The following is a 57,671-nucleotide window of genomic DNA, read 5'->3' on the forward strand; positions in this document are numbered from 1 at the left end:
TTGGAGGGCAAGACGTAGACTCCTGCGGGAGAAGTGGCCAATGTGAGACCCCGCAGGCGAAGCCGAGGAGGCTCGCGGGTCACCCGCGGAAAGCGAAGTCTTGCACGGAAATCAATAGCGGCATTTATTGTCGGCCATTATATTGTTCGTCTTTTTGTTTGTGTCCTTTAGTTTTGTCCCAGCCTCTTTATTACTTTTCCTCTCGCAACACACCATGTCTATTAGCGTAAATTGCCGCTTGTGTACGATCTGCTACTTGGAGTTTACTTAAAATATTACTTACGTGAGTTTTCACCGTTTTTACTCCAATAAATAATGTATCGCTTATTTCCTGGTTTGTTAGCCCATCACCAAGACACATTAAAACTTCTAATTCCCGCTCCGTTAGTTCGTCGTGAAGTGCTTTTGATGGAGCACGAAACCTATTAATCATTTTATTTGCTACTTTAGGTTCGATGACAGGTTCATTTCTCACTGCCTTTTCGATTGCCTTTATTATATCTTCTGCCCTTGCAGTTTTTAACAGATAGCTATACGCTCCAGCTTCGATAGCAGGAAAAACTTGTTCATCATCAAAATAGCTTGTTATTATAATAATTTTACATTCTGGTAAAAATGTTATGATTTCTTTCGTTGCCTCAATGCCAGTACCATTTTCCATCAATAAGTCCATTAGTATTACGTCCGGCTTTTCTTTTCTTGCTATCTCAATAGCAGCTTTACCACTTGACCCTTCGCCTACTATTTCAATAGAGGGTTCTGTTACTAAGTAAGCCAAGAGCCCTTTTCGAACCATATCATGATCATCAATTACCGCTACTCTTATCTTTTCCATCAATTTTCCTCCTCTCTTATAGGTACATGAATTTCAATATGAGTTCCCTCTCCTTTTTTAGAGCGGATACTGAATTGTCCACCTATCTCTTCACAGCGCTCTCTCATAGTGTGTAAACCATAGGATGATTGTTTTTGAGTGTTTAGTTCAAAACCTTTTCCATTGTCACTAATAAATATGTATACATATTGTTTCCCTTTTTGATGCATGTCCAATTTCACACTTGTTGCATCGGCATGCCTGAGAATATTAGATAAGGCTTCCTGTATGATCCGGAACAAGTGATCTTCGGTAGCATTGGACAGTGTATCTATATCCTGAATATCCTTTTGAAAGGTTATTGGCGTACGTTCTTCCAATTCTACGAGCAGCTTTTGAATGCCGACACTGAGCGTATCATTTGTAAGTGAAATTGGTCTTAGATGAAGGAGTAAAGCTCTCATTTCTCCTTGAGCCTTCGCTGCAATAGATGCGATATCTGTAAGCTGTTTCTTCGCCTCCTCAGGATAAGGATCAAACATCCTGATGGCTGCTGATGACATGATACTAAGTGCGAATAACTGCTGGCTTACTGAATCATGTAGTTCCCTCGCTAATCTTTGTCTCTCTTCAATTGTAGCGGCATTATGTGCTTTAATAGCTAGCTCGTTTTTTTCGTCGGCAAGCTTTTGTAAGGATTTCACTTGGTTTTGAATTTTATAAGCTAACTGATTAATATCTTCCGTTAATCGTCCAAGTTCGTCCTTTCCCCCCACTGCAATCCGCTCAGAAAATTTCCCCCTGGCTAATGTCGCGATAAATGTGGAGAGATCATCCAATCTATTTTTCATATATCCACTCTGTTTATAGCCAAAATAGATACTCGTCAAGACCGTGATAATAAAGGAAGTAGCGGCAATAATCACACTCCATTCCACATCTACCAACAGCCCCTCCGGATAAAACAATAATAGAGTTTGAAAAAATAGAAAAAACAGAAAGGAAGATACGACAGATACTACAATAAAAGATCTGATGTACCAGAATCTAAGACTCTCAATCTTTTTTCCTTTTTTATACGTGGTCAATTCGAACATCTCCTATTTTCATTTCAAGGACAATATTGAGTTTTCTCGTCGCCTCCGCATAGTTTGATGATTCAAAAAACAACTGATTACCTTTTCCTTCTGAAGTATCACCAAAAATATTTAAATGTCCTACTTTCACTTTTGCCGTAATCTTAATAGGCAAATCTTCGGGAATGAGCATTTTTAAGTCGGCAACTACACCTTTTATCTGAATATGTGTTTCCTTATCAGGGATATATGCCTTACTAAAGTCAAAATAATAATCACCAACTACATTCCAAACTTTCAATGGCTCTACCGCCCAATTTTGTTTATTCATCTTCATATCACCAACCGTAATAACCCGTTTGGTTGATTTTGCTTGTTTTCCCTCTTTCTCTACTAGATCTTGCGAATTAAATAAGTCATTAAATTCATCATCATTTTTAGTTATAAACACCTTGACTGGTCGTTTATTAACAAACAATTTTAATCCAAAATATATAATTAACAACGGCCATAACTTCCAAAACATATTGAATTCAAAAAATAGTAAGTCAAGGCGATCAAGTAGTAAAAGGACTCCAAATGCAAGTAGAAATATGCTAATAAAAAGGGCATGTTTATGATAAAAAAGGGTGTCCACCAACAACTTTAATCCTAGAAGAATTATCAACACTGGGTAATAGGTGACAAAATACTGCTTTATTTCCAAGGAAATGACACCAATATTTACAAGAAGTAACATAATTCCTATAAAAACAAATATGATAGCGATTATTTTTTGATTAAATGCTTTCATTTCGTTTTCTCATTCCTCCTTCCCCTACAAGTCAACAAATTGAAGGATACTTATTATTATTTCTAGTTAGTTGAAGACGCAATACACCTGAAAGTAAGTTCATGTGCCCTGAACAATCTCAAGTATTTGCTAAGGTCTATCAATAATTAGAGATAATCTTATTTATACTAACATTTTACTATTTATCTAATCCAAAAAACCTGACCTCCAGAAAGTTTCTATATCCGTCTTAAGTCGGAAATAGAAAAGCGTAAGGCGCCCGTTTAGCGACGTACAAACTGGAACTCGCCGTATGAGATAAAGAAAACACGAAGAGCGCAAGCGATTCGATGTTGCCTTATCGTAAGGAGACGAGGGAAGTTTGCTAGTCGCTGGCGCCTGGAGCTAGACAATCAGAAAAGCGTAAGTGCCTTGGTCAGCCCCGAAAAGCAAAAGATGAGGCGGTGAGAAGTTTGGGTTTCACCTTCTTGTCGGATCGGCTTATGACCTCGTGAGGTTCTTTGTTATTCATACATAAAAGTAAAAGAAAAGGAATGAAACGATTCTAATAAAAATCACCTTGAAGGTCTGTTTGCAAAGAAAGTATAAATCCATTCATATAATAGTAATCCAATTACCAAACATATATATCCGATGGCATAGCCCGCTAGCACATCAGATGGGTAATGGTAATTTAGGAAAATTCTACTAACCCCAAGTAAAAAAATAAATAAAGCACCTATAATTGCAGTAGGAATTCTGTATTTATCTTCTTTCATGTATTTTAAAAGCAAATATAATAGTAGTCCATAAAAGAATATCCCTATCATGGCATGTCCACTCGGGAAACTAAGACTTTCTGCCCCTGGGCCGGTCATCGGACGTTCTCTACCAGTATAGTCCTTTAGCCATTTGTTCAGTTCATTAACAATAATTACCCCTACTACAAGTATTCCCATCGCTGCATAATCTCTTTTTCTCCACCAAATCAAAGCTAGTGAGATAAGTAAAATGATAATTACACCCTCTTTATCCCCAAGCATCGTGAAGATATGAAAGAAAGAAATAATACTTTCGATACCTAGACCATTTACAATTTTCCTTATGGTGTCATCAAAAATAAATGTTTGTTCACCAACAACTTGGAAAAATGACCAAAGGAAAAAACCTCCACAACTAATAAATAGTGCAAGCCTGCTCCATCTTCTAAATCCACTATACTTTCGTTTTTCGTTTCCTATTTGACCTTCCAAAAAAATGCCCCCTTTCTCCATCTATTTTACTAAATTTATGAAAGTTATGACTATTCTTTTTCTTCTGAGTCATATAAACTAGATTAAAAGATAATCAAAAAGGGGCATGGCTATGTTAAACAAATTAAATATTATGTTGGAAAACCACTTTGATGAAATGGTGGAAATTAGACGTTACCTACATCAATACCCAGAGGTTTCTTTTAAAGAGTTTCAAACTGCTGCATACATAGCTGATTATTACAAAAAACTAGGTATATCTTTCCGTTCAAATGTAGGTGGCAATGGCATAGTAGCAACCATTGGCGGTGGAAGACCAGGAAAAACTATTGCGTTAAGGGCTGACTTTGATGCTCTACCTATTCAGGATGAAAAAGAGGTGGAGTATAAATCAAAGGTTCCTGGTGTAATGCATGCTTGTGGTCATGATGGTCACACTGCTACATTATTAGTATTAGCAAAATGTCTCAATGAACTAAAAGATGATCTAGAAGGAACAGTTGTCCTTATACATCAACATGCTGAAGAATATGCACCTGGAGGAGCAATCGCAATGATTAATGACGATTGCTTAAAGGAAGTAGATGTTATCTTTGGAACACATCTTTGGTCAGGAGTAGAGTTAGGTACGATTAAATACCGTGTAGGTCCTGTAATGGCGGCAGCTGATCGTTTTACTATTAATGTAAAAGGATCTGGTGGTCATGGTGCACAGCCTCATAAAACAAAGGATGCCATTGTAACAGCATCCCAACTTGTTCTAAACTTACAGCAAATCGTAAGTCGCAGAGTGAACCCTATTGATGCAGCAGTTATTTCCGTTGGTTCTTTTAAAGCAGAGAATGCCTTTAACGTAATAGCAGACACTGCACAACTCATTGGCACTGTGCGTACATTCAACGAAGAGGTAAGAGAGCAAATTGAAGTTGAAATCAATACTGTTGCAGCTGCAACTTGTGCTTTAAATGGTTCAACATATGATTATGAATTTACTAGAGGATATCCTGCAGTAGTAAATCATAAAGATGAAACAGAATATTTAGTTAGTATCGCCTCTAATGTCGAGGGCGTGGATTATGTAACAGAAAATGAACAACATATGGGGGGAGAAGATTTCTCCTATTACCTGCAACATGTGAAAGGTACGTTTTTCTTTACTGGGGCAAAGCCTGAAGGAGTAGAAGTTGCTTATCCTCATCATCATCCTAAGTTTGATATTAATGAAAAATCTCTATTGATTGCTGCTAAAACATTAGGTGCTGCAACTGTACTATACCATCAGCACGAGAAAGAAAAACTTGTTAGCTTACAATAGAAAAGTAACAATGAAAATAAGCAGTCCGGTACAGGCTCATAGCCTATACCGGACTGCTATTATTTTTCTTGTAAAATCCTGATACGGTAGCAGTTTTTGGCTGTACTACCTAACTGATCAAGAAAATTATAATTTGCGTAAGCTCCGACAACCGCACCAAATCCTGGAATCATCTGTAACATTTTAATTAAGTCAATATGATCCCGGTATTCTTGTTGGAAGGCTCTCCAATCCAATTCTTTTGCTGCCTCTTTATGTTCTTCCCAATTTTCAATATACTTTATTACCTCTTTTTTTCGTGTATCGCTTGAAAATGCCAATTGAAAAATATACAAAATAAACACTCGTTCTTCATATTCCTTCGTATTAAATCCGTAAATGTTCGCAACTTCAAAAAGAAATTTTATTTTAATGGATAAGAGCAAAGGGAAATCAGCCATAGCGAGTAGAATACCTCCAGCGCCAGTACCTGCACCTTCCACTGCTGCTGTTTTTTTATAAACGTTCAATTTTTCACCTATTAATTCCTCTTTTTCTTGTAACGTCATGACAATACTATTAGAATTTGATTTGGTTGTGATGTTACTTCCCATCAATGTGCCTTGAACCATCTTTTTTATACTTTCTGTCATCACAGTATGAACCTTTTCTGGAATAAGTGTGTTCACTTTATTTTGGGCACCTTTAGATATACGCTGGAACATGCTAGATTTTTTTATAAAAGTCATTTTCCATCTTCTAACTTCTTCCATCGCTTTTTCTTCATATATCATGATATACACTCCTTATAAGGGATAATATCTCCCATATGGGTCATTTATATGGAAAACCTCATTAAGTTATACGAGTTGATTATCGGAAATGTTCCCTAATATTCGTTTGTATCTAAAAACACCCGTGTGACCATTCGATCAAACGAGTGTATGTATTAAAGTTTAGCAATTTTTGTTTTCACAACAAGTTGTACATAAAGAATGGAGAATAAAATACCTCCAATAAGCACTATTACAGCCTGTGTAAAAGGAGCTACAATGACAACTGCCACTCCGAGGATTATGGACTGAGTAATAAGAATATACATAATCATTTTTGTAAAGGCACTTAACCGTTGTTTTTCATCTAAAGGATAGATGGTTAGCCATAATTTATTATAATGATGTCTCCACATTGGTATCAGCTGAAAACCAGTTAAGTATAAAACAATTACTGGTACTAAATAAGTGGAATATCCAACAGGAAGCAAAAATAGCAACACCAGACCTATCACAAGCAGTCGACCAAATAAGCCAAAGTAATCCCCAGATCTCAGAAATGTTCTTAAATATAAGTATTGATAAGAATTTCTCTTTTCGTAAGAGGTGAATACAAGTAACAAATCAAGCCATTTTCTTCGTTTAACTTTTCCCTTCAAACCAGGTACATCTACGAATAAATTAGCAACACGATAGAAAAGCTGCATACGCTTTGTTTCATTTTCAATTAGCAGCTCCCATTTCCAATTCATCTTTGAAGTTGCTTTTTGAAAATAAATCAGTAACAATATCATAACTAATAGGAGCATACCTATAAGAAGCATATTCGCTCCTGAAAAAATAAGATAAAGAAGCCCGAAATTTAGAGCCAATCTAATCCACCAATCAATCAGCCTGATTTTCTTGTCTGTATAATGAGTTAGCAACCATGTTAACCAAAGGTTCCAAGCTTTTATTCCAATAAGGAGGATAAATACAGCAACAAGAGTTTGGAAATTAGCTTCAGAAACTCTAAACCATAATGGTACAGAAACACCAAAAACTAAAAGTAAAAAATAACTTTCTAATACGATGGAATACAAAAACGATTTATTTTTATAAGGTTTTAATTTTTCTTCTAATGGTAGCAAGAAGACAAGATCAGGATCCTTCAAAAATGTATGGATACTACCTCTTGTCAATAACAATGAAAGTACTGCTCCCATTAAGAGAGCATATGGAAAATCAGGAGGAACAATTTCCAACCAATTCTGATACGCGAGTGCAAGTCCACTTAATAAAAATATCATGACAATCACTAAGTGATCATTGAACATGTACCGTAAGTATTTGCGAGTATCATTTACATATTGACTAAAACGATTTTTCCACAATTGATCTACATTAAACATTGCTTTCTTCCTTTGTCAGCTGAAGATATAAATCATCCAAAGAAGCCATTGGCATTTTAAATTGATGTCTCAATTCCTCTAAAGTTCCTTTAGCTCTTACTTCGCCTTCGTGTAAGATAACAAAAGAATCACAATACTTTTCGGCTGTTGCCAAAATATGTGTCGACATGAGAATACCAGCACCGCTCTTTTTGGCTCTTTCCATCAGTTCAAGAAGTGAGTGAATTGCTAATGGGTCCAATCCAACAAACGGTTCATCCACTATGTATAATCTAGGTTCAATTAAAAATGCAGCCAAAATCATAACTTTTTGTTTCATCCCCTTTGAAAAATGCGCAGGGAACCATTTTAATCGCTTTTCCATTCTAAATTCTTTCAATAAGGGATGTAACCTGGATTCAAATGTTTCTTTACTTAATCCATAGGCCATTGCTGTCAATTCCAAATGTTCATACAGTGTTAACTCATCATATAGTATTGGTGTCTCTGGAATAAATGTGAATGTGGAGCGATATTTGGTTGTATCATCTTGAATGGAAATGCCATCTATTTTTATGGACCCTTTCTTTGGTTCCATCGTTCCAATCACATGCTTGATGGTGGTACTTTTTCCAGCACCATTCAATCCAATTAACCCTACTAGCTGATTTGGTTTCACTCGAAAAGAAATATCTTTCAGCACAGCCTGATTTGTGTAACCGCCTGTCAACCCACTAATTTCCAATAAACTCATATCGATCTATCCTTTCTAAAAGCCTTCTATGTATAATAGTTACTACAGAATAACGCAAATTCCTTTTTAAAATGGATGTTTTCACATCCTTTGTTGTTTTTCGATTAACAACAAGATACTATTTTGTTCTTTCTCTGCATTTATTTTATATATTATTTTCCCCTTCATAAATTTTACCATAACATAATTTCTGAAAAAGTGCGCATCATATGTAATGAAGGGGAAGAGAGCTTCGAAACCTTAGTTCACTTCTTATAAATGAGGTGACTGTCAAAGACAGTATTGCTTATTTTAAAAAGTGGTAAGGATTTTCTCTAAATCGTTGTGGGACTTAACCTTCTACAACTCAAAATCAATCATTAAAATGGACTCCGAATAAGTTTGAAATGAGGTGTTTACAGGCGACACTTTATCTTAAAAGTTGTAACCTGTGATATTCATTTTTATTATGTGGTGTTCATTAATGAGACATCTAATGTCACACTACCAAGTTACTCCAGTTGTGAAACTTAGTAACAAGGGGATGATTGTATTGAACAGGAAAGCTAAACAGTAACACATTTTTTATCAAATGAGGTGTTTATCAAACACAGTTATTTGAAGTTTAAAATGTTGTTTTTGTAAGCTTCTCCTATTCGAAATGAGAAGCATCGATGTCTCTCTTCCTCTTCTGACAAGCAAGAGCCTCTGCTCTTGCTTGTTTTCGTTTTATATGTGGCTTAAAGCGTGGTAAAATAAGAAAAATAATTCAAAGAGGTGATCTTGATGAGTGATTGCATTTTTTGCAAAATTATTAACGGAGATATTCCAGCAGCAAAGGTATATGAGGACGAACATGTCCTAGCCTTTCTTGATATCAGTCAAGTGACAAAAGGTCATACATTAGTTATTCCAAAAGTACATAAGGAAAACATATATGAATTGACCCCTGAAATCGCAGAAAAGCTCTTTAAAGTTGTACCAAAAATAACAACTGCGATAAAAGAGAAATTTAAGCCTATCGGAATGAATCTTCTAAATAATAACGGTGCTGAAGCTGGCCAATCTGTTTTTCATTACCACCTACATATTCTGCCTCGCTTTGGCAAAGGTGATGGATTTGGAGCTGTTTGGAAATCCAATCAAAGCGACTACACACCTGAAGACCTTAAAAATATCTCATCTGAGATTGCTTCTGCCATCCAATAACTTATCTTGACGTGGAATCTGAAAAGAGCCGCGTCTTTTTTTTGTAATTTTACATGTATTCAAACATTTTTCGTGTTAGGATATATAGTAATATTTTCTGCATACTTTAGGGGGTTACTAGGATGAAGAAGGTCTATAATTTCAATGCAGGTCCTGCTGCTCTACCAAAAACAGTACTAGAAAAAGCTCAACAAGAATTCTTAAACTTTCAGAATACTGGTATGTCGGTCATGGAATTGAGTCATCGAAGTGAAGAATACGAGAGTGTTCACGTAAAAGCTTCTAATCTATTAAAAGAAATTCTCGAGGTTCCTGATACATATGAGGTGCTTTTTATGCAAGGTGGAGCTAGCTTACAATTTTCCGCAATCCCCATGAACTTTCTTCACTCGAATAACATTGCAAACTACATCCTTTCCGGTTCGTGGTCTGAAAAAGCATTAAAAGAGGCAGAGAAAATTGGCAACTGCCATATCGCCTCTTCCTCAAAAGACAAAGGATATAGCTCCATACCTTCTGCCATTCAGCTTTCTAAAAATCCTGCCTATCTACATCTAACTAGTAACAACACCATTTTTGGAACACAATGGAGAGAGTTCCCCGTCCTACCTGCTAATGTGCCGCTTATTGCAGATATGTCGAGTGATATTTTAAGTAGAAAAATACCGATTGAGGATATTTCACTCATTTATGCTGGTGCCCAAAAAAATCTTGGTCCTTCTGGGGTGACTGTAGTTATCATTAGTAAGCAGTTATTGGAACAATGTCATAAAAACACCCCTACCATGCTTAACTATCAAACATATGCAGAAAATAATTCACTTTATAATACACCTCCAACTTTTTCGATTTATATGCTCTCCCTTGTCCTTGAATGGGTGAAGGAACAAGGTGGTCTAACATATATAGAAGAAAAGAATCATCAAAAAGCACAACTTCTTTATCATGCTATTGATTTAAGTGAAGGGTTTTATACAGGAACTGCAAAAAAAGATTCTAGATCATTCATGAATGTTACATTTACCCTTCCAACTAAGGAGCTTACGCAACTTTTTTTGCATCAAGCTAAAGAAAAGGGATTTGTTGGTTTAGCTGGACATCGTTTGGTAGGTGGATGCAGAGCTTCTATCTATAATGCTGTTACCCTGGAATCTTGCAAAGCACTTGTAGAGTTTATGGATAATTTCCAATCCAATAATAGGTAAACCTTTTCAAACACAAGAATTTTTAATATACTGTAATCATAATTCGCATTAGACAATGAGTGTACTAATGGAATTACAATAGAAAAGATTAGTTGAGGAGAGATGAGAAATGAACACAAAAACATTAGTTTCTTTAGCGTTGCTTGTCGGTCTTGGAGCAGTCTTACATGCGGTAATACCAGGCATTATCTTTGGAATGAAGCCAGATATAGCTTTAGCTATGATGTTCCTTGGAATTCTACTTTTTCCAGAAAGGAAAAATGTATTATTACTAGGAATCGTTACTGGTGTAATTACAGGATTAACTACATCATTTCCTGGCGGACAACTACCCAATATGATTGAAAAACCTATAACTGCATTTTTGTTCTTTTTCATGTTAATTGTCATGAAAAAAGTGAATTTACCTCTCATTAAAGCAGCGGTATTGACCGGGATAGGTACCCTTTTATCTGGGGCAATTTTCCTATATGCAGCCTTATTTTTTGTTGGATTACCAAGCGGTCTAACACTTTCATTCTTGATGCTGACAATTGTATTACCAACCGTAGCATTAAATGTGTTTTTTATGATCATACTTTATCCAATTGTCATAAGCATTGCAAAACGATCAAATCTCATTCTAGAAACCAAATAAAAAAGTTCATGGGGAAATTCCAGCTATGGAATTTCCCCTTTTATTTTAGAATAGCGCATAGCTCATCGAACGTAGGTGCTGGCAGAGGTATTTCTGGTTTTTAAGAAACCCATGTCGCAATAACTGCTAAAAGAAAAAATACTCCTCCTGCACCGCCGATTGCTATCGCTTTTTGTTGTAAAATTCTTTTTGGAGGATATGCTCCTCCTCTTTGAGATGCAAGGTAATAGTTTACCCCGCCAATTAACAATAAGATGCTTAAAATGAATAAACACAATTTTATTGCTGACATTACCCTCGTCCCCCTCTCCTTCAAAGATATGCAAGCTGACACAAGCTTAACCCAATAATGGTCAATTTAATTGATATAGAAGTTGGTGAAAACTCATTTTGGTATATTTTGTGCCTTTTTTGGCAAACGCTTAAACTAGTCCTGTTTATTTTTCTATTGTACGTAATTCTTGCATGTATCGATTTCTAGCAAAAAAAGACGTTAGACATTCCTTGAGTCAAAGAGATTAATAAAAAGAGGATTTTTTTAATAAATGTTGAATTATATAATAATCTTAGGGTATTGAACTATATTCACATAATTTTTAATAAGAGGTGATAAACATGAATGGGAAATCATTCATCTGGGGAGTTCTTATTGGTGGTACGATTGCGGGGCTATCCACCCTGTTAACCACACCTACTTCTGGAGCAGAAACCCGAGCAAAAGTAAAAAATGCTAAACAAAATATTCAATTAACCCTTGAAGAGTTAAAAAAAGAGGCATTGATAGTAAAGGAGCAAGTAACACAAGCAATTGAAGAAGGAAAGGCCACAGTAGGTAACATGTCAAATGAAGTGAAGGTTTCTGTTGATTTGTGGAAGAATAGCATTAAGCCACATCAAGAATCTATCCAACAAAGCATTGCAGTTTTAGAAAAGGAATTAGAAAATCTTGAAAGAAAAGTTGGAAAAAAAGCGTCTAATTAAAAAATTTTAATTTTTTGTAAATTTTGACCTTTATTAATTTTTATTTTATTGTCATAATAGATAGTAATATATTAGAAAAAAGTAGGTGAGTTTGTGAAAAATCAAAATGGACAGTATTCATTAAAAGAAGCAATGCTATTCAGCCAGCGTGTAGCACAGCTTAGCAAAGCGCTTTGGAAAACGATAGAAAAAGACTGGCAGCAATGGATAAAGCCATATGACTTAAATATTAACGAACACCATATACTTTGGATTTCCTATCATTTAAAAGGTGCCAGCATTTCTGAGATTGCCAAGTTTGGGGTAATGCATGTCTCTACAGCTTTTAACTTTTCGAAGAAACTGGAAGAAAGAGAGTTACTACGTTTCTCAAAAAAAGAGAATGATAAAAGAAATACGTATATTGAGTTAACAGATAAAGGGGAACAAATTCTACTAGAATTGATGGAAAGCTATGATCCTAGTAAAAATTCTGTTTTCAGCGGTGCATTGCCAATGCATGATCTGTATGGGAAATTCCCAGAGTTACTAGATATTATGTGTGTAATCAGGAACGTATATGGAGAAGATTTTATGCAAATATTTGAGAGATCCTTTAATAACATTGAGGAAGACTTCGAAGAAATTGATGGTAAGCTTACAAAAAAAGAAGAAACACTCACTGAAAAAAATGAAAGCGTCACTACTTCCTTGTAAGCCTTTGAAAAGCTTCCATTAGGGGAACAAATTTCCCTTGAATATGTAATGCGTTAATCGTTTCATCCAAATTCAAGCTTGGATGTATCGCATGTCTGAACTCATTAAGAAGCGGAGTGAATGTAACAAAACCTTCCGCTTTTTGCTTTTCCATTTCTATGCTCAATTTTTCACAAGTGGAAAATAATGACTGTACGTCTTCTCTTGAAAGGTTTCCACGAATAATTATATAATCTAGTGGATATTTTGAGCGATCCATTTGTTTCACTAACAATTCTAAATGATATTCTAAAGCTGACAATCTGTCTTCCAACATTTTCATTCCTCGCTATGTATTTATCAAATTACACTTTAATTATTTTACAACAGATTTCGTACCTTACCAATATCTCTATCATATAGACAATCAAAATACCATTGAGAGATTAATTGTAATACATTTGAAATGTCAAGGTATCTTTTTTGCAAATTATTTGATAAGGTAGAAACCATAAGAATAAAATAAGTATACGCAAGAGTGCAGTAAAGGAGGGATCTTATGGCTATCGCATATTTGTTTGTATTGCTAGCTGTATTTATACTCTTCTACATAAATAAATTAACGAATGCCTTATGCGTTCAGAAAGAAATTCCGGAGGAGCGTCAACCGAAAGTTTTCCGAACCATAAATGTCCTTATTACCATTCTATTAATTTCTTGTTATGTAGATATATTGTTAAACGTTAAATAAACCAAAACGTACAAAACACCTTCCATTAAATGCTGGAAGGTGTTTTTTCGACTGACAGGCTTTTTGTCCATAAATGAAAGAGACATGCTACCTGTCGTTCGCAGGGTTAGATTAATATAACCAAGCCGCACCTACGATTACTAACAAAATAAATAATACTACGATTAACGCAAATCCTCCGGAATGTCCACCAGACATTTTAGTTCCTCCTTTTTTTTAGAGATGTTATTAGTACAACCAAGCTGCACCTACAATTACCAACAAGATAAACAATACTACGATTAATGCGAAGCCACCTGCGTACGCACCACCCATCTTAGTAACACCTCCTTTTGAGTTGTTACGATATCTTATGCAACTATTTCTAAGGAGGCATAGGCGTTTACCCTGATTATTAGGTTTTTTACATGAAATCCTGGGACAACAGGTTTGTGTTGGTAAATTTCATGATACGTTTTATCTTATGTGTGGAATCAATTTTTGGTATAGATGGATGCCCATTTTCCTAAGTTGATTTATAGAAAAACGACTGAAGTTTAGCAAACATGTTTTCTCTTATCTTCATTAGTATTAAATTTCATTAAAATAGAAGAATGTGCTATAGTATGGGATGGAACATTTTACTACATATGGGAGATGACTCAAATGAAAAAATGGTTAATTGCCGTTACCGCTTCCCTCTTAGCTTTATCAGGATGTAATATGAATAAAGCTGATAATTCAGAAGTCATTGTCGAAACTACTGCTGGAAATATTACACAACAAGAACTTTACGAGGCAATGAAAGACCGGATTGGTGAGGACGTTCTTCGCGAGCTCGTATATGAGAAAGTTCTTGGCGACAAGTATGAAGTAACAGATGAGGAAGTCCAAGAACGAGTAGATGAATTAAAACAACAACTCGGACCACAATTTGAGATGGCTATTATGCAAAGTGGATTCAAAGATGAAGAGCAATTGAAACAAATGTTACGGATATCCATGTTGCAGGAAAAAGCAGCTATGGAAGATATCGAAGTCACTGAGGAAGAAATAGAAGAGTATTATGAGCAACAAAAAGCAGAAATACGAGCAAGTCATATTCTTGTAGAAGATGAGGAAACCGCAAAAGAAGTAAAACAAAAACTTGATGAAGGTGCAGACTTCGCTGAGCTTGCAAAAGAATATTCAACTGATTCTACCGCCCAAAATGGTGGTGACCTTGATTGGTTTGGGGCTGGGAAAATGCTACCTGAATTTGAGGAAGCTGCCTACAGCTTAGACATAAATGAAATTAGCGAACCAGTTGAAAGTATGTATGGCTTTCATATTATTAAAGTGACTGACAAAAAAGAAAAAGAACCTCTAGAAGACATTAGAGCAGAAATTGAAGATGAGTTGATTCTCTCAAAAGTACAACAGGATTCTGTTGATACTGCTGTTGAAAAGATACTGGATGCTGCCAACGTAAATGTTAAAGATAACACACTTCAAAATGCCTTTAAAGATGAGGAAGAACAGGAATAAAAAAACGACTGATATACAAGCCTTAAACCCCCGAAGCCTGAGGAGTCTTAAGAATAGCCTGAGTATAGCAAAGCCTGTTCGGGAGATATACAGTGTCGTTTTATTGAAGTCTTTAATAAAAAGGACTGCCATACGAAAGTATTCCTTTCTGGGCAGTCCCTTCTTTATGACCTAGAAATTCTTATCAATGCTGAAGTATTTGTTGTTTTTTCTCTCTTTCCTCTTGAATCCTATCCATATAAACTTGTCCTTCTTTTTCAATGATGACATCCTCTATTTCTTTTTCTTCCTTAGCTGACCTCAAAGTCATATATGCACTAAAACATATCCCGATAACAACCAATAACATAAACCACGGCATTGAAAATCCCCCTCTCTTCATATGTGCTGCTTATTTATACATATGATAGATTAGGGGGAGCTAGTACTAATTATGAAAAGTGGGCTTGTAGAAGTTTCGGTTATCCATTGCAAATATTCGCTCTGTATACTCACCAGGTTTCACACGTTCAAGTGCTCGGTCAAGCATATTCATCTTTGCATCTATATTATCAATATAGTGTAAAATCTCTGCTTCCTTTATTAAGGGCATTTTCGGACTTCCCCATTCCAATTTTCCATGATGGCTTAGTACGAGATGTTGAAGAATCATTACTTCTTCTCCATTAATTCCAAGCTCTTCTGCTGCTTTTCCTATTTCATTAACCATGATGGAGATATGACCAATTAAGTTCCCTTCAATTGTATAGCTTGTCGAAAGTGGACCAGACAATTCTGTTACCTTCCCTAAATCATGTAGAATCACTCCTGCATATAATAAATCCCTGTCTAAAGAAGGATACAATGCAGATATCCCCTTTGCCAGATCAAGCATGGAAACTACGTGATAAGCAAGCCCTGAAACAAATTCATGATGGTTTTTGGTCGCAGCAGGATATTGAAGAAACTCCTTTTGGTGCTTTTTCATAAGATGTCGAGTTATTCTTTGGATATTAGAATTCTTCATCTCAAAAATAGCCTGAGTTATTTTATCCATCATTTCTTCTTGATCCATCGGTGCTGTTTCAATAAGATCTGAAATCGTCACTTGTTCATGATCTTCTTTCGGTTTTATTTTCCTTATTTTTAACTGATTTCTGCCCCGATAGTGATGGATATCACCATGTACTTTTACAATGCTTTGTGGAGTATATAAACTTTCATCATCTATAGATGCATCCCATAATTTTGCTTCTATTTCTCCACTTTTATCTTGGAAAATTAATGTTAAAAAAGGTTTACCATTACTGGCAATTCCCTTTGTTGCTGTTTTTATTAGTAAATGAACATCAACTTGCTCTCCCACTTCAAAGTGGAGAATTCCCTTTTTCATCTACTCGTTCCCCCTGTTCAATAGATATTTATTAGTATAACATATGGAACTAATGGCACTCATTTACACCTATCATATTGCGGAGTTTATGAACTCAGCCCGGCTACTACATTTGATTTAAACTCAAATACTTTAGCATTTCTCGCATCCATTAGTTCCTCTTTAATATGATGATGACATGTGAAAAAGATAATTTGATACCCATTATCTACTAAGCTTTTTAGTAGAGAGATGGCAAGGGCAGATCTTTGACGATCAAAATTCACAAAACTATCATCCATGATAAATGGAAACTTCTGTTGCTCGCTCCAAACAGTTGCCACTGCGATACGGATTGAAATGTACAATTGTTCAATCGTTGCTTGACTTAATTCCTTTGGCTCAAATATGGTTCCGTCTTTTTGCTGAACAACCAATTTTCGTTCCAATTCATTATCTTGAATACAGACATACTTGCCTGCGGTAAGAAATTGAAAATGGGAAGAGGCATGTTCCAACACTTTCGGAAGTTTTACATTCCGATAAAATTCCATCGTATTGTTTAATAGCTGTTGTGCTGTCATATATACTGCCCATTTACGAGCATACTGTTGCAGCTTTCCTTTTGACAATTCAAACTGTTGAATGCTATCTGAATAGCTCCCCTCTTCTTCAAGATGACGAATGGTTTCCTGGACTGCTGATCGTTCTTCTATTAATTTTTGCTCTTCATTTTTCAGCTCCAGTAATTGTTGCTGACTGCTATCTTTTTCTGAACGCCAAACTTCAACTGGTTTATTCTCCTCATGTTTAACTTGATAAGCATTCTGTAAATGCACTAATTGACCGTTAATGATGGATAACTCCTGCTCAAGTTCTAATCGGTTTGTATTTTTCTGATTGTTTATTCGGAAATACTCTTCATCCTCCGCTCCAGCTTGCTCATACAACATTTCTATTTGTTTGTTTGCGGCTTCATAGTGTGTGAAAAGTATAGCTACTTCCTCTTTCTTTTCTTCGATTTCTTCCCGCAACTGCTCAGCCTTCAATTTTCTTACCGATATCTCATTTTTTAAGGTACTAAAATGAATAATAGTATCCTCCACAGATAATGTACCATCTACTTCAAGTACTTCTTTCGATAGATATGATACTTTAAATTGAAATTCTTCCAGCTTTTGTTGGAGATGGTTATTATTTTTCTCTATCGAGACCAAAGCAGAAATCGAATTTTTGAGCAAAAGTACTTTTTCATATGCCTCTTCCATGGAGGTATCTGGTATGTGATCCAGCATTCTCAACTTTGCCCATGATGTCCATTTTTGTTTAAAGGCATAGTTTTCTTTTCCCCAGTCTTCAAACTGTTCAACGATTCTATTATATGCTCTATCACATTGTGAAAGTAGCAACTTCTCCTTTTGCAAAAGTTGCTTTACTTGCTCTTGTTTAGAAAGTGTCACCTTATAGTCATCCGTTAATAAAGTTGATTCCGAAGCGTTTATCCTGTTCCTTAAATCTTGGAGTTTACTTTCCTGCTCACGATACTCCTTCTGTAGATCTCGAATACCAATTCCTTTTTGCGATTGTTTAAAAATGATACCTGTAAATAAAAGAAAAGTAAAAAGTATGAGGAGAGACATAAAAGTATTATTTTGTGTAAATAAATAGATGGCACTTATTATTCCAACACCTAAAGTGATTAACGAAAAGACTATTGAATTTCTTTTATTACTGTTTTGTTCTTTCTCTTGAATCTCTATCTGCTTCTTGAGCTGTGACATAAGCATCTCAGTTATGTTATATTCCTGAATCAATTTTTCATTGTTCTGTTCGGCAAGTGCCTGTTTCATTCGTAATTCTTCTTCTTCCGGTAGCAGTTCCTTTTCCAATTCCACTACACGTTCTTCCTGCATTTCTAATTCGTCTTTTACTACCTTAAATTGATCATCCAGCCGTTTTTTTTGAATGGACAGTTCCTGATATAATTGGATAAGTGCTTTTAATTCTGCCTTTGTTGCTAAACTAGTATCCAATTGAACAATCTCTTCATCACATAGCTCCGACCAGCTTAATTCTTGCTTTAAACTTTCTATTTCCTTTTTTCTGTCTTCCAACTCTGGCTTTAGCAACATCCATTTTTCTTTTAAATGAATATAGTTTGCACGTTCTGCTACTATCTTTTTTATTTCTTCTTCTTTTTTGAACAGGTGATCATCTAAAGTCAATTCTAATAAACTCTGTTCATAGGATTCTACATCTTGTAACATTTTTTTATACTTTGATTGATAAAAATTTTTTTCTGTTTGCCACTTTTCCAATCTTGTAATTCCATCTAATGGGAAGGAACGAACATTTTTCAATTCCCTTAATTGCGCCTTCAATTGTTCTGCTTTATCTTTGACAGGCTGAATGGATAACATGATTTCCAAGTATTTAATGTTTTCTTCCAATTCCTTTTTTTTGTTTTTAACAATTAGAAGCTGCTCATCACCAGTATGGAGTCTTGCTTGCAAATCTTCATATTGATTTAACTTCTGTTGCCATTGCTGTACTGCTTTTTGCTCATCCTTCATTGATGTCAAAAGCTTATTAATTGCTGGCTTTCTGCCGTTTGGTTTAAAAATTTCGTCCTGTTCTTTTACTAATTGCTGAGAAATCTTATAAAGTTGATCACTTCCGATTAATCCTGATGAGAACAGGTAACTTCCTAATTGTTCGGAATCAATTAGTTTCAAGTTTTGAACATCCATAATATTAAAGGAGTAAATTCCTTTAAACATAGTCTTGTCCATTCCTTCTAGTACCTCATCTAAACTGCTGGAGTTACCCTGTTCATCCATTACCACTACATCTCCAGCTGCTTTACCTGCAATTCTCTCAATCGTTAAGATACGGCCAGCTGTTGTTTCAACTACTAACTTGCCCCCATATTTAGATCCATTTTTGGGGAGATATCGCAACTCCTGTTGGTTTTTGGCAGGAAAACCAAATAAAACCGCATGGATAAACGCCATAAGGGTGGACTTACCTGCTTCATTTTCCCCGTAACATATTTGAATGCCTTCAGAGAAATCATTTATATGGATATCTTCCAATTTACCAAATCCGTAAATATGTAATCCTTTTATTTTCATCCTTTCACCCCTTTTCTATCGTAAGGAATTTAGTGATAAGCCATTTTTCAGCTTCCTCAAGAATTTCTCCCTTTTCAGTTTCAGAAAAAGGTTCTAAGAAGCTACGTGCATCAGAATGTCTGAAAAGCGAAGCAAATTTCTCATCTTTTAAGTCTGTATTTTCCACTATGGAAAAAAAATCTCGATAGAAGTTTTTTTCTTTAAGCTTATCTATAGAGTACTGAGCCATTGTCTTTCCTTTTATTGTGTAAACATACAGAAAGTTATCTTTTATTTCTTCTCCTTCATTTAACAGAGTCATTAAATCTTCCAACTGATTTTCATATAGAAGATTATGTAACTCCCCACTCCCTACAATTTGAAAGGAAATTAATTTACTCTTTTCTACTTCTCTCGTTTTTTCCAATATACTTTTCATTTTATCCATAAGTTCATCCAAAGTGTTTAGTCCAGCAATAGAAACCTCATGACTTTCCCATTCAATAACGGATGTTTCAAGAAACTCAAGTTTAGGACTCTCCATTTCTGATAATTCCACTAAAAAACATCCCTTTGGACCAGCTTCCTTTTTATGCCGTCCTTGTAAGTTTCCTGAGTAAACCACAGGTGGATTAGAATGAAGTACCTCCTGCTTATGTATATGGCCAAGTGCCCAATAGTGAAGTTCTTTATCTATAAGCTCTGCAACTGTGAATGGTGCATATGGGTCATGGTCTTCTCTTCCGGATAAGTTTCCATGGAGCATCCCAATATGGAAGGGGACTAACTCATTTTGCTTCTTATATTTCCTGCTCATATTTTTTGTCAAATGGCGTTTATTATAGCTAAAACCATAAATGTTGGCTAAATGCTCCCCTTCCTTGATAAAAGGTTTGCTTTCCACTTCTTCAGCAAATATAGATACATTTTCAGAGTAGGTAAAACTTTTATCATGACCAGTAAGAAAATCATGATTCCCATGGATAATATACACTGAAATATCTGCACTCTGAAGTCTAGACAATTCTTTTCTTAACATCGCCTGGGCATAGAGACTCCGCTGCTCCCGATCAAATAAATCACCTGCTAATAAAATAAAATCCACATTATGTACAATTGCGGCATCAATAAGTTTGGATAATGAACGGAACGTGCTCTTACGTATCTTTTGGAACATTTCACCAGGTAAGTGTTCAAGCCCTTTAAAGGGACTGTCCAAATGTAAATCTGCAGCATGAAGGAAACGGATTTTTTTCATGTCGGACTCTCCTTTTCTAATACCCTATTCAATATAGCTATTTTATCATGCCTTAAACACGAATGCACGTTCGTGTTTAAAGAAAGGGAAGCGCCTTGACCACTGCTTCAAAAATCAAGTTTTTCAAGTAAACAAAAAAGCATGTGGTTATTGAAAAACCACATGCTTTTCTTTCAGTCTTCTATTTTTCCTTCGTTAATTGCAATGCTTTTTTAATATCTTTTAAGGAAGAGGTTTTCCCATACATCAGTACGCCTCCACGGTATACTTTTGCACCAAAGACTGCTAATAATAAGATCGTTGCAACAAGTATTCCAATTGCGAGCCCGATTTCCCAAAAAGGTAGATTCAGCATTCCCACTCGGAGGAACATAATCATCGGAGCGAAAAATGGAATAAACGATGTTATTTGGATAAAGGAGTTATCTGGATTTCCAAGCCCAAACATGGAAATCATAAAACCTGCCACAATAAGCAAGGTCATTGGCATAATCATTTGTTGAATTTCTTCTATTCTACTTACTAGAGAACCAAGAAAAGCTGCAAATGTCGCATATAAGAAATAACCTAACAAGAAGAATATCCCGGCATATACAAACGTTGCAACCGGCAGATCACCTACACCAAAATATTCAAATACTCCACCAGCAGATGAGATTCCTTCCACATTTCTACTTAGTGAAAAGTAACCTATTATTATCCAGAAACCTAATTGCGTTAAGCTTAATAGTGCAATCCCCAATATTTTTCCAAACATATGCATGATTGGGGATGCAGATGAAATAAGAATCTCCATTACCCTTGATGATTTCTCTACTGCCACTTCTGTAGCAATCATGCTTGCATAAAGGATGACAGAGAAATAAATGACAAACAAAAGAACATACACTAATCCTCTTGCTTGATTAAGTTCTTCAGCTGTTTTAGCTGACTCTTCTAAAGCAACAATATCAAAAGAAATCGGCGTGAATAATTGGGAAATCTGTTCTTGTGTCAAACCAAGTTGGCTTGTCGCAAGTTCATTTTTCACTTGTTGTAGCATAACTTCCACTTGCATCATTGTGTCGGAATCAGTGATAGAAGACGCTTTGTACAATCCTGCAGGCAATCCTTCCTGATCCGTTGATATAACAAGAAGTCCGTCATATTCACCTTCTGTCACTTTTTCTTCCGCATCTGATTCATTGTTTACTTCTTCTAATTGGATGTTACTATTAGGTGTCAGTGTAAGCTGCTTTTCCAGCAATGGCAAAACTGAATTATCTTCATCCAACACTGCGATTACTTTTTCTTCTTCTTTTGAAAATATTTCAATTATTGATTGAATGTTTGTAAGTCCTATAATCAGTAAAGTTGTTACTAAGGTGGATATAATAAAGGACTTTGATTTCAGCTTACTTAAATAGGTATGAGATAAAATGACCCAAAACTTATTCATTGTAAGAAGCACCTACCTTTTCAATAAAAATATCATTTAGGGAAGGCTCTTCTAAAATAAATTTTCTAATATATCCTTTTCCTGTAATTTGCTCTAGAATGGTTTGGGATACATCTTCATCATCTACCTGTAGGATCATTCCCTCTGCAGTTTGCTTTGTCTTTACAACTCCAGGAACATGTTCTAGGAAATTCAAGTTAAAGTCTGCATGAATAATGACATTTTTCTTTCCAAACGACCTCTTAATATCTCTTAATGCTCCATGAACTACTGGTTGCCCATGATGCATAATACATAAATGCTCGCATAGCTCTTCCACATGTTCCATTCGATGACTGGAAAATACAATAGAAGTACCTTGTTTTTTCAGCTCCAAAACCGCCTCTTTCAAGAGCTCCACATTTAAAGGATCTAGCCCACTGAATGGTTCATCAAGAATTAATAATTTGGGTTTATGAATGGTAGAGGCAATAAACTGTATTTTTTGCTGATTCCCTTTTGATAGCTCCTCTACTTTTTTATTCAAGTATTCTGGTACTTTAAACCGCTCGAGCCAATAATCCAATTCTTTTAAAATATCCGTTTTATCCATCCCACGCAGTCTGCCAAGATAGATCATTTGGTCTTTAACTGTAAGCTTCGGGTATAATCCTCGCTCTTCAGGTAAATAACCTACTAGATGACTTTCATTATATGTAATTGGTTTTCCTGCCCAGGCAATTTTTCCATCTGAAGGCTCCAACAAACCTAAAACCATCCTGAAAGTCGTAGTTTTCCCAGCTCCGTTTGCACCTAAAAAACCAAACATTTCACTTTCTGGTATTTCTAAATTTAAATTATTTACCGCCACATGATTACCAAATCGTTTGGTAACCCCATCTAGTTTTAGCGCCATGTAGTAATCCCTCCTATGCTCATCTATTCATATACGGATTTAAAGGATAATAGTTTCATATTACTTTAATAAATCGGTAATCTTTAGTAATATTGTTATAATGAATATTCATTCATTACGTATAGACGGAGGGAAACCAATGGGAAAATACACATTAACAGTTTTTAGCAAAAACGGGGAAGCATTGTTAGATGAGTCATTTGAAGCGGAAAATGAAAAAGTAGCAAAAGAATATGGTGAAAAAAGATTGCAAGAATTAAACTACACGGAAAGTACTCACCGTTGTACAAATTCTAGTGGAAAACTTGTATTATTTCATAGATGAAAAGAAAGGCGCTTAGTTAGCGCCTTAAAGTTTTTTTGTTCCATTGCTTGTTTTAGTGGAAAAAATCGGTTTTCTTTTCTCAATAAATGCTTGAATACCTTCTTTATGATCAGGTGTTTGCCGCATCCTTCTTTGCGCATTTTTTTCAAGTTCGAGGAACTGTTCTAGTCTGGATAAGGATGTTTTCGTAAATATTGATTTTGTTTCCATCATTGCCTCAAATGGTGCTTGAAGTATGGATGCTATTTGATTTGAAACTACCTCTTCTAATTCATCTCCAGTTACACCGTCTATAAGTCCAAGTCGGCAAGCTTCTTCAGCAGATATATTTTCCCCTTTCCATATTAATTGCTTTGCTTTCGATTCCCCGAGTCTTTTTTCTAAAAAAAAGTGACCGCCGCCATCTGGAACTAAGCCAATTTTTATAAAATTCATCGCCAGTTTTGTAAATTTATGAGCAACCACTATATCACTTGCAAGTGCTAAACTCAATCCAAGTCCAGCTGCCGCTCCATGAATAGCACTTATCGTAACTTTTTGCATCGAATATAACCTAGTAACTATGGAACCAATCGTGTCCATCACTTCATCAAATTCGGCTCCAACATTATTCTGCACCATCATTTTAATATCTCCACCAGCACTAAATACATTGCCATTTCCTTTTACAACAAGAACCTTACTATCTTCTTTTGATAATTCGTCCAACACCTTATCTAATTCAAAAAGCATCTCTACATTCATTGCATTTAATGATGACGGTCTGTTTAACTCCACGATGGCAATTTGTTCCTTCCTCATGACATTTACCATACCCATTTCTCTCATCCCCTTCACATTTACTTTCTAATAATCCCGGAACTTGTGCCTAACAATACTTCCTTCCCAAGTTGGTTCGTATAGACAAAGGTTACTGAAACTTCCTTGTAATCTTCTTTTTGTTTGACATCGCTGAGCGTTGCTTCACATGAAACAGTATCCCCTGTAAAAACTGGTCTTTTGAATAGTAAATCCAAATTCCTTGCGATGTAATTCAGGTCTCCTCCGATTTTGGTACCAATGCTCGCTGTTAATAATCCATGTACCATCAAACGTCCACTCTCATCTTTTTCAACATGATGTATGCCTTTGTCTCCGGATATTTCGCCGAATTGCAGCGTTTCCTCCACAGAAAATGTTCGGGAGTATGTAAGAACATCACCCGTTTGGATAGCCATGCATGTTCCACCCCTTAATTTAGAATTACTTATAGTATAATACATATTAGATTGAAATGAATGATTATTCACTCATCTTTATTCGTAAGTTTTATTAATCCCATTAAAAGCAGGATAAACGGAAAAGGGGAAAAATAGAAACCTCTTTAATGGTTTGTGGATGGTTGTTGCAAGTGCAACGGTTGAATACAATGTCGGCTATTATCCTTTTGTGTATCCGGTTTTTCATTTTGTTGTTTTAGGCGCACTTAATTCCCTTTTGTGTGACCGTTTTTTTCATTTTGTGATTAAGTCCATATATTGTGTAAAAAGAAAGGCCATTATCATTGTCCGTGTTACAATGTGTTCGACTAAAAACCATTCACACACGGAGGAAATGATAATGACCACTATTAATATTACAATAAATTTGGAACAACTGAAAGCCGAAGTAGAAAAAAGCTCCTTAGGCTCACCGGTTAAAGCGTCCCTAGCCCTTGTGTTGAACTCTCTGATGGAGAAAGAAAGAGATGAGTATATTAATGCTCTTCCGCATGAAAGATCTGATAACCGGAATGGTTATTGTAACGGCTATTACGATAGAGAACTCATTACGGGTGCGGGTTCTTTGACCCTAAGGGTCCCGAGAACGCGTGATGGGGAGTTTTCTACCACTGTTTTTGAGAAATATGATCGGTGTGAACAGGCCTTAATCTTATCCATGATTGAAATGGTGGTAAATGGCGTTTCTACGCGTAAAGTGACTAAAATTGTAGAGGCGCTATGTGGGAAAAGCGTGTCTAAATCCCTCGTTTCCAACCTTACAAAATCTTTGGACCCTATTGTGAATGAGTGGAGAAATCGTCCGTTAAATACGATCTATTACCCTTACCTGTATGTCGATGCGATGTATATTAAAGTTCGTGAGAATGATAAGGTGGTTTCTTAAGGGGTGCATATCGCTTGCGGTGTAAACGAAAAAGGACACAGAGAGATTATTGGGTTACGGATTACACATGGAGAGTCCTCTGAAAGCTGGTCTGCATTCTTTGACTATTTAAAATCACGTGGATTACAGTCCCCTAAGCTAGTAACTTCTGATGCCCATGCAGGGTTAGTGGCATCTATTAAGGAATCATTTTTAGGAACATCTTGGCAACGATGCTGTGTCCACTTTCTTCGGAATATAATGGACACCCTACCTAAAAAGAGCACGTCAGAAGCTCGATCCGAACTAAAGGAACTATTTAAGACTCCTAACTTAACATTCACGAGAGAACTTAAGGATCGATTTATGGACAAGTATCAAGACGTTAAAGGGTTTGCCAAGACCATAGAAAAGTTAGATGCTGGATTTGAAGATGCCATGCAGTTTCACTCTCAAAAGATAGAGCTTCATAAGCATCTCCGTACGACAAATATGTTAGAACGAGTAAATAGGGAGATTCGTAGAAGAGAAAAAGTAATTCAAATCTTTCCAAACGACCAATCGGCCATTCGAATTATTGGTGCTATTCTGATGAATATAGAGGAAGACTGGAGTAAAACAAAGTATTTGAAAAGCCTCTAACTATTTGGAAGAGCTGCGGAATTTCACTTTCTCACACACCTTTGAAACGAAGAAAACATTAGGGATATAGGTCAAACCTAAAAACCTACACCCCAAAACCTTTAACAAGCAATATATCCATTGTAACTCTTTTTACACATAAATATGGACTTGACTCATTTTGTTGTTTTTCGGGCACTTAATCCCCTTTTGTGTGACCGATTTCTTTATTTTGCTATTTTTCGGGCACTGCTTTTCCTTTTAAGTGCCCGTTTTTTTCATTTTGTTTTTTTCCGGGCACTTAATTCCCTTTTGTGTGACCGTTTTTTTCATTTTGTTGTTTTTCGGGCACTTAATTCCCTTTTGTGTGACCGGTTTTTTCATTTTGTTGTTTTCCAGGCACTTAATTACCTTCTATGTGACCGTTTTTTTCATTTTGTTGTTTTTCGGGCACTTAATTCCCTTTTGTGTGACCGATTTTCTGATTTTGCAAATTTCCGGGCATTTACTTTCCTTTTGATTTCTCCTCTGTTTGTGTTGCAAAACCATTTTAGATGAATAAGGAACAATCGTCAGAAAGAAGATTCAACAAGTAACCGCAAGACGCACTGCCCTAGTTTCTTTCACGCAACATTTCAAATAGCCTAAAAAATATCAAAACTATCTTTCAAAAACACAAAAAGCCGCAGAGCTTCTCCATTTTCACAGAGACGTTCTACAGCCTAAAAGCATTAATCTATTATTATTTTTTGTTAACAATCTGATAACCAGCTCCAAAAAACAATTCTTCAAGGATTCGGATCTTTTCTCTTGTGTAATGCTCAAAACCTTCATTATAAGATTTTGGATCCTTTGGGTTAGCAAAATGTGTTATTTTCCCTGTAACTGGGTGAATAAATTTGCTAGCTGCTCCACATCCAAGCCCAATTATTGTTTGCTTTTCTTCCATTATCATAATGTTGTAGATACTGTCTTGGTCAGGCAGAGCATAACCGACATTTTCAAGATTACCAAGTATGTTTTTTTGGCGATATAAGTAGTATGGTACATAGTTATGTGACGATGTCCACTCTGTTGCCATACTCATCATCTGTCCGATTTCTTGACGATCCGCCACTTTGTATCGCTGTTTATTTTGCGTCATTTCGGATGCTCGTTTAAATGATAATGTGTGAACGGTTAATGATTCTGGCATTAATTTTTCTGTTTCCTCCAGTGTATTTGTAAACTCAGGTACACCTTCATTTGGAAGTCCGATAATTAAATCCATATTTATATTATTCATTCCCATCTCACGTGCCAAGTGGAATTTCTCAATGGTTTCTTCCACTGTATGATGGCGGCCGATGGCTTTTAAAGTTTCTTGTGTGTAAGATTGAGGATTAATACTGATTCGATCTATATTCCATTTCTTTAGTACTTCCAGCTTTTTAGGTGTAATAGTGTCTGGTCTTCCAGCCTCGACTGTGACCTCACGAACCTGTTTCATGTCAGGAAAAGAGTTATACATACGCTCATAGAGCATATCCATTTCTTCTGCAGTGATACTTGTCGGAGTACCACCACCGTAGTATACAGTAGTAATTTTTATACCCTTTTCTTTTAGCCAAGCACCGATTGATTCTATTTCATAATGTAAGCCGCCGAGAAAGGAATCCACCTTACCTTGTTTTCCATTGATAGCATAAGCCGGGAACGTACAATATGCACATTTTGTTGGACAAAACGGGATGCCGATATAGATACTGACCTCTTCTTGAAGATTATATAAATCTGGGACAACCTGAAGTTGTCTGTCTACTATTTGCTGCATGAGTGATATCTTTTCATCCGTAATTAAATAATCTTCCCGCAATTGTTGATGTGCCTTTTCACGAGAAATTCCTTGTTGTAATTTGGAATGAAGTAATTTTGTAGGTCTAATCCCTGTTAAAATACCCCATTTCTGAATCATACCTGTATACTCTTGAAGCAAGGTTAAATAAACATTGGATATTGCTTGCTTCTTTCTACGAAAATTATCTTTTTCAGATTCACTTGGAACCAGTTCCATTTCTAAGCTACTGCTCTGTTCAAAAAGTTTTCCATTAACAAAAAACAGGGAATCTGTCTCTTGTATTGCAAAGTTTATCTCCAAATCTGAAGATGCATCTTCACCTAAAACTAGTTCTGTTTCTTCAAAAAACAGATCCGCAATTAGAGTTAACGGACGTTTATATCTATCATCATTTATACCTAAAATTGATATTTTCAACTAAATCACCTTTCCATTCTTTCACTTCCATTAGTGTAACGGATGTATCGGATGTTTATCAAGATTGATCTTTTATGAAATTTTTTTAAAAATTTTTAAAAATATTGTAAGTTTATTTAAGTTTGTTGCATCAGAATAAACGAGAAAACAAATAAGTGAGAAAGGTGTGAGTTAAATGAAGCAAGTAAACCGCGTAAGTCCTATTCAAAATAAAGTCAGCGGTATTTTTATCCCAGTCCAAAATGTTAAAGAGGCTAAAGATTGGTATTGTAGGATTCTTGGTATACAAGAACAGGGAAATATTGAAAATGGACACCTATATGTCCTTCCGATGGATGGGGTTGATGTCATTTTAGATGAGATGCCATCATGGAAAAAACAAGATAGCGATAGGCTCCCTCAATACCAAACTCCAGCTTTTATGTTTAAAACAGGGGATATATATGATGCATTTGAGTTTATGAAAGAATTAGGTGTAGAACTAGTAACAGATATTGAAAATTATCTTTGGTTTGCTTTTAAAGATCCTGATGGTAATTTACTCATGGTATGTCAATAAAAAAGAGGGATATGAAAGTTGAAGAAGCTATTTCTTGAAAGATTGGAGCATATGCAAATACCTGTAAATAATTTAGCTGAATCCATTGAATGGTACACAAAAAACCTAGGGTTCACCCTAAACAAAAAGTCAGAAGACCTAAATCATGCTTTTTTATCTTTGCCAAACGGTCCGATGTTAATGCTTTGGGAAACAGGAGACGATACAGCAGCAAATTTTACTTTCAATGAAGAAGTAATGCCTATCTTACTATATCACAGTAAAAAAATTCATGAATTAACCCATCACTTACATTCATTGCATGTTAATATAACATTTTTTCAGGATGAAGGATTTGGTTGGGTATTGAAGTTTATTGATATAAACGGAAACATGTGGGGAGTAATACAATTAATTTAAAAGCGAGGTGAATATCATGTCTACAAATGGAACAGAAACACTTTTGAATCATAGCATTGGTGGGGTATTCGTTATTGTAAATCAAATGCCAAGAGCTGTGAAATGGTACAGAGATATTATGGGATTACCAGAGGATGACGAATTTATGAGCACTGCAACTCCTGACATGCAAACTATTTATTCCATTCCACTCGGAAGTACCAACCTTATTTTGGACAGCATTCATCGTGAAACTTTAAAACCAAGTCCGAATCATCTCTTTATGTTCGATACAGAAAACATAGATGAAACCTATAAAACTATGAAAAAGAAAAACGTAGACGTTATTTCTAGCATTGAAGGATCAGGTTCTGTTAGATTCTTTGAAGTTTATGATTCAGAAGGAAATAAGATTATGTTTTGCGAAGAAAAGCAAAGAAAATAACAAAAGGATGAGCAAAAATGAAAACAAAGCCTTATGAAATAGTTAAAAGATCTTCATACCGAGCGATTGGACTAAAGTGGGAGGGGCCATGGTCTGAGATCGGGCAATTGAAGCAAACAATCCAAAAGATGAGTGAGCGTACAGATGAACTACAACATGTAATCAATCCTACTTTACAATTAGGTTTGTCTTATCACACCAGACCTGATGGATTTGCTCACTACTCTATGTTCGAAGTGACAAACGAGCAAGAAATACCAGTTGGCATGATGGAACTATATATTCCTGAATTCACCTACTTTGTAACAAATCATCAGAAAGGAGAAGATATTGGAGAAACTTATTATAAAATTTCTCGTTGGATAATGGATAGTGAGTATATGACTTATAGAGAAACACAAGTGAGATACTTTGAGGACATCCTTCCAATAAAACACGAGAAATATCCTCTTGATCGGGATCTACAAGATCCACACTTTGAAATATGGATTCCAATCACCCAAAAATAACAGAGAGACGAATTCTACCCCTAAAAACATAAGATGAGTATGCTAGATGGCTTCTGTTTTCCCATTCTTGATCGATTAGCCTATGTCTTAAAGGAGATTTGCCAAATAGCTATTTACATTTTATAGATAAAATGGAGATGAAATAAGATGAAATTTAATACTAAGAATGGAGTATTTCATTTAATAGGCATTAAAAATGTTGAAAAATTCGAAGATTATCCAGTAGTGATACCAAAGGCTGTTGATGAATTTAGAGGGCGGTTCGAAATGCAAAAGGACACTGTTAGGTCTATTGTTTATGAGCCCAAAAAAGGACCATCTCATGATGTAGGATTTTTCTATTGCGGAGCATTGTTAGAGGATAAGCCTACTGAACTCCCAGATGGGATATCTTATTTACGTCTTGAAGGGCATTATGCATATGCAAGAGATACGTTTGATGTCACAAGAATGGGTGAGTTTTACAATAATTTGGACAACTGGATTCTCCAGAATAAATTAGAAAGAAAGGATTTTACGGAGGAGTTAATGTTTGAACTATATTACCCAAAAGAAGATGGAACGATGGACTTAGAAGTTTATATGCGAATCAAATAAGGAGGCACGAATTAATTGAAGCAAATTGTCGATTTCGTCGATACTATTTATTTGCCAGTATTGAATAAAAATGCCTCCATCCGATGGTATGAGGAAAAGCTTGGGTTTGCCTGGAATGGCCATTGTTTTGACCTTGGCAACGGTCCAGTGATATTTCTTGTACAAGTTAAGTACCCTGAAGATGTAAAGATTAGTTATTTGACGGATGCGTGGGAAGGAAAAGATTACGAAATGCAGCTAGTGACTTTCAGGAGTAAAAATATTGAAGAAACACATAAAATGCTAAAAAATCGTAATGTAAAAGTGAAGGAGATTAAGATGTATGATAACAATAGAAAAAACTTCAGATTCTACGATTTAAATGGCAATAAATTCGATGTATGGTCAGGATGGTTATGATGCACAAAGTTTCCTTAAGTGAAATAACAATCATTGGATTTAGAATTTCATGTCCATTTGGTGAATTCGTAACGGAGATTCCAAAAGCTAGACAAGAGTTAATAAGGAGAATTTCAGAGATTGATAATATTGTGAATACTCAGAGGCATGTTGGCATTCACAAAGAAGTCCCCAGCAACGAATATGAAGCTGCGTATTTCATTGGGTATGAAGTAGAAAAAGTGGCATCGGTACCAAAGGATATGATTAGTATTACAGTCTATCCTCAAACATATGGAAAAATTAATTATCAAGGTAAAGTTGAAAAGATACATGGAGCTTATGATGAGCTTTCTCACTGGATGATGCAAGAACAGAATAAAATCAATTATTCTAACTGGACGGTTGAGAAAATAGCTACAGATGATAGAATAATCGACTTTGAACAAATGTATAGTATAAATCTAGATATTTTTATTCCAATAAAGTAATGAAAACAGGACGGATGAACCTCATCTCCGTCCTATTTTTAAATTAATCTTCTTGATCGTTTGCCTCAATTAGCATTTCTACACTAGTGGGATAAAAATTTCTACTTCATCCTCCCCACCCCTGAATTGTGGTTGCTTTACCCTTTCAACACAATACTCATTCATATTTTGGACATGTCCATTTTCATTCATCCAGCTCATTAGTTTCTCATACGCCAATGGTTTTTCTTTCATAATTCCCCGTATACTAGCAAACTTATTGGTAATTTTATAATACTTTATTTTTCGTGGCAAATCGTATGGCTCGAAGCTGACTGGACGAGCTACAATAAATGCCCCCTCTTCTCTATCCCTTGTCTGAGGTTCATATGCTGCTAACCTGATAGTAATAATTCGGGAAACAATCCCTTCTTCTTTTTTCATTAATTCCAACATTTTGTTAGGTATTTCTATTTCAAAATCTTCGAATTTCCCCTTATGTTTTTCTCCGGCAAATTGAAAGGTTTTTTCCTGGACAACTGGTTGCATAAATGTTTCATCTTCATATTCAAGCAGAATATCTAGTAATATTTCTAGCGTTTCCACTCCTTTTGTTTCCCACTCAAGTGCATTTCTAAGTATTTGTATTGCTTTTGCACTGTTGGTAGGATCATTAGGAGTTCCTCCATTAGGAAAGGGGAACATTTTTTGAAGTTGTTGAAAACATTCTGCAACCTTGAAATATAGTGCTTTAGCTTTTTCGAGGTATGTGAGCACTTGCTTATCTATGTCTGTAGACAATCTCCATTTCAAGATTAACTCAGAAAAAAAGAGGTAAGCATGTTGACGTGCATCGGCAACAATAGCCGTGTTATATGAATTACCGAAAACATCCATTTTTTGCGATTGAAAGGCTTGAATCCACGCTGAATATCCTGCTAGTCCATGCTTATAATCATAGGATGCAAAAGGTGATTTTCCATGTGCATGTTCAATTATTTTTCTTAATGCATCACGTAGCATGATAGGTATGCTTTTTGGTATCGACTCATAGAAACCACAAATAAAGACATTGTTAAATCGCCTATTATTAAGTTCTGTATATTTTATTGCTCCATCCTTATCAACATCTTTTGCGTAAAATTCCTGCCTTTCATGATCGTATCCATAAATTATTCCGAATTCGGGAGCAAACAAATCCCAAGAAATAATGGGAACTCCCATATCAATTCGTCCTTGTGCCATCCTGATTGCATCAGCAAGACTTTTATCCGATAAAGGAGTAACGTCAGTGATTGTTAGTGTGTGTAACCCAATTGTTTGAAGGCTTTTGGAAACCAATTCGTATGGGGCAAACATGGTGGGTCCTGCGGGGCTTACTGATTCTGGGTGGATGTTTATTCTAAATGCATGTGCACTGTAACCCATTACCTCTGATAGAGTCAAATATTTCTTATCTGTATACTGTAAAAGAGCAAACATGCACTGGGCTGCAGAGGTCATTGTTTTATTTTTAACTTCTAGTGTCATACATTCCATACTCCTTTTAGAGATTAATAGGCTTTGAGAGTACCTTTCGTTTACTAGCTTCAGAACCAAGCTGTACTTTCAAATAGTTGCTAAGGTCTATTCGTGTTCGTTCACGCTTAATCTTTACTTTAGTCCTTGAAAGTGTTGTGTAAATATTTCCGACAGACATTCCGAAAAGTGTTCCCATTTCAGAAGGAGAAATTTGTTGAAAAAAATGAGCTTCAAATACTTGTCGTTCCCTCTTTGTGAGGCAGTGCAATAGGGCATGAATTCCATCGATTACTTCCTTTTTTAATATAAGTGTTTCTGGATTCCCATATTCCAAGTGAATATCGTTAGTCACCCGCTTTGTTAAATGATAGAGAATGTGATCGATATCATGAAAGTCAATGGAATCCCATTTTGCAGCATAATTGTTTTCCATACATGTAAATAATTGTTCATTTTTATTAGGACCACCACGTCTCAATTTCATATTCGCTTGATTGTTTACTATTCTTCTTAACCAAGGAGTAAATCGGCTGACATCGATCAAAGATCCCATATGTATAAATGCTTTAATAAATGCTTCTTGTACAATATCTTCTGCTAGTTCTGTATCCTTGGCCATAAATTGCGCCCATGTCATTGCCTTCCGTCTATATCGTTTTACTAATTCCCCAAAGGCATCCCTATCACCTGTTTGAGCAATTTGGACAAGTTTTTGATCCTCCATCTCACAAAGTCTCGTTTCTACTTCCATTTCTTCCACACCAGAATCCATCACACACCCCTCCTCTTATCTATATTAATGATGCCATTAAAGTTAAAATTCTAACAAAGTTGTAAGAATTATCTATTCCACTATACATGAAAAAAAGAAAAAAACAAATATTCTGACAATCAGAAAAGCGCAAGCGCCTTGTTCAGCCCCGACAATCATAAGACGGGGCGACGAGAAGGTTGGGTTTTACCTTCTTGACGAATCGCTTATATTTTGGACAATACAAAAAAGAGTCAAGCTCCCGACTCAGCCTGACTCCCTACTTTCTATATTTTCATCTTATTTATAAAGGCAATTTTATATTGCTTTCGGAAATGTTCTTTAATCATATAGGCAACTCCATTTTCATCATTTGTTCGAGTAATCCAATCTGCAGCATGCTTTACCTCTTTCGGAGCATTGCCCATCGCCACACCTAACCCCGCAACTTCAATGATCGGAAGGTCCTCTATAGTGTCGCCGATAACGACCATTTCTTGTGGGTGTATTTTTAGTACTTCACCAAGTGCCAGCAATCCATCCAGTTTGTTTCCACCCTCTGGGAGAATATCCATTTTACCGTCTGCATGAACGAGTACCTCTATTCCTTCAAAGGCGGATTTAAGGGTTGTGAATACTCTTTCCCTTTCTTCAGGTTCGGTAAAATAAATTTCCATTTTAGGTGGAGACATCGGATTGTCTATTAATGTATCACCTAAGGATTCCACAAATTGCATTGGATAAATTAGTGGATCGCTTGAACCCAAAACTGCTCTTGCCATCAGATTATTTGCCCCTCTTAGTCTATTCCCGATAGAATAGCGTTCATGAAGGATACGGACTGTACAATCATAATTTTCAAGAACCTGAACGAGATTAAATGTTTTTTCTTCAGAAATTCGTTTTACGTGAAGTGGTTGGTCCAGTTTGGAGGCAATGAAGGCTCCTCCATGCGTAACTAAAAATGTATCCAGTTTGAGTGATTTCGCCACTTTTTTAGCAAATGCAAAATTTCTCCCGGTTACTAATGTCACGTAAACCCCTTTATTTTTAACATATTCTATTGCTTGTTTCGTTTCCTTTGCAAGCCTTCCGTTTGATTTAAGCAGCGTTCCATCAATATTTATGGCAAGCATGCGATACAACATGGGAATCCCCCTTATCTAAGGTGTTTGTACTTACCCTTATTGATATGAGTATGTGGGGGAACGAAACAATAGAACATTCATAGCAAAAAAGTGTATGGCTTCTCATGAACAAGTATTTGTTTTTATTGAATGCAACCGTCAAAAATCTACTTACCCTAGTTTGCTTGGAGGGCTTCTCTTCCTATGCCAAAACTAAATAGTTGGATCTACTAACAATAAATTTTAAATAGTCATACTAAAAAGTGCACCTCTAAGTAGGAAGTGCACTTCATTTTCGATCCTTAATATGATTCTACATTACTATATAATTCTTCTAATGGTTTCATGATGATTTTGTTCAGTTCACTTACCATCATACTCATTCGTTGCTCCGCTTCCATCAGCTTCGCAATTGATTCATTTTGTTGAACGAGCGCAACTGTTTGTTGTGCTCGCTCCACTTCTTCCTGGGAGATTTCAATGCCATTCATTTGTTTTTGTTGAAGCTCCAATTGAATATTACGAAAGTTTTCGAACATTCTTTTTGTTGATTCTTCTGCAAAAACTTCTTTATATAAACCTTGAAGGTTCTTGAATTCTCCGCTTTCCTTAACTGCTGCTTCCAAATGATATGCAATGTCATATACATTATTTGCCATAATATTCACCCTTCCTTTTTTAACCAAATTTTCAGCATGCTAGTGACCAGTATAACAAAGGATATGAAGTCATACAAACTATTCGTTCCTATGTTTACAAAAATAGTACGAGCACTCCTTGTAAAAACCCAATCAAACCTCCAAGTACCGCACCTAAATAAGTGATTAATTTTAGCTCTCTGCCTGACACTGATAGTACCATCTCTTCTACTTCTTCAAGTGAAAAAGATTCTACTTGATCACGTATTAATTCATCAAGTTTTAATCTCTGTAGCAATTCTTCCAGCTTCTCAAGCAACATTTTACTAAAAACATTAATTGTGGTTGGAACCATCTGCTCCATTAACCATGGATAAATTGGCTTGATTGCTTCTTTAACCTTTTTATTCATCCACATTGGAAGATCGATTGTTCTACCAACAGCAGTATGAATAGCAGAAAGGATGACATCTTTTGTAATACGATTCTCTATTTCCGACATTTCCATTTCTTTTAGCTTGTTCCATTCTCGATACATAACATTCAATAAGACATCTTTTGTTCCATCATGCTTTAAGAATTTTATTATTTCCGGTTGCACTTTGTCCACAAGTGGATAGTTGCCCATGAACATTTGGACAAAGCTTCCTAGCTTCCCTCTTGTTGCGATGAAGTCATTTATCATTCTTGCAAGTTGTTGCTTGCCTTCTGGATTCTCAAAATGTGTGATTGCTTTATTTAATACAAACTCGGCAACACTTGGAATGTGATGTTCAACAGAATGCAACAGATTTGCTGGTACCACTTGTTGTATTGGCTTTTGGCGAAGACCAGTCATTACTTCTTCATATTTTGTCGTGACAATTTGTTGTATGTTCCCTCTCATAATTTCTTCAGCATTATTAATACCGAACTTATCTAGTACTTGTTGTATTGTTTCTTCCTTATCTAAAAATCGATTAATTTCTCCTCTCATCCATCCTTCTGCATTTTCCTTAAACGAACTGCTTTCTAGCTTTTTTTTCATACTGTCAGCAGTTAACAGATGCTCCATTACTATTTTTCCTAATTGCTGAGCGAGTTCTGATCTTCTTTTAGGAATAAGTCCTGGTGTAAACGGAATCCTTTTTCCCAAAATGTATATGGGCTTAAAAGGTCGAAAGAGCATTTTTATTGCTAACGAATTGGTCCAACCACCAATTACTGCCCCTATTACCATCATAATTAAGATAGTCATTACTATATCCATCTTTCTTACCTCTTTCCACTCACCGATTTATTCAAAATAAATACTATATAAACAGGGATTTCCCCCAATCCCTAGCAAAAAGAAAATGAGGGAAAATCATGAACTTTCAAGCCGTAAAAATGGTACCTATTGAAAATAAAACTTCCTTTCCAATTATACAAATAAGTGAAACTTTAGCAAGAAAATTGAAGCTTCCTTGTGACCTTTCTTCTCTAGAAATCCAATGCAGTAGGAATAGTATAGATTGTCAAGTAGTAAGTATCAATGATGAGGATTTTTTGATAAAACTTGATAAACAAGTTTTGGATTCATTATTTCTTTTTTATGAAGAACGAACATATTTAGTGTCATATGAAGATGATTGTTTGCATATTGGTCCTGTTATTGGCTTATTAACCGAGATTTCTATCAACAAAGATACGATAGATTTACGGTCTATCGAAACATACTGCAGGGAAATGGCTGGATATTCTGAGGAGATAGGTGCAATATTTTATGTATTTACGCTTAATAAACACTGGACAGATAAAAGTATGAATGGTTTTGTCTTTGAAGAAACTGGCTGGAAAGAATCTGTCTTACCTTTCCCTCAGGTCGTCCATAACCGCCTCCATAAACGTACGAATGAAAAGAGTAAAATGTTTCAACAATTCACAACAGACCTTCACACTTGGAAGATCCCGTATTTTAACAATCACTTTCTAAACAAATGGACAGTTCATGAACAGCTATCCAACATAGACCACCTACTACCATATTTGCCTGAAACTGAATTGTTCACACATAAGAACTTAGAATCCTTGCTAGATATATATCCTACTCTATTTTTAAAACCTGTTCACGGCAGTCAGGGAAAGCAGATATTTAAACTAAGTAAAATAGAGAACGGCTTTAATTTGGCTTATTCTTCCCTTCAGCAGGATGTATTAAAATCGTACAAAAGCTTGGCAGATCTGTATCACCGACTCGCTCCACATCTCAAAAAACGACAATATCTCATTCAGCAAGGACTAGATTTACTCAGCATTGATGACAGACCCGTTGACTTTCGATATTTATGTCACCGGAGAGAAAATAACAGATGGAAAATAACTTCTAGTACGGCAAGAGCTTCTAAAAACGGGTCTTTTGTCTCTAATTTATCACAAGGCGGAGAAATGCTTTCAGTCGAAAAGGCGTTACGTACTAAATTTGAAAAAAAAGAATGCGAACAAATTGTAAAACACTTACGTGAAGTTGCATTAGAGGTTGCCAAAGAGATAGGAAATGTTTCTGAAGGGGTTTTCGGTGAACTTGGGATTGATCTGGCTATCGATACTAGTGGGAGGCCATGGTTAATTGAAGTCAATACGAAGCCCTCGAAAAACATGAATCCAATTACAGATTCCACCAGTATACGTCCCTCCACAAAAGCTGTCATACTGTATTGCCTCTTTCTCATCAGTGAAAATTTAAAGGGGGAATAATAACATGATTTCTCTAGGTGTCCTATCGTTTTCATTAAAAAGTTCTTACTTTACCAAAATAGCGGAAAATATCGCTCCATGTGGTGTGAAATTATTTGTGTTTTCACCAGCCGCCCTTCACTTTGACAATCATTCGGCAACTGGCTACGTTTATAATCATGAAAGGAAGGATTGGGAGGAAGCAGCATTTCCCATACCTTCTTTTATCTATGACCGCTGTTACTATACAACAAAAGAAACTTTTTTACACAAACAAGCAGTTGAGAGACTAAAAGCAAATAGAAAAATTACATTTCTTGGCTACGGGTTACCTGACAAATGGCAAGTTTACAAATCACTTTGCGACAATCCATCTTTACAAAGCTTTTTACCCGATACTTATAGATTGACAAGTGTTTCTTTCTTGGAGGCTAACTTCCAGAAGCGGAATTGCTGGCTTTTGAAACCAATAAAAGGCTCACAAGGTAAAGGCTTGATAAAGGTGGAAAAAATGTTTGAACAATTTATTGTAAAAGAAGTGATTCAGCCACGAGAAGAAAAGCACATTTTTCAGAACAAAGAGCATTTTTCAAAATGGCTACATAAAAAAATGAAAAAAAACGACTATATATTCCAGCCCTTTTTCCTCCTACAAAATAGGAATTATACCCCTTTTGATATAAGAATATTGCTACAAAAAGACAACAGTGGTCAATGGACGGAGCGTATTCGCGTATTCCGGACTGGTCTAATGAATCATATAACTTCCAATTTAGCAGGTGGGGGGAAAATGCATCCTTTTTCTTCACTTAAAAAAAATATGAACTCTTATCAGAAAAAATATGTAGAGACGCAACTAACTAGGATTATGGAAGCATTGCCATTGGCTATAGAAGCTTCTTTTCATCCAATCTTTGAATTGGCTATCGACATTGGAATGGATAAGGATGATAATTTGTGGATTTTAGATATTAATTCCAAGCCAGGTCATAAGATAGTAACAATGGCCACTCCATCAGTACAAAAGGAGATATATGAAGCACCGGGAAAATATTGTTTGCATTTGGCTTTAAATATGGCGAACGAATCAGGAGTTGATTAATGTGAAAGCATTGTTAGCTATTAAATGTAAAGAAGACTTACTGGAGGATCAAATAGTTCTTCCAGAGATGCTAAATGAATATCAGATTGATTCTATTGCCTTTGGTACCTATCAAATTCATTGCGTAGCCACCTACAATAGTGGACATCATCTATGGATATCCCAAAAATTATTTGACCAATTGCTGCTTCCATATGAAGGGAAAATTCATGTGTTTGTTCATGAAAAAACACTTCATCTTGGACCTTTAATCGGAATATTTACTGCTGGATTTACAAGCTCCATCCTGCGGCCAATTGGTGAGCGTTCCGTATTCTTTTCTAAACTACTTGCTACGGAAAGAAAAGTTGGAGCCTATATGTTTTTATTTGGTGCCAATCATATTAATTGGGAAGAAGGGACAATGGTAGGATATCTTTTCACAGAATCCGGATGGTGCAAAAAGACATTACCCTTTCCTCATGTTGTATATGATCGGCTTCCAAATCGTCGCACGGAAAGACACCGCCTTCTTTCCTCTACACGTGAACGCATTCAAAAAGAATATGCGATCCCGTGGTTTAACCCAGGATTTTTTGATAAGTGGGACATTCACCAAAAGCTTCGTATAGAGGAACGTATTGTCCCGTATCTTCCCGAAACGATAAATACAGTTTCCATTCAGACCATTGAAGAGTATTTAGCTAAACATCCATTCGTTTACTTAAAGCCTAAAAATGGCAGCCTTGGATTTGGCGTTTATAAAATTATCTATAATCGTGAAGATGAATTATACTATGTTCGTTATAAAAATGAACATTTTGTTAATAAACTGCTTCGTTTCTCAAACCTAGAGCCGTTACTATCCCATGTTTTTAAAAATAAAGAACTTTCTAGCTACCTAGTTCAACAAGGAATTCCGCTGCTTAAAAAGGATGATTCCTTTATTGACTTTCGAGTTCATACTAATAAAAATGAAAAAGGTGAATGGCAAGTCAGCGCACTGGCAGCGAAGCTAAGCGGAAAAGGAAGCATTACTACCCACGCCAATAGTGGTGGTATCATTAAAACCATTCCCGAAATTTTTGAAGAGGAACAAGAGCAAAAGACAGTCATTGAAAAATTGAATGTTGCTTCCTTATTAATTAGCAACGCCATTGATACTCATCTACCTGGTTTTATTGGAGAAATAGGGTTTGATTTTGGCATTGATAAAGACAATAAAGTATGGCTATTTGAAGCCAATTCAAAACCTGGTCGCTCCATTTTCTATCATCCAAAGCTACGAAATGAAGACATATTAACTCGCAAGCTATCTATTGAATATGCTGTTTATTTAACAGAAAAAACGATTAAACATCCGGAAGGGGTGTTTACATGAAAGAACTTCACTATGATCCTGTCAAACGGACTTGGTATCAAACCTTCGAGGAAAAAGCTAATGTGATGTTTGGAAAGTTTTTTGCCGTTCCTTTTAAAAAAGAGCATCACCCTAAACATTTTACGTTCCCTTGCTTCATGCAGGATTTGAAAACTGGTCCACTAATTGGCATTATGGCAAGTCCTGAAAAAAAAGGATTCATTGGCAATATTCCTTTGTTTAAAAGGATTCAAAAAACATTGTATAAAGAAGGTGGCGGAATCTCGATTGTATTCACACCTGATAAATTGACTGATAACGGAATTACTGGTTTCTGCTATCTGCCGGAACACGATCAATGGATAAGGATGAAAACGCCGCTTCCAGATATTATCTATAATCGAATTGCACGCTACAAAGATGAAAAAGAATTGTTAGCACAAATAGAAAAATTAACCTCTTTGTATCATATACCGATTTTAAATCCTAGCTTCTTTGATAAGTGGGAATTATATTTACAGTTAAAAGACCATGAAACTTTAGCACCCTATCTTCCAGACACTGCCCTTTTATCACAAGAATCTCTGGAAGAATTCTTTACCAATTATTCTGCTGTGTATATAAAAAAGCGACTTAGCCACAAAGGAAAAGGTGTTTATCTTATTACAAAAAATGGTCATACATTTCTAATGAAAACAACCGCAACCACTACCGTTTTATTTCCTAACATAAAAAAATTGATTCGCTACTTTCAGAAGGAAGCTGCACTAAATGATTATATTATCCAAAAAGCTATCCCCACTGTGAGAATGAATGGAAAAAAATTTGATTACCGGGTCTTGGCCCATTTGCATAAGAATCGGTTTAGGATAACGGGTATAGGAGTAAGAATGGCAAAGAAACAGCAGGTAACCACCCATGTTCCTGCAGGAGGGGTAATTGTCTCAACAGAGGACCTTCCAATTCAAACTGATATTATGGCTATGGAAAGAATCATCCGAATATGTGGCAAACAACTATCTCATTTTTATGATGATATTGGAGAATTTTCTGCTGACATCGGTGTAATGTCAGACGGAATGTTTTATATATTTGAATTGAATGCCAAGCCCATGGACTTTGATGAAGCTATAATAAAAAAACAAGCTGCCGAAAACATCACGAAGGTTTTTTACGAAAAAACCGATTTTATCAAGCAGGATATTTTTTAATAAGTGTCGAACATGTTCATCAATGGCTAAAATAAAAATTAAGAACGTATATTATTTTACTAAAATGGTCTAACTCAGCACCTAGCCGCTCTTGTCATAAGCCGATTCGTCTTTTGCTTGTCAGGGCTTAATAAGGCACATTCACTTTTCTTTATTTTAGGAGGGAATACGGCTTGATTTCACACTTTCAATTAACACCTTTATATCAAACCAATCAACTACCAGGCTGGCATCTATCATTTTATTATAAAGGACATTCTGTCAAAGCTGTCTACCATAAAAATGGGACGATAGAATGGCCTGAATCCCATGCCTTTTCTGAAGAAGAAAAACAAGCTGTTGAAGCCCAAATTCATGAGTTAATGCTGTTTCATGTATATGACTAAACTCTTCTTTTTCAAAGAATCTTTTTCTCTCCTTTAGTTACACTAATTAGTAAGGAGGGATTTTCTTATGAATGATAAAAATCAAAAGAAAACCAAAGACAAGCAGTTCGAAGGCCGTGATGAATATTTCATGGATATAGACCGTTATATTAATGAAGGAATGGCAGGCGGCAGTGTATTTGAAAGAGATCGATATACGAACATTGAAGAAGCAAGGGAACTGGAAAAAGAAGAACCACCATCCCAAAACAATTGAAATGAGACGGAAGCTCCTCTAATATGAGGAGTTCAGTGTGTAGACAAAGGTACATTTTTATTTAAATCCATGCAATTCCCTTGTTGATCGTAGTGGAAGACGCGCAGACTCCTGCGGGAGGAAGGGACATGGGAAACCCCACAGGGCGCAGCCCGAGGAGGTTCCCGGACCGCCCGCGGAAAGCGAAGCGTCTGCAACGAAGATCAACAGTTAAATACAAATCTAAAAATAATTTGGGTTTGTCAACAGTCTGAGCTCCTCTAATATGAGGAGTTTTTTCATTGTATTGTTTAGTCTTTTACTTTGTACAAAGAGTCCTCTTGGTTATAATAAAACCATAGTAAGCAGGAAAGGAAACTCTTATGTACAATCAATTAGAAAAACTTTTTCCAAATTCATTAATTAAATCCACTTTTCCTCACCATTTTTCCCGCTACCTATGGTTTCTTTCAGCTTCCAATGAATATGTTGGCATCGAAAAAAATGCTGTGAACGAGAAGGAAATGTTACTATTAGAAACATTTCTACAAAAAGTAGAAGAAAATACTTTATCGATGACAGAATCCGAAAAGAATTGGTTTCAGTTTTTGTATCAAGGACAGATTGATCCTGACTTCATTAAGAATCTACAAAAGGACCAAATTAGATTTATCCACTTTCAATTTTCAGAACCAACCATACACAAAGAAGAGTGGAATGAAGCTATATCAGCATTTTTTGAAAAGCCAATCGATATTGTATGGGAAAATGCAACGGCTGGTGTGATCATTGAATATAAAGACGACCATGTTCAAGAGGAACATATTGTCTTTTCTGACATTGCTGATACAACCGCAAGTGATTTTTACGCAAATTTAGATTTTTATATCGGTTCTTACAGTTACGTTAATGAACGATTAACAGAAACATACAAGTGGGAGAAAAAATGCTTTTACTTTTCAAAAAAAGCAAGAAAACAACGTAAGGTTCATTCATTTGCAGATGCCATTCCTTACATATTGACAAATAAGGCAGACGATGAAATGGTAAAACAAACCACTCTCCTTTTTCAAGCATTACAAGATGACCAAGAATTGCTTCAAAGTATTAAAGCTTATATTGAGAATAACTTAAATGTTTCACTTACATCTAAAAAACTTTTTATGCACCGCAATAGTCTTCAGTATCGAATGGACAAATTCATAGAATTGACGGGAATGGATATTAAAAATTTTCAAGGGGCGATGTCCGCCTATTTAGCAATCATCATTCTAGAAAGTAATCATAAAAAGTAACGTTGCACAAAGACGTTGCTTTTTTTTGTGCACCTTGTACATTTACGAAATGTATGCGTTTTCGGTACACTTGAATCAGATTAAGAAAACGATTTCATTTTAGGGGGAGAAAACAATGGCAGAATTACAATTAGATAATATTTATAAAGTGTATGAAGGAAATGTAACAGCAGTTGAAGATTTCAACTTACACATTAAAGACAAGGAATTTATCGTATTCGTCGGTCCTTCAGGTTGTGGGAAATCCACTACACTTCGTATGATTGCAGGTTTAGAGGAAATTTCTAAAGGTGACTTCTCAATCGATGGCAAAAGAATGAATGATGTTGCACCAAAAGACCGTGACATCGCAATGGTATTCCAAAACTATGCATTGTATCCACATATGAATGTATATGATAATATGGCATTCGGCTTGAAATTACGTAAATTCCCAAAAGAAGAAATTGATCGTCGTGTTAAAGAAGCTGCAGCTATCCTTGGCCTTGAGCAATATTTAGATCGTAAACCAAAGGCATTATCTGGTGGTCAGCGCCAGCGTGTTGCTCTTGGTCGTGCTATCGTACGTGATGCAAAAGTATTCTTAATGGATGAGCCGTTATCTAACCTTGATGCAAAGCTTCGTGTAGCAATGCGTGCGGAAATCTCCAAACTTCACCAACGTTTACAGACAACAACTATTTATGTAACACATGACCAAACGGAAGCAATGACAATGGCTACTCGTCTGGTAGTAATGAAAGATGGTATCATTCAACAAGTTGGATCACCAAAAGAAGTTTACGAAAATCCAGAAAATGTTTTCGTAGGTGGGTTTATCGGTTCTCCTGCCATGAACTTCTTCAATGGAAAACTTGAAGATGGTGCATTCCATATTGGCGAGCAAAAAATTAGTGTACCTGAAGGAAAAATGAAAGTACTTCGTGATCAAGGATATGTTGGCAAAGAAGTTATTCTTGGTATCCGTCCAGAAGACATTCATGATGAGCCAGTATTCATTGAGGCCTCTGTCGGAAGCACAATTGAAGCAATTATTGAAGTTTCCGAGCTACTTGGAGCAGAATCCATGCTTTACTCTCAAATCCATGGACAAGATTTCGTCGCTCGTGTTGATTCACGTACAGATGTAAAGCCTCAACAGAAGCTTCAACTTGCACTAGACATGAACAAATGTCACTTCTTCGATTTTGAAACTGAATCTCGTATTCGTTCTTAATTTCTCTTTAAGAGGTTGTTAGGAAGTCATTAATTTATGGCTTCCTAACAACCTCTTTTTCTGCAAATTAGGATTGGGCTAATGGGACTAAGATTGGCGTTCCTCCAGTTTAGTCCGATATTATAAATAAAACTCAAAAGGCCCTCCCTACTCCTTAACAGATATGATATGTTCCGCCTGACACCCAGTACAAAGCACCAAATGAATACATGTATGATTCTTCACACTCTCCAATTCTCCGTCCACTTGTTTTAACAGGTTGATATCCATATAAGCACTATAATTATCTAAGAAATCTGTGACCCTTCCTTGATCTATTAACTGTTTTCCACAGAAATCGCATGTTGCCACGTATTCTTCCAAACCATTACATAATGGACAGATATCCATTTCTGTTCCTCCGATTCATCTTTACTATCCACTAATAATTTCACCATTCCTCACAAAAACATGCTCTTACGTCAATATTTTTAAATATCCATAAATTACCTTTTTAATTATGAATAAGGATTTTTCTATTTTCTTATAATACAAGTAACGGCTTTTCCACTACTGGACCTTCCATAGGTGAGCGTAGAACAAAATGCGCACGCTGGTGCAAATCCAGCAGGTCCAACCAAAACCATATTATGAGGAGATGAATTACATCATGGCAAGCAGAAACAATTCTTCTAATCAATTAGTAGCACCTGGAGCACAAGCAGCAATCGACCAAATGAAGTATGAAATTGCTACAGAATTTGGGGTAAACCTTGGTGCAGACACAACTTCACGCGCTAACGGTTCTGTTGGTGGAGAAATCACAAAACGCTTAGTTCAAATGGCTGAACAACAACTAGGCGGAAGATAAGTTTTTAGTTAGGAAAATTTTATACTATGGCTTAGACACCTCATTTTTTGAGGTGTCTTGCTTTTATTAGAAATATAAACAAAGTGCAGTTTAGTACATAAAAAACCTCGTTAATCCACTAACGAGGCCTTATCCTAGCTATTAAACTCCACTCTCTATAAGTCGCAAAAATTGCTTAGTACGGTCAGTAATAGGGTTCTCAAATATTTCCTTTGGTTCTCCTTGCTCCACAATCTTCCCATCATCCATAAATATTACCTCATCGGCAACTTCTTTTGCGAATTTCATTTCATGTGTTACAACAACCATAGTCATTCCTTCATGAGCCAATTCTTTCATAACTCTTAATACTTCCCCGACTAGCTCTGGATCAAGCGCAGAAGTTGGTTCGTCAAATAACATTACTTTCGGTTCCATGGCAAGCGCTCTGGCAATTCCGACACGTTGCTGCTGGCCACCTGAAAGCTGAAAAGGGTAGAAATCTAATTTGTCACCAAGTCCAACTTTATGTAAAAGGCTAATAGCTCGCTCTTTTACTTTCGCTTTTTCCTCTTTTTTTACTGTAATGGGTCCTTCCATTACATTTTGTAGGGCTGTCATGTGAGGAAAAAGATTGTAATTTTGAAAAACCATGCCTGTCAATCGTCTAAAGTCTGCAATTTTCCCTGAAGGAACTTTTTGAGAAAAATCCAATGACTGCTGATCTATTTCAACAATACCTGAAGTTGGTTTTTCCAATATATTTAAACAACGCAACAAAGTTGTTTTTCCAGAACCGGAAGGTCCAATAACAACTACAACTTTTCCTTGCTCCACTTGTAAGTCAATTCCTTTTAAAACTTCTAAATCTCCAAATTGCTTATATAAGCTCTTTACTGATATCATCACAGGAGCTCCTTTACTTTTAACTAACAATTCTACTTTGCTACATAGCGATCCAGCCTACGTTCAATCCTTCCTTGAATTAGTGATAGACAGAAACAGATTACCCAATATATAGCAGCTGCTTGTATATATAGCAGTAAAAACTCATAATTGGTAGCTGCTATTTGCTGTGCAATCCTAAACATTTCTGTTACCAATATTAAAGAGGCAAGCGAAGTATCTTTGACAAGACTTATAAAAGAATTAGACAACGGTGGAATGGATACCCTTGAAGCTTGGGGAAGAATAATTCTTCTTAATGCTTGCGGATAACTCATTCCCATTGAGTAAGCTGCTTCCCATTGCCCTTTCGGTGTAGAAAGAATGGCCGCACGAATAATTTCTGATGCATATGCACCAACATTTAATGAAAAAGCAATTACGGCAGCTGGAAATGGATCTATTGTAACTCCTACAGAAGGCAGACCGTAAAATATAATAAATAATTGCACAAGTAACGGCGTACCTCTAATGATGGAAACGTAGATTCTTGCCACAATCTGCAAAGGTTTAATCGGTGAGATACGTGCCAACGCCGTAAGTACGGCAATAAACAAACCTAAAGAAAATGATAATAAAGTTAATGGAATTGTATATGACAAAGCTCCCTTCAATAATGGGAGAAGGGAACTTTGTGCAATGGTAATCCATCTTTCAAGACGTTCTGGATCCGCCAATATACTAGTTAAGTACATTTTCACCAAACCATTTCTCAGAGATTTCGTCGTACGTGCCTTCTTCGATAATTTCAGCTAATGCTTTATTAACAGCTTCCACTAACTCTTCATTACCTTGGCGGAACATAAATCCACTTTGTGCTGCATTTTCATGTTCTGCTGCAATTTTAATTGCTGCATTTGGACGGTTTTTCTGGAAATCAAGAACAGAAAGTTTGTCATTAATAGTTACGTCCACACGATTGGAATTAAGTAATTCGATTGCTTGATTAAAACCTTCTACACCTTCAATTTCTGCGTTATACTCACGAGCAAGGTCAGCGTAGTTACTTGTTAATGATTGTGCTGACTTTTTGCCTTCAATATCTTCAAAACCATTGATTTCAGTATTATCTTCTTTTGTGACTAATACTGCTGCTGATGAGATATAGTGATCAGAGAAATCATACTTTTCTTTACGATCATCACGAATACCCACTTGATTTGCAATCATATCAAAACGCTTGGAATCAAGTCCAGCGAACATGGCATCCCACTGAGTTTCCATAAACTTAGCTTCTACTCCAAGCTTTTCAGCTATAGCTTCTGCTAATTCCACATCAAATCCTGTTAATTTACCTGAATCATCATGGAACGTAAACGGAGGATAAGTACCTTCCGTACCAATTAGAAGCTCACCTTCTTCTTGAACTTTTGCTAATAGATTATCCTGATTATTTTCTGCTGTATCACCTGTACCAGCATTATTATCATTTGTACCGCAAGCACTTAGAACTGTTCCAGCAAGGAGAACTAGTGCAAATAAGGAAAGAATTTTGTTCTTCATTGTATTAAACCCCCAGTATTCTTATATGAATTAATTTTTAGCACATATTGAATAGTATAGAAAGTCATAGGACTTGTCAAAGACTTTGTTTTATTTTTATCCTTTCCAACACTTCTGCAAACTTATTCTTGTCAATTTATATAAAAAGGCCTATGGGATTAGCCCCATAGACCTTTGCATTATCCTGCAAGTCCTTTTGATCCTTGCTGGAGTTCGTACATTTGATAATACTTACCTTTTATTTCCATCAATTCATCGTGGTTTCCTTTTTCGACAATTTCTCCACGATCTAACACTAGAATTTGATCTGCATTTTTAATAGTAGGAAGCCTATGGGCAATGATAAACGTAGTTCTTCCCTTTTTCAATACTTCCAAGGCTTTCTGAATGATTGCTTCAGTTTCTGTATCAATACTTGCTGTTGCTTCATCCAATATTAGAATTGCTGGATCAAATGCGAGTGCGCGTGCAAATGAGATTAACTGTCTTTGTCCGGAAGATAAAGTACTTCCTTTTTCAATAACTGGCTCATCTAATCCTTTAGGTAACGCCTGAACAAAATCCATTGCCCCAACATCATTAAGGGCCTTTTTTACATGCTCCATTGAAATTCTCTCATCTTCCAGGCTTACATTGGATGCAATGGTACCTGAAAATAGAAACGGATCTTGTAAGACTATGCCCATATGCTGTCTAATTACTTGCTTAGGTACGTCAGAAATTTCTTGACCATCTATTTGTATGCTTCCTTTTTGGATATCATAAAATCTGAATAAAAGGTTCATAATGGAACTTTTTCCTGATCCAGTATGACCAACAAGTGCAATTGTTTCTCCTTTTTTTGCTTCAAAAGAGATGTCTTTCAACACATAGTCATTCTCCTTGTAGCCAAACCAAACGGAGTCAAACGTCACATTCCCCTCATAGCGAGGACTTCTTTCGTCTGAAACTTGAATACCTGCTTCATCCATAAGTTCAAATACCCTCACCGCCGAAACACGTGCCTGCTCCAAATTTGCAAGCTGGTTGACCATACCAGTAATCGGGCCAAACATTCTCCCTAAGTAATCGACAAATGCATACAAAACACCAAGTGAAACCATGGTTCCAATCCCAAGGGATGCTCCTCCAAAATACCAGATGACAACGACAAACGAAATATTACGAAGCACCCCAACCAAATTATGGGAAGTCAATGCATTCAGGCTTAAAAGTTTTTTTTGAAAAGTAAAATGTTGTTCATTCCAGCCTTCAAACTCTTCCTTCGCTTTCTTTTGTCTGCGAAATGCTTGAATAATTGGCATTCCTTGAATCGATTCATTAATATTTCCATTAATATCACTCAGTAGAGCACGAATTTTATGATTATAAAAAGATGCATATTTACGGTAAATAATAAACCAAACAATAAGAATAGGTATCAGTAATAAACAGATTGTAGCTAATCTTGCATCAAGTAAAAATAGCGCAATAAAAATACCTGTAATGTAAATGACTCCTGAGAAAAATGTTGCCAATACGGTTACATACAATTCTTTAATAGTTTCAGTGTCATTGGTAATCCTAGACACGACTTTTCCTGCGGGTAGATGATCAAAATACTGGATTGGCAATTTTTGAATTTGACCAAACACATCTTCACGCATTTTTTGAATGATTCTGTTTGCTGAAGTTTGTAAGTAATAGCTTTGTCCATATTGGAAAAAAGAAGCCACTACAAGTAAACCAAAGTATAGGACGACTAAATAGATGATATATTTTACTTCTGGTTGATAGAAGCTGATCAGCTCACTGTTAGAAAGCTCCTGTGCTGGATATGTGGCTGTCAGCTCACCTCTTGTAATAGTTAGTTCTCCATTATTTACTGATCTTTCCCCATCAAATTCTATATCAGATGGAATAAAATAATAATCTCTTCCGATTTGAAGGATTCTTGCCGTATTTTCATCTAATACATTCACATCTTCTGAAACTCGATCTTCTCTAATATAAAACGCATTATTATAAGACACATGGTCAGTTCCATTTTCTTCAGTAAGAACCCATCGTTTTTCGATACCTAGAATATGTTCATCAATCATACGCTTAGCAATAAAAGGTCCTGTAAGCTCTGCAGAAACTGCGATGGATAGCATTAATAATGCAAAAATAATGACTTTCTTTTGGGTTAGTGCATATCTAAATAATCGTTTACCTGATTTTATTTCCTTCATGTTAATACTTCGCCTCCTTTCGGCGATTGAACCTGTTGGCGCTCGAACTGTTCTTTATACCAACCACCAAGTGACATTAATTGGTCATGCATTCCGGATTCCACAATTTCTCCATTTTCTAAAACAATGATCCAGTCTGCATGTTGAACACCTGATAATCGGTGTGTAGTAATAAGTGTTGTTTTTCCAGAACGCTCATCTCTAATATTTTTTATAATAGTTGCCTCTGTTTTAGCATCTACCGCTGACAACGAGTCATCTAAAATAAGTATTTCGGGATTTGCAATTAATGCACGTGCAATGGAAATACGTTGTTTTTGCCCACCTGATAAGGAAACTCCCTTTTCTCCCACCAATGTTTGCAATCCGTCTGGAAGCATTTTTAAATCTTTCTCAAATGCTGCCATTTTAATAGCATGTTTGATATCTGTTTCCGATGCATGCTCTTTTCCATATAAAATATTTTCTTTAACAGATCTCGAGAAAAGAATATGATCCTGCGGTACATAACCGATCCAACTATGGATACTATCAAGTGAAACCTTGGCAAGGTTCACCTCATTCACTTTGATGTTACCAGAGCCAAGAGGATATTCTCTTAACAACTGTTTAATCAGCGTTGTTTTACCGCTTCCTGTTTTGCCCACAATTCCAAGGGTCTGCCCTGCCTTAAGATGGAAGGAGATATTCTTCAAATTATCGGTATTGGAGGAGGGGTAACGAAAAGATACCTGTTGAAAATCAATAGTTTCCGGTTTTTCTACATGAATTGTTTCTGGAAGATCTTTTACATCCTCTTTATATGCTAATGTTTCATTTACACGATCTAAGGATGCATTTCCTCGCTGCATGATATTGATTAATTCACCTATAGCAAACATTGGCCATATTAACATACCAAGATAGACATTGAATGCCACTAGTTCTCCCAGAGTAATGGACTTATGGAAAACTAAGTATGCGCCATATCCCAAACCAATTAAGTAGCTTGCCCCTACCAATAATTTAATGGTTGGATCAAATAAAGAATCAATAATGGCAACTTTGACATTTTTTTTATAGACATCATCTGTCATTTGATGAAATCTGCCTTCTTCTGCTCTTTCTTGCACATATGCTCTTATGACACGGACACCAGCGATCGATTCCAATACTCTATCGTTCATGTCCCCGAAAGCATCTTGTGCTTCCGTAAATCTTTGATGAATTTTCTTTCCATAAATGTTCATTGCCAGCGCCATTAATGGGAGGGGAATGATAGCTGCCAAAGTTAGCTTCCAACTAATCATAAATCCCATGGTACCAAGAATGATAAGCATGAACACACTCGAATCAATTAAAGTGAGGACACCAAACCCTGCAGTTGTTGATATCGCCTTTAAATCATTTGTCGCACGAGCCATTAAATCACCCGTACGATTCTTTTCATAAAACGTTGGGGTCATCCTCAATAGATGTCCCATTAACTTTGACCTTAGTGATCTTTCAACCAAAAATGAACTTCCAAAAAGCTGAAACATCCAGACATAAGTAATTCCATATGTCACGAACGCTAAAATCACTAGAAATGACACATACTGTACAATCTTTTCAGTAGTAAATACCCCTGCCTGAATATCATCTATAGCCATTCCAATCATTTTTGGCGGTATAACCTCCAAAATACTTGCAAATATAAGTAACGAAATTGCTACTAAATATCTTTTCCAATATTGTTTAAAAAACCAACCCAATTTTCCTAGTACAGAAAACATAATTGTATACTCTCCCTTCTATGATGAGTTCTATTTTTTTGCTACCCACCATCTGAAGCCACTTTGTACATCATGAATCGAACATAAACATTTTGCATAATTGTTACCTCCTAATGATTCCGAGCAGTATGCCCATATTATGCGTGGAAAAATATAGAAATAAAACAAAACAAAAAAATGGCATACCAACGCAATGTGGTATGCCACTTTTAATCCATAAAAAAGCACACGTCACACCATAATGGTGACCTGTGTAATTTACACTTTATCCAATATATAGAAAAAGGATATGCCAGAATGGAGGTTTAAAGCCTAACACCATTCTTACAGGACAGGTCACGAGACTTATTAAATTTATTGGCTTTAACTTTAATTGCATCTGTTAACATGATCATCATCATCTCGTTTCCCTCCTTTTCCTTTTTATTATTGTATCAATTCATATAATTTCCACTTTCTAAACTTACCACCGCAGACAAGCTATTGTCAATGACAATTTCACCTAATTTTAAGATAGTTTTGAAAAAGAGAAGATGTTTTGTAAATTTTGATACCATTTTAAACTACATGAAAAATCACTGCCCTCTTACTAAAATAGTCATAAGAGTTGTAGCTAGCAATCCTGGTCTCACTTAATTACTACCATTATTCGAGGTATTTGGAAACCATTTAGTGGGTTTTTGAAAAGCAATGATGGTATTTGGATAACCTTTCGAGGTAGCACACGAACTTTTGGTGATGGTTGAATAACCTTTCGATGTACAACTCCCCAACTGAAGATTTTTAAGCAGGTTTTCTATTAAACGAGGAAAACAAAAAAATCCCACTCTTCATATCAGAGTGGGAAAAATGCAAACATGTCATAAAGTAAATGGTCTTTTTATTATATCATTTTTTTTTCAAATAGGTGAATTATTTTTGACAGTTTTATGAATCTCTTTAAGTTCAAAGGCAGCATTAGAAGGATATGTTGCCATAGAAATAGCCGAAATAACTGCAATGCCATCTGCACCATGCTCTAATACTTTCCTAGCATTACTATTATTGATACCACCGATACCAACTATCGGAATCGTATAACCCTTATCTCTGATTTCCCGGATCACTTTTGGTCCTTGTACTGCATGAATATCTTTTTTTGTTGTGGTAAAAAACATCGGCCCAACACCTAGGTAGTCAGCGCCATCCGCAATTGCTTTAGCAGCTTCTTCTAGGGTATGGCAGGAGACGCCAATGATGCTTTTAGCAGGTAATCTGCGTTTTACGCTAATAAAATCATCATCTTCTTGGCCAATATGAACACCATCTGCATTCACTTCCAATGCAAGATTAATATCATCATTAACAATGAAAGGAACTTTATGTTGATGGCATATGTCTCGTAATTTTATTGCAAGGGAAACCTTCTCCTGACCTTGGAGGGCAGTATCTCCTTTTTCCCGAAATTGAAAAAGGGTAATTCCGCCTCTAATAGCTTCCTGTAAAACGAAACTGGGGTCTTTGCCATTACAATTTTCCGTTCCCATTACAAAGTAGACATTCAACATATCTCTATTCATAAACTGACACTTGCCTTTCTGTGTGCCCAGTGATTAGTTGGCCCATGTCCGCCACCGATACCAAGTTCATTTTCAATTGCTTTCTGAATAAATTGCTTGGCATTTTTCACAGCTATATCCACAGATTGACCTTTTGCTAAGAATGAGGCGATAGCAGCTGCAAAAGTACAACCCGTTCCATGTGTGTGGCGTGTATGAATTCGATCACTTTTGAATTCTATAAATGATACTCCATCATACAACAAATCTATTAATGTATCTCCTTCTCCGTGGCCACCCTTTATAACTACACTTTCTGAACCAAGACTTTGAAGTATTTTTGCTGCTTTTCTTCTCCGTTCCATCGTATCTAACGTCATCTCTGTTAACACTTCAGCCTCAGGAATATTAGGAGTAGTAACTTTGGCAAGTGGTAAAAGTTTCTCTCGTATTGCTTTAATGGCATCTTCTTGCAAAAGCATTGCCCCACCCTTTGCGATCATTACTGGATCAACAACAAGGTTACCCCAACCGTATTCTTTTATCTTGTCAGAAACAGCTTCTATAATAAAACTGCTGAAAAGCATTCCCGTTTTTAATGCGTCAGGACGAAGGTCTTCGTGAATAGAAGCCAATTGTTCCAATATCATATCTATTGGGATGGAATAAACACTTTGAACCCCAAGGGTGTTTTGTGCAGTCAAAGCGGTTATGGCAGACATTCCATAAACATCCAATTCCTGAAATGTTTTAATATCTGCCTGTATCCCGGCTCCTCCACCACTATCTGAACCTGCAATGGTTAATACTTTTGGTATCATTTTTCCTCAGTCCCTTATCCAAAATATCGGTGATACAATGATTTGGCTCTTGATATATCTTTTGTTCCGTGCACAAGAACTCTGCCATCCTGAAAAGCTACCAATCTGGCATCCTCTACTTGAAAAGATACAAGATAGGGATTTACTTCTACTTTTATTGATTGAGAAGATAAATTCTCTTTAAGCTCACTTAAATTTCTACTAGCATTTTTGCTCCCTGGTCTGATTTGAACTGAATCCCTGCCACAAAGAACAGCAGTTTTGGTCTGGTTTTCATAAGTCAGATAGGGATATGTTCGTGCATCTCCACAACTAGGACAATCAGAGCTTTTCAACTTATTCACATTCATGGAGACATAGTGGTTTTTCCATAAATCAAACGAGATTAACTTGCGATTATAAGCAGCAATGTTAGTCCCTGTGAGAATCTTTAGAGCTTCCGCTGTTTGATGAGCCACTACCATACCCACTGCAGGAGCAATAATTCCAACCGTATCACAAGTAGCTCCCCCTAATGGGACAGTTTTTAATAGACATTGCAAACAAGGGGTATCTCCTGGAAAAATGGAATAGGAGATACCATAACTTCCTACACATGCACCATATATCCATGGAATCTTATACTTTTGAGCAACATCATTCATGATCATCCGGATATCAAAGTTATCTGTAGCATCCAGCATTAAATCAATGTTCTCTTTTTTTACCATTTCTTCCAGATATTCAGCTGTGACATCACTAATATGACCTTCTATTTCCACCTCAGCGTTTACTTGCTGAAGCCGTTTTTTTGCTGCTACTGCTTTCGGAATTCTCTCTTTTGCATCCTTTTCTGTGTAAAGTTGCTGACGTTGCAAATTACTCCATTCCACGTAGTCACGATCAACAATGGTTATTTTTCCTATACCAGCCCGTACTAACGCTTCTGCGTTTCCAGTACCAAGAGCACCTGCACCGATGAGAAGGACATGTTTCTGCTTAATATTTTCTTGTCCTTCTACTCCAATCGGTTTAAACAAAGTTTGGCGTGAATATCTTTCCATTAGTTAACACTCATTCCCTCTGTCGGGCTGCTTGCTGATGCATAGCTTTTTTTCTCGATTCTACCTGCTTCATATCCGAGACGGCCAGCTTCAATGGCAAGCTTCATTGCATGTGCCATTTTGACTGGATCCTTTGCATCTGATACTGCTGTATTAAGCAATACTCCGTCTGCTCCAAGCTCCATTGCTTTCGTCGCATCTGCAGGGGAACCAATTCCGGCATCCACTATAACAGGGACATTTGCCTGATCTATAATGAAGCTTAAATTTAACTCATTGATTATTCCTTGTCCGGAACCTATAGGGGATGCACCTGGCATAATAGCATGTGAACCAAGTTCCTCTAGTTTTCTAGCAAGGACAACATCGTCTGAAGTATACGGTAAAACAGTAAATCCTTCTTTTAACAGTTCCTCTGTCGCTTTTAATGTTTCTACAGGGTCTGGGAGCAAGGTCTTCCAACAACCAATTACTTCCACTTTAATCATGTCACAAAGGCCAGAAGCTTTTGCGAGTTTGGCAATCCTTACTGCTTCTTCTGCAGTTTTTGCCCCTGCAGTATTTGGTAACAGTGTGTATCTTTCTAAATCCAATTTTTCTAGAAAATTTGGTTGACTCGCTTCAAAAATATTCATTCTCCTTACAGCAAATGTCAGAATATCAGTATCTGAAACATCTACTGCTTGCTTTTGTATATCAAAGTCAGGATATTTTCCTGTACCTAACAATAGCCTTGATTTAAAAGAATACGATCCAATTTTCAACATATTAACCGCCTCCTACAAAATGTACGAATTCTAATTGATCTCCGTCACTAATGCCTTCTGATTCGTGATTTTCTTTATTCAAAATATCTTTGTTTTTCTCGACGATGACAACTTTTTGGTCCAATTGAAAATGTTGTAGTAATTCTAAGACTGTTTTAACAGTATCAGGTACCTCAACTGGGTCCCCATTAATGAATAATTGCATAATGTTACACCTCCGTACCTTTTGGATTCCTTTCTAATGAAAAAGCTTTTAAATAAGTGGGTACAGCTTGCCCTAAAACTATATTTGCAATAAGTTTACCTGTTAGGGGAGAAAGTAAAATGCCATTTCGATAATGCCCTGTTGCTACTACTAGATTCGCAAAGTTAGGATGCTTTCCTAGATAAGGAAGACCATCTTTGGTCTGTGGTCGAATTCCACTCCACACCTTTTCAAAGGTTGAATCCTTGATGGTAGGGAGTATTTTCATAGCTTCCATCATCAAGCTGGAAATCCCCCCAACTGTCACGTTTTCTGAAAACGTATTAGGAATCATAGTGGCTCCGATGACTATTCTGTTACCGCTTTTTGGGACAAGATAGCACCGTTCTGAAAAAATGGTACTGGATAGCAGCTTTTCATTTGTTACAACAGACAAACACTCTCCTTTTACTGGAAGAGTAGGAAGTGCTATCTCACAATTCTTAACCAATTGCTCACTCCAAGCACCCGCAGCAAGCACAATTTGGTCACCGAAAAAATCCCCTTCGTTTGTTAACACTCCGGAAATTCTGTCACTATTTTTATGAAAACCATATATTTCAACAAATTCTTTTGTAACCGTCCCAAAGTGTACGGCTGAATGGAAAAAAGCCTGGGTTAATTTCTCAGGGTTCACATGACCATCAGAAGGAATACTCATTGCTCCAACAAAACTATCACTAAGATAAGGTTCACTTTGCAACACTTCATTTTTACTAAGCCACCCTGCTCGTT

General features: G+C 36.2%; 62 protein-coding genes and 1 pseudogene (1 of these 63 running past the window's edge). 26 read left to right on the forward strand and 37 right to left on the reverse strand.

Annotated features, from left to right (window positions below; genetic code table 11):
- Nucleotides 1-190 precede the first annotated feature (190 nt).
- The 4 genes from LRP81_RS16535 to LRP81_RS16550 form a co-directional block, all read right to left on the reverse strand.
- The gene (locus tag LRP81_RS16535) at nt 191-835 is read right to left on the reverse strand and encodes a response regulator transcription factor (protein ID WP_230503217.1); all 645 of its coding nucleotides are present in this window, start codon (nt 833-835) and stop codon (nt 191-193) included.
- Nucleotides 835-1,902, reverse strand: a complete 1,068-nt coding sequence (locus tag LRP81_RS16540) for a sensor histidine kinase (RefSeq protein WP_230503218.1) — start codon at nt 1,900-1,902, stop codon at nt 835-837. Before LRP81_RS16540 ends, LRP81_RS16535 begins: the two co-directional genes overlap by 1 nt.
- Complete coding sequence (liaF, locus tag LRP81_RS16545; RefSeq protein WP_230503219.1) at nt 1,889-2,683, reverse strand: cell wall-active antibiotics response protein LiaF; 795 nt, start codon at nt 2,681-2,683, stop codon at nt 1,889-1,891. The genes LRP81_RS16540 and liaF overlap by 14 nt, the downstream gene beginning before the upstream one ends.
- 554 nt (nt 2,684-3,237) lie before the next feature.
- Nucleotides 3,238-3,915: a phosphatase PAP2 family protein gene (locus LRP81_RS16550; RefSeq protein WP_230503220.1), complete on the reverse strand. Its 678-nt coding sequence runs from the start codon at nt 3,913-3,915 to the stop codon at nt 3,238-3,240.
- Nucleotides 3,916-4,027: 112 nt separating this feature from the next.
- Here LRP81_RS16550 and LRP81_RS16555 point away from each other — a divergent pair, with 112 nt between their 5' ends.
- Nucleotides 4,028-5,230, forward strand: coding sequence for a M20 family metallopeptidase (locus LRP81_RS16555; protein WP_230503221.1), 1,203 nt, complete (start codon nt 4,028-4,030; stop codon nt 5,228-5,230).
- Nucleotides 5,231-5,289: 59 nt separating this feature from the next.
- Here the strand turns inward: LRP81_RS16555 and LRP81_RS16560 are convergent, their stop codons facing one another.
- The 3 genes from LRP81_RS16560 to LRP81_RS16570 all read right to left on the reverse strand — a co-directional run bounded on the left by LRP81_RS16560 (nt 5,290) and on the right by LRP81_RS16570 (nt 8,106).
- A complete protein-coding gene (locus tag LRP81_RS16560) occupies nt 5,290-6,003 on the reverse strand; it encodes an EcsC family protein (protein ID WP_317987088.1) in 714 nt (237 codons plus the stop codon).
- A gap of 155 nt (nt 6,004-6,158) precedes the next feature.
- Nucleotides 6,159-7,373, reverse strand: coding sequence for an ABC transporter permease (locus tag LRP81_RS16565; protein WP_230503222.1), 1,215 nt, complete (start codon nt 7,371-7,373; stop codon nt 6,159-6,161).
- Entirely contained in the window at nt 7,366-8,106 is a 741-nt protein-coding gene (locus LRP81_RS16570; protein WP_230503223.1) for an ABC transporter ATP-binding protein, read from the reverse strand. Before LRP81_RS16570 ends, LRP81_RS16565 begins: the two co-directional genes overlap by 8 nt.
- Before the next feature lie 765 nt (nt 8,107-8,871).
- Between LRP81_RS16570 and LRP81_RS16575 the strand changes: the two genes are divergently transcribed.
- The 3 genes from LRP81_RS16575 (at nt 8,872) to LRP81_RS16585 (ending at nt 11,136) form a co-directional block, all read left to right on the forward strand.
- Complete coding sequence (locus LRP81_RS16575) at nt 8,872-9,294, forward strand: HIT family protein (protein ID WP_230503224.1); 423 nt, start codon at nt 8,872-8,874, stop codon at nt 9,292-9,294.
- 122 nt (nt 9,295-9,416) lie between these two features.
- Nucleotides 9,417-10,499 (forward strand): 3-phosphoserine/phosphohydroxythreonine transaminase, encoded by a 1,083-nt coding sequence (serC, locus tag LRP81_RS16580; RefSeq protein ID WP_230503225.1) that lies wholly within the window; start codon nt 9,417-9,419, stop codon nt 10,497-10,499.
- Between the two features lie 109 nt (nt 10,500-10,608).
- A complete protein-coding gene (locus LRP81_RS16585; RefSeq protein WP_230503226.1) occupies nt 10,609-11,136 on the forward strand; it encodes a tryptophan transporter in 528 nt (175 codons plus the stop codon).
- 100 nt (nt 11,137-11,236) lie between these two features.
- Here the strand turns inward: LRP81_RS16585 and LRP81_RS16590 are convergent, their stop codons facing one another.
- Nucleotides 11,237-11,428 (reverse strand): hypothetical protein, encoded by a 192-nt coding sequence (locus LRP81_RS16590; RefSeq protein ID WP_230503227.1) that lies wholly within the window; start codon nt 11,426-11,428, stop codon nt 11,237-11,239.
- Between the two features lie 323 nt (nt 11,429-11,751).
- Between LRP81_RS16590 and LRP81_RS16595 the strand changes: the two genes are divergently transcribed.
- A complete protein-coding gene (locus LRP81_RS16595; protein ID WP_230503228.1) occupies nt 11,752-12,117 on the forward strand; it encodes a YtxH domain-containing protein in 366 nt (121 codons plus the stop codon).
- A gap of 93 nt (nt 12,118-12,210) precedes the next feature.
- Nucleotides 12,211-12,813: an HTH-type transcriptional regulator Hpr gene (locus LRP81_RS16600; RefSeq protein ID WP_263458262.1), complete on the forward strand. Its 603-nt coding sequence runs from the start codon at nt 12,211-12,213 to the stop codon at nt 12,811-12,813.
- On the opposite strand, the gene LRP81_RS16605 is transcribed toward LRP81_RS16600, so the two are convergent.
- On the reverse strand, nt 12,800-13,129 hold the full coding sequence (locus LRP81_RS16605; RefSeq protein WP_230503229.1) for a DUF1878 family protein: 330 nt from the start codon (nt 13,127-13,129) through the stop codon (nt 12,800-12,802). The two genes, LRP81_RS16600 and LRP81_RS16605, sit on opposite strands and share 14 nt — an antisense overlap.
- A 222-nt stretch (nt 13,130-13,351) precedes the next feature.
- Between LRP81_RS16605 and LRP81_RS16610 the strand changes: the two genes are divergently transcribed.
- Nucleotides 13,352-13,543 carry a hypothetical protein gene (locus LRP81_RS16610; RefSeq protein WP_399207933.1) on the forward strand — a complete coding sequence of 64 codons (192 nt, stop codon included), beginning with the start codon at nt 13,352-13,354 and terminating at the stop codon, nt 13,541-13,543.
- Nucleotides 13,544-13,654: 111 nt separating this feature from the next.
- On the opposite strand, the gene LRP81_RS16615 is transcribed toward LRP81_RS16610, so the two are convergent.
- The gene (locus LRP81_RS16615; RefSeq protein WP_082153634.1) at nt 13,655-13,741 is read right to left on the reverse strand and encodes a YjcZ family sporulation protein; all 87 of its coding nucleotides are present in this window, start codon (nt 13,739-13,741) and stop codon (nt 13,655-13,657) included.
- 30 nt (nt 13,742-13,771) lie between these two features.
- Nucleotides 13,772-13,858: a YjcZ family sporulation protein gene (locus tag LRP81_RS16620; RefSeq protein ID WP_230503278.1), complete on the reverse strand. Its 87-nt coding sequence runs from the start codon at nt 13,856-13,858 to the stop codon at nt 13,772-13,774.
- 330 nt (nt 13,859-14,188) lie between these two features.
- On the opposite strand from LRP81_RS16620, the gene LRP81_RS16625 reads away from it, so the two are divergent.
- Nucleotides 14,189-15,049 carry a peptidylprolyl isomerase gene (locus tag LRP81_RS16625; RefSeq protein ID WP_230503230.1) on the forward strand — a complete coding sequence of 287 codons (861 nt, stop codon included), beginning with the start codon at nt 14,189-14,191 and terminating at the stop codon, nt 15,047-15,049.
- Between the two features lie 184 nt (nt 15,050-15,233).
- Here the strand turns inward: LRP81_RS16625 and LRP81_RS16630 are convergent, their stop codons facing one another.
- The 6 genes from LRP81_RS16630 to LRP81_RS16655 all read right to left on the reverse strand — a co-directional run bounded on the left by LRP81_RS16630 (nt 15,234) and on the right by LRP81_RS16655 (nt 23,104).
- Nucleotides 15,234-15,410 (reverse strand): sporulation YhaL family protein, encoded by a 177-nt coding sequence (locus LRP81_RS16630; protein ID WP_230503231.1) that lies wholly within the window; start codon nt 15,408-15,410, stop codon nt 15,234-15,236.
- Nucleotides 15,411-15,476: 66 nt separating this feature from the next.
- Nucleotides 15,477-16,421 carry a 3'-5' exoribonuclease YhaM gene (gene yhaM, locus LRP81_RS16635; protein ID WP_230503232.1) on the reverse strand — a complete coding sequence of 315 codons (945 nt, stop codon included), beginning with the start codon at nt 16,419-16,421 and terminating at the stop codon, nt 15,477-15,479.
- An 86-nt stretch (nt 16,422-16,507) separates the two neighbouring features.
- Entirely contained in the window at nt 16,508-19,534 is a 3,027-nt protein-coding gene (locus tag LRP81_RS16640; RefSeq protein WP_230503233.1) for an ATP-binding protein, read from the reverse strand.
- Between the two features lie 4 nt (nt 19,535-19,538).
- Nucleotides 19,539-20,771 (reverse strand): metallophosphoesterase family protein, encoded by a 1,233-nt coding sequence (locus LRP81_RS16645; protein WP_230503234.1) that lies wholly within the window; start codon nt 20,769-20,771, stop codon nt 19,539-19,541.
- A gap of 181 nt (nt 20,772-20,952) precedes the next feature.
- Entirely contained in the window at nt 20,953-22,209 is a 1,257-nt protein-coding gene (locus LRP81_RS16650) for an ABC transporter permease (protein WP_230503235.1), read from the reverse strand.
- Nucleotides 22,202-23,104 carry an ABC transporter ATP-binding protein gene (locus LRP81_RS16655; protein ID WP_230503236.1) on the reverse strand — a complete coding sequence of 301 codons (903 nt, stop codon included), beginning with the start codon at nt 23,102-23,104 and terminating at the stop codon, nt 22,202-22,204. Before LRP81_RS16655 ends, LRP81_RS16650 begins: the two co-directional genes overlap by 8 nt.
- 139 nt (nt 23,105-23,243) lie before the next feature.
- On the opposite strand from LRP81_RS16655, the gene LRP81_RS16660 reads away from it, so the two are divergent.
- Nucleotides 23,244-23,429, forward strand: coding sequence for a YhzD family protein (locus LRP81_RS16660; protein ID WP_230503237.1), 186 nt, complete (start codon nt 23,244-23,246; stop codon nt 23,427-23,429).
- Nucleotides 23,430-23,453: 24 nt separating this feature from the next.
- On the opposite strand, the gene LRP81_RS16665 is transcribed toward LRP81_RS16660, so the two are convergent.
- Nucleotides 23,454-24,248, reverse strand: coding sequence for an enoyl-CoA hydratase (locus LRP81_RS16665; protein ID WP_230503238.1), 795 nt, complete (start codon nt 24,246-24,248; stop codon nt 23,454-23,456).
- A 20-nt stretch (nt 24,249-24,268) separates the two neighbouring features.
- Nucleotides 24,269-24,646: an FAS1-like dehydratase domain-containing protein gene (locus LRP81_RS16670; protein ID WP_230503239.1), complete on the reverse strand. Its 378-nt coding sequence runs from the start codon at nt 24,644-24,646 to the stop codon at nt 24,269-24,271.
- 382 nt (nt 24,647-25,028) lie between these two features.
- Between LRP81_RS16670 and LRP81_RS16675 the strand changes: the two are divergent.
- Nucleotides 25,029-26,195 (forward strand): annotated as a pseudogene (locus tag LRP81_RS16675) (IS256 family transposase).
- 721 nt (nt 26,196-26,916) lie between these two features.
- Here LRP81_RS16675 and LRP81_RS16680 read toward each other — a convergent pair.
- Nucleotides 26,917-28,428, reverse strand: coding sequence for a coproporphyrinogen III oxidase (locus tag LRP81_RS16680; RefSeq protein WP_230503240.1), 1,512 nt, complete (start codon nt 28,426-28,428; stop codon nt 26,917-26,919).
- Nucleotides 28,429-28,603: 175 nt separating this feature from the next.
- Here LRP81_RS16680 and LRP81_RS16685 point away from each other — a divergent pair, with 175 nt between their 5' ends.
- From LRP81_RS16685 to LRP81_RS16715, 7 genes are all read left to right on the forward strand, one after another.
- Nucleotides 28,604-28,987: a VOC family protein gene (locus LRP81_RS16685; protein WP_230503241.1), complete on the forward strand. Its 384-nt coding sequence runs from the start codon at nt 28,604-28,606 to the stop codon at nt 28,985-28,987.
- Between the two features lie 18 nt (nt 28,988-29,005).
- Nucleotides 29,006-29,386, forward strand: coding sequence for a VOC family protein (locus LRP81_RS16690; RefSeq protein ID WP_230503242.1), 381 nt, complete (start codon nt 29,006-29,008; stop codon nt 29,384-29,386).
- Nucleotides 29,387-29,402: 16 nt separating this feature from the next.
- Nucleotides 29,403-29,810: a VOC family protein gene (locus LRP81_RS16695; RefSeq protein ID WP_230503243.1), complete on the forward strand. Its 408-nt coding sequence runs from the start codon at nt 29,403-29,405 to the stop codon at nt 29,808-29,810.
- 17 nt (nt 29,811-29,827) lie between these two features.
- Nucleotides 29,828-30,319: a GyrI-like domain-containing protein gene (locus LRP81_RS16700; RefSeq protein ID WP_230503244.1), complete on the forward strand. Its 492-nt coding sequence runs from the start codon at nt 29,828-29,830 to the stop codon at nt 30,317-30,319.
- A gap of 147 nt (nt 30,320-30,466) precedes the next feature.
- A complete protein-coding gene (locus tag LRP81_RS16705; protein WP_230503245.1) occupies nt 30,467-30,916 on the forward strand; it encodes a hypothetical protein in 450 nt (149 codons plus the stop codon).
- A gap of 15 nt (nt 30,917-30,931) precedes the next feature.
- On the forward strand, nt 30,932-31,315 hold the full coding sequence (locus LRP81_RS16710) for a VOC family protein (protein WP_230503246.1): 384 nt from the start codon (nt 30,932-30,934) through the stop codon (nt 31,313-31,315).
- Nucleotides 31,315-31,785, forward strand: coding sequence for a GyrI-like domain-containing protein (locus tag LRP81_RS16715; protein WP_230503247.1), 471 nt, complete (start codon nt 31,315-31,317; stop codon nt 31,783-31,785). Before LRP81_RS16710 ends, LRP81_RS16715 begins: the two co-directional genes overlap by 1 nt.
- Before the next feature lie 78 nt (nt 31,786-31,863).
- Here LRP81_RS16715 and LRP81_RS16720 read toward each other — a convergent pair whose 3' ends face one another.
- The 5 genes from LRP81_RS16720 to LRP81_RS16740 all read right to left on the reverse strand — a co-directional run bounded on the left by LRP81_RS16720 (nt 31,864) and on the right by LRP81_RS16740 (nt 37,050).
- Entirely contained in the window at nt 31,864-33,294 is a 1,431-nt protein-coding gene (locus LRP81_RS16720) for a hypothetical protein (protein WP_230503248.1), read from the reverse strand.
- 16 nt (nt 33,295-33,310) lie between these two features.
- Nucleotides 33,311-34,057, reverse strand: a complete 747-nt coding sequence (locus tag LRP81_RS16725; RefSeq protein ID WP_230503249.1) for an RNA polymerase sigma factor — start codon at nt 34,055-34,057, stop codon at nt 33,311-33,313.
- Between the two features lie 266 nt (nt 34,058-34,323).
- Nucleotides 34,324-35,184 carry a Cof-type HAD-IIB family hydrolase gene (locus tag LRP81_RS16730; protein ID WP_230503250.1) on the reverse strand — a complete coding sequence of 287 codons (861 nt, stop codon included), beginning with the start codon at nt 35,182-35,184 and terminating at the stop codon, nt 34,324-34,326.
- A gap of 281 nt (nt 35,185-35,465) precedes the next feature.
- Nucleotides 35,466-35,822, reverse strand: a complete 357-nt coding sequence (locus LRP81_RS16735; RefSeq protein WP_230503251.1) for a YlbF family regulator — start codon at nt 35,820-35,822, stop codon at nt 35,466-35,468.
- Between the two features lie 94 nt (nt 35,823-35,916).
- A complete protein-coding gene (locus LRP81_RS16740) occupies nt 35,917-37,050 on the reverse strand; it encodes a DUF445 domain-containing protein (RefSeq protein WP_230503252.1) in 1,134 nt (377 codons plus the stop codon).
- A 98-nt stretch (nt 37,051-37,148) separates the two neighbouring features.
- On the opposite strand from LRP81_RS16740, the gene LRP81_RS16745 reads away from it, so the two are divergent.
- From LRP81_RS16745 to LRP81_RS16780, 8 genes are all read left to right on the forward strand, one after another.
- Nucleotides 37,149-38,516: a YheC/YheD family endospore coat-associated protein gene (locus tag LRP81_RS16745; protein ID WP_230503253.1), complete on the forward strand. Its 1,368-nt coding sequence runs from the start codon at nt 37,149-37,151 to the stop codon at nt 38,514-38,516.
- 4 nt (nt 38,517-38,520) lie between these two features.
- Complete coding sequence (locus LRP81_RS16750; protein WP_230503254.1) at nt 38,521-39,597, forward strand: YheC/YheD family endospore coat-associated protein; 1,077 nt, start codon at nt 38,521-38,523, stop codon at nt 39,595-39,597.
- A gap of 1 nt (nt 39,598) precedes the next feature.
- Nucleotides 39,599-40,957, forward strand: coding sequence for a YheC/YheD family endospore coat-associated protein (locus LRP81_RS16755; protein ID WP_230503255.1), 1,359 nt, complete (start codon nt 39,599-39,601; stop codon nt 40,955-40,957).
- Nucleotides 40,954-42,147 (forward strand): YheC/YheD family endospore coat-associated protein, encoded by a 1,194-nt coding sequence (locus LRP81_RS16760; RefSeq protein ID WP_230503256.1) that lies wholly within the window; start codon nt 40,954-40,956, stop codon nt 42,145-42,147. The genes LRP81_RS16755 and LRP81_RS16760 overlap by 4 nt, the downstream gene beginning before the upstream one ends.
- Before the next feature lie 173 nt (nt 42,148-42,320).
- Complete coding sequence (locus LRP81_RS16765) at nt 42,321-42,533, forward strand: YheE family protein (protein WP_230503257.1); 213 nt, start codon at nt 42,321-42,323, stop codon at nt 42,531-42,533.
- A gap of 67 nt (nt 42,534-42,600) precedes the next feature.
- On the forward strand, nt 42,601-42,789 hold the full coding sequence (locus LRP81_RS16770) for a hypothetical protein (RefSeq protein ID WP_230503258.1): 189 nt from the start codon (nt 42,601-42,603) through the stop codon (nt 42,787-42,789).
- A gap of 362 nt (nt 42,790-43,151) precedes the next feature.
- A complete protein-coding gene (locus LRP81_RS16775) occupies nt 43,152-44,063 on the forward strand; it encodes a PucR family transcriptional regulator (RefSeq protein ID WP_230503259.1) in 912 nt (303 codons plus the stop codon).
- Between the two features lie 115 nt (nt 44,064-44,178).
- Nucleotides 44,179-45,279: an ABC transporter ATP-binding protein gene (locus LRP81_RS16780; RefSeq protein ID WP_230503260.1), complete on the forward strand. Its 1,101-nt coding sequence runs from the start codon at nt 44,179-44,181 to the stop codon at nt 45,277-45,279.
- A gap of 147 nt (nt 45,280-45,426) precedes the next feature.
- On the opposite strand, the gene LRP81_RS16785 is transcribed toward LRP81_RS16780, so the two are convergent.
- On the reverse strand, nt 45,427-45,669 hold the full coding sequence (locus LRP81_RS16785; protein ID WP_230503261.1) for a hypothetical protein: 243 nt from the start codon (nt 45,667-45,669) through the stop codon (nt 45,427-45,429).
- A gap of 259 nt (nt 45,670-45,928) precedes the next feature.
- Here LRP81_RS16785 and LRP81_RS16790 point away from each other — a divergent pair, with 259 nt between their 5' ends.
- Nucleotides 45,929-46,129 carry an alpha/beta-type small acid-soluble spore protein gene (locus LRP81_RS16790; protein ID WP_230503262.1) on the forward strand — a complete coding sequence of 67 codons (201 nt, stop codon included), beginning with the start codon at nt 45,929-45,931 and terminating at the stop codon, nt 46,127-46,129.
- A 141-nt stretch (nt 46,130-46,270) separates the two neighbouring features.
- Here LRP81_RS16790 and LRP81_RS16795 read toward each other — a convergent pair whose 3' ends face one another.
- From LRP81_RS16795 to thiO, 11 genes are all read right to left on the reverse strand, one after another.
- A complete protein-coding gene (locus LRP81_RS16795; protein ID WP_230503263.1) occupies nt 46,271-47,014 on the reverse strand; it encodes an amino acid ABC transporter ATP-binding protein in 744 nt (247 codons plus the stop codon).
- A gap of 32 nt (nt 47,015-47,046) precedes the next feature.
- Nucleotides 47,047-47,748: an amino acid ABC transporter permease gene (locus LRP81_RS16800; protein WP_230503279.1), complete on the reverse strand. Its 702-nt coding sequence runs from the start codon at nt 47,746-47,748 to the stop codon at nt 47,047-47,049.
- A complete protein-coding gene (locus tag LRP81_RS16805; protein ID WP_230503264.1) occupies nt 47,735-48,556 on the reverse strand; it encodes an amino acid ABC transporter substrate-binding protein in 822 nt (273 codons plus the stop codon). Before LRP81_RS16805 ends, LRP81_RS16800 begins: the two co-directional genes overlap by 14 nt.
- 179 nt (nt 48,557-48,735) lie before the next feature.
- A complete protein-coding gene (locus LRP81_RS16810) occupies nt 48,736-50,760 on the reverse strand; it encodes an ABC transporter ATP-binding protein (protein WP_230503280.1) in 2,025 nt (674 codons plus the stop codon).
- Between the two features lie 5 nt (nt 50,761-50,765).
- The gene (locus LRP81_RS16815) at nt 50,766-52,523 is read right to left on the reverse strand and encodes an ABC transporter ATP-binding protein (protein WP_230503265.1); all 1,758 of its coding nucleotides are present in this window, start codon (nt 52,521-52,523) and stop codon (nt 50,766-50,768) included.
- An 899-nt stretch (nt 52,524-53,422) separates the two neighbouring features.
- On the reverse strand, nt 53,423-54,082 hold the full coding sequence (gene thiE, locus LRP81_RS16820) for a thiamine phosphate synthase (RefSeq protein ID WP_230503266.1): 660 nt from the start codon (nt 54,080-54,082) through the stop codon (nt 53,423-53,425).
- The gene (gene thiD, locus LRP81_RS16825) at nt 54,079-54,882 is read right to left on the reverse strand and encodes a bifunctional hydroxymethylpyrimidine kinase/phosphomethylpyrimidine kinase (protein WP_230503267.1); all 804 of its coding nucleotides are present in this window, start codon (nt 54,880-54,882) and stop codon (nt 54,079-54,081) included. Before thiD ends, thiE begins: the two co-directional genes overlap by 4 nt.
- A 14-nt stretch (nt 54,883-54,896) precedes the next feature.
- A complete protein-coding gene (locus tag LRP81_RS16830; protein WP_230503268.1) occupies nt 54,897-55,925 on the reverse strand; it encodes a thiazole biosynthesis adenylyltransferase ThiF in 1,029 nt (342 codons plus the stop codon).
- Nucleotides 55,925-56,692 carry a thiazole synthase gene (locus LRP81_RS16835; protein WP_230503269.1) on the reverse strand — a complete coding sequence of 256 codons (768 nt, stop codon included), beginning with the start codon at nt 56,690-56,692 and terminating at the stop codon, nt 55,925-55,927. Before LRP81_RS16835 ends, LRP81_RS16830 begins: the two co-directional genes overlap by 1 nt.
- 1 nt (nt 56,693) lies before the next feature.
- The gene (gene thiS / locus LRP81_RS16840; protein ID WP_230503270.1) at nt 56,694-56,897 is read right to left on the reverse strand and encodes a sulfur carrier protein ThiS; all 204 of its coding nucleotides are present in this window, start codon (nt 56,895-56,897) and stop codon (nt 56,694-56,696) included.
- Between the two features lie 4 nt (nt 56,898-56,901).
- Nucleotides 56,902-57,671: the 3' portion of a glycine oxidase ThiO gene (thiO, locus tag LRP81_RS16845; RefSeq protein WP_230503271.1), read on the reverse strand. The gene runs 358 nt beyond the window's last position; 770 of the gene's 1,128 nt are visible here — the last part of the coding sequence; the start codon falls outside the window, past its right edge — the gene reads right to left on this strand; the stop codon is at nt 56,902-56,904.

It is taken from the genome of Sutcliffiella rhizosphaerae (genome assembly GCF_917563925.1).
Classification (GTDB): domain Bacteria; phylum Bacillota; class Bacilli; order Bacillales; family Bacillaceae_I; genus Sutcliffiella_A; species Sutcliffiella_A rhizosphaerae.

Excerpts from the sequence above, each read along its gene's own strand:
- LRP81_RS16535 (WP_230503217.1), bottom strand. The coding sequence starts at position 835 with ATGGAAAAGATAAGAGTAGCGGTAATTGATGATCATGATATGGTTCGA.
- liaF (WP_230503219.1), bottom strand. The coding sequence starts at position 2,683 with ATGAAAGCATTTAATCAAAAAATAATCGCTATCATATTTGTTTTTATA.
- LRP81_RS16555 (WP_230503221.1), top strand. The coding sequence starts at position 4,028 with ATGTTAAACAAATTAAATATTATGTTGGAAAACCACTTTGATGAAATG.
- LRP81_RS16560 (WP_317987088.1), bottom strand. The coding sequence starts at position 6,003 with ATGATATATGAAGAAAAAGCGATGGAAGAAGTTAGAAGATGGAAAATG.
- LRP81_RS16565 (WP_230503222.1), bottom strand. The coding sequence starts at position 7,373 with ATGTTTAATGTAGATCAATTGTGGAAAAATCGTTTTAGTCAATATGTA.
- LRP81_RS16570 (WP_230503223.1), bottom strand. The coding sequence starts at position 8,106 with ATGAGTTTATTGGAAATTAGTGGGTTGACAGGCGGTTACACAAATCAG.
- LRP81_RS16575 (WP_230503224.1), top strand. The coding sequence starts at position 8,872 with ATGAGTGATTGCATTTTTTGCAAAATTATTAACGGAGATATTCCAGCA.
- serC (WP_230503225.1), top strand. The coding sequence starts at position 9,417 with ATGAAGAAGGTCTATAATTTCAATGCAGGTCCTGCTGCTCTACCAAAA.
- LRP81_RS16585 (WP_230503226.1), top strand. The coding sequence starts at position 10,609 with ATGAACACAAAAACATTAGTTTCTTTAGCGTTGCTTGTCGGTCTTGGA.
- LRP81_RS16590 (WP_230503227.1), bottom strand. The coding sequence starts at position 11,428 with ATGTCAGCAATAAAATTGTGTTTATTCATTTTAAGCATCTTATTGTTA.
- LRP81_RS16595 (WP_230503228.1), top strand. The coding sequence starts at position 11,752 with ATGAATGGGAAATCATTCATCTGGGGAGTTCTTATTGGTGGTACGATT.
- LRP81_RS16605 (WP_230503229.1), bottom strand. The coding sequence starts at position 13,129 with ATGTTGGAAGACAGATTGTCAGCTTTAGAATATCATTTAGAATTGTTA.
- LRP81_RS16610 (WP_399207933.1), top strand. The coding sequence starts at position 13,352 with ATGGCTATCGCATATTTGTTTGTATTGCTAGCTGTATTTATACTCTTC.
- LRP81_RS16615 (WP_082153634.1), bottom strand. The coding sequence starts at position 13,741 with ATGTCTGGTGGACATTCCGGAGGATTTGCGTTAATCGTAGTATTATTT.
- LRP81_RS16620 (WP_230503278.1), bottom strand. The coding sequence starts at position 13,858 with ATGGGTGGTGCGTACGCAGGTGGCTTCGCATTAATCGTAGTATTGTTT.
- LRP81_RS16625 (WP_230503230.1), top strand. The coding sequence starts at position 14,189 with ATGAAAAAATGGTTAATTGCCGTTACCGCTTCCCTCTTAGCTTTATCA.
- LRP81_RS16630 (WP_230503231.1), bottom strand. The coding sequence starts at position 15,410 with ATGCCGTGGTTTATGTTATTGGTTGTTATCGGGATATGTTTTAGTGCA.
- yhaM (WP_230503232.1), bottom strand. The coding sequence starts at position 16,421 with ATGAAAAAGGGAATTCTCCACTTTGAAGTGGGAGAGCAAGTTGATGTT.
- LRP81_RS16640 (WP_230503233.1), bottom strand. The coding sequence starts at position 19,534 with ATGAAAATAAAAGGATTACATATTTACGGATTTGGTAAATTGGAAGAT.
- LRP81_RS16645 (WP_230503234.1), bottom strand. The coding sequence starts at position 20,771 with ATGAAAAAAATCCGTTTCCTTCATGCTGCAGATTTACATTTGGACAGT.
- LRP81_RS16650 (WP_230503235.1), bottom strand. The coding sequence starts at position 22,209 with ATGAATAAGTTTTGGGTCATTTTATCTCATACCTATTTAAGTAAGCTG.
- LRP81_RS16655 (WP_230503236.1), bottom strand. The coding sequence starts at position 23,104 with ATGGCGCTAAAACTAGATGGGGTTACCAAACGATTTGGTAATCATGTG.
- LRP81_RS16660 (WP_230503237.1), top strand. The coding sequence starts at position 23,244 with ATGGGAAAATACACATTAACAGTTTTTAGCAAAAACGGGGAAGCATTG.
- LRP81_RS16665 (WP_230503238.1), bottom strand. The coding sequence starts at position 24,248 with ATGGGTATGGTAAATGTCATGAGGAAGGAACAAATTGCCATCGTGGAG.
- LRP81_RS16670 (WP_230503239.1), bottom strand. The coding sequence starts at position 24,646 with ATGGCTATCCAAACGGGTGATGTTCTTACATACTCCCGAACATTTTCT.
- LRP81_RS16685 (WP_230503241.1), top strand. The coding sequence starts at position 28,604 with ATGAAGCAAGTAAACCGCGTAAGTCCTATTCAAAATAAAGTCAGCGGT.
- LRP81_RS16695 (WP_230503243.1), top strand. The coding sequence starts at position 29,403 with ATGTCTACAAATGGAACAGAAACACTTTTGAATCATAGCATTGGTGGG.
- LRP81_RS16700 (WP_230503244.1), top strand. The coding sequence starts at position 29,828 with ATGAAAACAAAGCCTTATGAAATAGTTAAAAGATCTTCATACCGAGCG.
- LRP81_RS16705 (WP_230503245.1), top strand. The coding sequence starts at position 30,467 with ATGAAATTTAATACTAAGAATGGAGTATTTCATTTAATAGGCATTAAA.
- LRP81_RS16715 (WP_230503247.1), top strand. The coding sequence starts at position 31,315 with ATGCACAAAGTTTCCTTAAGTGAAATAACAATCATTGGATTTAGAATT.
- LRP81_RS16720 (WP_230503248.1), bottom strand. The coding sequence starts at position 33,294 with ATGACACTAGAAGTTAAAAATAAAACAATGACCTCTGCAGCCCAGTGC.
- LRP81_RS16725 (WP_230503249.1), bottom strand. The coding sequence starts at position 34,057 with ATGGATTCTGGTGTGGAAGAAATGGAAGTAGAAACGAGACTTTGTGAG.
- LRP81_RS16730 (WP_230503250.1), bottom strand. The coding sequence starts at position 35,184 with ATGTTGTATCGCATGCTTGCCATAAATATTGATGGAACGCTGCTTAAA.
- LRP81_RS16735 (WP_230503251.1), bottom strand. The coding sequence starts at position 35,822 with ATGGCAAATAATGTATATGACATTGCATATCATTTGGAAGCAGCAGTT.
- LRP81_RS16740 (WP_230503252.1), bottom strand. The coding sequence starts at position 37,050 with ATGGATATAGTAATGACTATCTTAATTATGATGGTAATAGGGGCAGTA.
- LRP81_RS16745 (WP_230503253.1), top strand. The coding sequence starts at position 37,149 with ATGAACTTTCAAGCCGTAAAAATGGTACCTATTGAAAATAAAACTTCC.
- LRP81_RS16750 (WP_230503254.1), top strand. The coding sequence starts at position 38,521 with ATGATTTCTCTAGGTGTCCTATCGTTTTCATTAAAAAGTTCTTACTTT.
- LRP81_RS16760 (WP_230503256.1), top strand. The coding sequence starts at position 40,954 with ATGAAAGAACTTCACTATGATCCTGTCAAACGGACTTGGTATCAAACC.
- LRP81_RS16770 (WP_230503258.1), top strand. The coding sequence starts at position 42,601 with ATGAATGATAAAAATCAAAAGAAAACCAAAGACAAGCAGTTCGAAGGC.
- LRP81_RS16775 (WP_230503259.1), top strand. The coding sequence starts at position 43,152 with ATGTACAATCAATTAGAAAAACTTTTTCCAAATTCATTAATTAAATCC.
- LRP81_RS16780 (WP_230503260.1), top strand. The coding sequence starts at position 44,179 with ATGGCAGAATTACAATTAGATAATATTTATAAAGTGTATGAAGGAAAT.
- LRP81_RS16785 (WP_230503261.1), bottom strand. The coding sequence starts at position 45,669 with ATGGATATCTGTCCATTATGTAATGGTTTGGAAGAATACGTGGCAACA.
- LRP81_RS16790 (WP_230503262.1), top strand. The coding sequence starts at position 45,929 with ATGGCAAGCAGAAACAATTCTTCTAATCAATTAGTAGCACCTGGAGCA.
- LRP81_RS16795 (WP_230503263.1), bottom strand. The coding sequence starts at position 47,014 with ATGATATCAGTAAAGAGCTTATATAAGCAATTTGGAGATTTAGAAGTT.
- LRP81_RS16800 (WP_230503279.1), bottom strand. The coding sequence starts at position 47,748 with ATGTACTTAACTAGTATATTGGCGGATCCAGAACGTCTTGAAAGATGG.
- LRP81_RS16805 (WP_230503264.1), bottom strand. The coding sequence starts at position 48,556 with ATGAAGAACAAAATTCTTTCCTTATTTGCACTAGTTCTCCTTGCTGGA.
- LRP81_RS16815 (WP_230503265.1), bottom strand. The coding sequence starts at position 52,523 with ATGTTTTCTGTACTAGGAAAATTGGGTTGGTTTTTTAAACAATATTGG.
- thiE (WP_230503266.1), bottom strand. The coding sequence starts at position 54,082 with ATGAATAGAGATATGTTGAATGTCTACTTTGTAATGGGAACGGAAAAT.
- thiD (WP_230503267.1), bottom strand. The coding sequence starts at position 54,882 with ATGATACCAAAAGTATTAACCATTGCAGGTTCAGATAGTGGTGGAGGA.
- LRP81_RS16830 (WP_230503268.1), bottom strand. The coding sequence starts at position 55,925 with ATGGAAAGATATTCACGCCAAACTTTGTTTAAACCGATTGGAGTAGAA.
- LRP81_RS16835 (WP_230503269.1), bottom strand. The coding sequence starts at position 56,692 with ATGTTGAAAATTGGATCGTATTCTTTTAAATCAAGGCTATTGTTAGGT.
- thiS (WP_230503270.1), bottom strand. The coding sequence starts at position 56,897 with ATGCAATTATTCATTAATGGGGACCCAGTTGAGGTACCTGATACTGTT.